Annotated in this window: 59 protein-coding genes (1 of these 59 running past the window's edge); 57 read left to right on the top strand and 2 right to left on the bottom strand. The window is 57.3% G+C overall.

The window, feature by feature from the left end; translation table 11 throughout:
• Positions 1–489 precede the first annotated feature (489 nt).
• The 25 genes from C8P63_RS06340 (at position 490) to spoVM (ending at position 26,671) form a co-directional block, all read left to right on the top strand.
• Positions 490–1,329, top strand: a complete 840-nt coding sequence (locus C8P63_RS06340; RefSeq protein WP_108022513.1) for an MIP/aquaporin family protein — start codon at positions 490–492, stop codon at positions 1,327–1,329.
• A 122-nt stretch (positions 1,330–1,451) separates the two neighbouring features.
• A complete protein-coding gene (gene glpK, locus C8P63_RS06345) occupies positions 1,452–2,942 on the top strand; it encodes a glycerol kinase GlpK (protein ID WP_108022629.1) in 1,491 nt (496 codons plus the stop codon).
• Between the two features lie 410 nt (positions 2,943–3,352).
• Positions 3,353–3,931, top strand: a complete 579-nt coding sequence (locus C8P63_RS06350) for a glycerol-3-phosphate responsive antiterminator (RefSeq protein WP_108022514.1) — start codon at positions 3,353–3,355, stop codon at positions 3,929–3,931.
• A gap of 104 nt (positions 3,932–4,035) precedes the next feature.
• Positions 4,036–5,679, top strand: coding sequence for a glycerol-3-phosphate dehydrogenase/oxidase (locus C8P63_RS06355; RefSeq protein WP_108022515.1), 1,644 nt, complete (start codon positions 4,036–4,038; stop codon positions 5,677–5,679).
• A gap of 129 nt (positions 5,680–5,808) precedes the next feature.
• Positions 5,809–6,699, top strand: a complete 891-nt coding sequence (locus C8P63_RS06360; protein WP_170109529.1) for a YicC/YloC family endoribonuclease — start codon at positions 5,809–5,811, stop codon at positions 6,697–6,699.
• A 64-nt stretch (positions 6,700–6,763) separates the two neighbouring features.
• Positions 6,764–7,030 carry an extracellular matrix/biofilm regulator RemA gene (gene remA, locus C8P63_RS06365; protein WP_108022517.1) on the top strand — a complete coding sequence of 89 codons (267 nt, stop codon included), beginning with the start codon at positions 6,764–6,766 and terminating at the stop codon, positions 7,028–7,030.
• A gap of 12 nt (positions 7,031–7,042) precedes the next feature.
• Entirely contained in the window at positions 7,043–7,666 is a 624-nt protein-coding gene (gene gmk / locus C8P63_RS06370) for a guanylate kinase (protein ID WP_108022518.1), read from the top strand.
• Between the two features lie 2 nt (positions 7,667–7,668).
• Entirely contained in the window at positions 7,669–7,884 is a 216-nt protein-coding gene (rpoZ, locus tag C8P63_RS06375; RefSeq protein WP_108022519.1) for a DNA-directed RNA polymerase subunit omega, read from the top strand.
• Positions 7,885–7,926: 42 nt separating this feature from the next.
• Positions 7,927–9,129: a bifunctional phosphopantothenoylcysteine decarboxylase/phosphopantothenate--cysteine ligase CoaBC gene (coaBC, locus tag C8P63_RS06380; RefSeq protein WP_108022520.1), complete on the top strand. Its 1,203-nt coding sequence runs from the start codon at positions 7,927–7,929 to the stop codon at positions 9,127–9,129.
• A complete protein-coding gene (priA, locus tag C8P63_RS06385; RefSeq protein ID WP_108022521.1) occupies positions 9,119–11,575 on the top strand; it encodes a primosomal protein N' in 2,457 nt (818 codons plus the stop codon). The genes coaBC and priA overlap by 11 nt, the downstream gene beginning before the upstream one ends.
• 19 nt (positions 11,576–11,594) lie before the next feature.
• Positions 11,595–12,080 (top strand): peptide deformylase, encoded by a 486-nt coding sequence (def, locus tag C8P63_RS06390; RefSeq protein ID WP_108022522.1) that lies wholly within the window; start codon positions 11,595–11,597, stop codon positions 12,078–12,080.
• Positions 12,077–13,021: a methionyl-tRNA formyltransferase gene (gene fmt, locus C8P63_RS06395; RefSeq protein ID WP_108022523.1), complete on the top strand. Its 945-nt coding sequence runs from the start codon at positions 12,077–12,079 to the stop codon at positions 13,019–13,021. The genes def and fmt overlap by 4 nt, the downstream gene beginning before the upstream one ends.
• The gene (gene rsmB, locus C8P63_RS06400; protein ID WP_108022524.1) at positions 13,021–14,382 is read left to right on the top strand and encodes a 16S rRNA (cytosine(967)-C(5))-methyltransferase RsmB; all 1,362 of its coding nucleotides are present in this window, start codon (positions 13,021–13,023) and stop codon (positions 14,380–14,382) included. The genes fmt and rsmB overlap by 1 nt, the downstream gene beginning before the upstream one ends.
• Positions 14,383–14,641: 259 nt before the next feature.
• Positions 14,642–15,400 (top strand): GAF domain-containing protein, encoded by a 759-nt coding sequence (locus C8P63_RS06405; protein ID WP_108022525.1) that lies wholly within the window; start codon positions 14,642–14,644, stop codon positions 15,398–15,400.
• A gap of 131 nt (positions 15,401–15,531) precedes the next feature.
• Positions 15,532–17,121: a spore germination protein gene (locus C8P63_RS06410; RefSeq protein WP_108022630.1), complete on the top strand. Its 1,590-nt coding sequence runs from the start codon at positions 15,532–15,534 to the stop codon at positions 17,119–17,121.
• The gene (locus C8P63_RS06415; RefSeq protein WP_170109530.1) at positions 17,102–18,265 is read left to right on the top strand and encodes a GerAB/ArcD/ProY family transporter; all 1,164 of its coding nucleotides are present in this window, start codon (positions 17,102–17,104) and stop codon (positions 18,263–18,265) included. Before C8P63_RS06410 ends, C8P63_RS06415 begins: the two co-directional genes overlap by 20 nt.
• Positions 18,249–19,391 (top strand): Ger(x)C family spore germination protein, encoded by a 1,143-nt coding sequence (locus C8P63_RS06420; RefSeq protein ID WP_108022527.1) that lies wholly within the window; start codon positions 18,249–18,251, stop codon positions 19,389–19,391. Before C8P63_RS06415 ends, C8P63_RS06420 begins: the two co-directional genes overlap by 17 nt.
• Positions 19,392–19,976: 585 nt before the next feature.
• Positions 19,977–21,032, top strand: coding sequence for a dual-specificity RNA methyltransferase RlmN (rlmN, locus tag C8P63_RS06425; RefSeq protein WP_108022528.1), 1,056 nt, complete (start codon positions 19,977–19,979; stop codon positions 21,030–21,032).
• An 80-nt stretch (positions 21,033–21,112) separates the two neighbouring features.
• Entirely contained in the window at positions 21,113–21,865 is a 753-nt protein-coding gene (locus C8P63_RS06430) for a Stp1/IreP family PP2C-type Ser/Thr phosphatase (protein WP_108022529.1), read from the top strand.
• 31 nt (positions 21,866–21,896) lie between these two features.
• Entirely contained in the window at positions 21,897–23,573 is a 1,677-nt protein-coding gene (pknB, locus tag C8P63_RS06435; protein WP_170109531.1) for a Stk1 family PASTA domain-containing Ser/Thr kinase, read from the top strand.
• Positions 23,574–23,714: 141 nt separating this feature from the next.
• Positions 23,715–24,590 (top strand): ribosome small subunit-dependent GTPase A, encoded by an 876-nt coding sequence (gene rsgA, locus C8P63_RS06440; RefSeq protein WP_108022531.1) that lies wholly within the window; start codon positions 23,715–23,717, stop codon positions 24,588–24,590.
• A gap of 4 nt (positions 24,591–24,594) precedes the next feature.
• A complete protein-coding gene (gene rpe / locus C8P63_RS06445) occupies positions 24,595–25,263 on the top strand; it encodes a ribulose-phosphate 3-epimerase (protein ID WP_108022532.1) in 669 nt (222 codons plus the stop codon).
• A 24-nt stretch (positions 25,264–25,287) separates the two neighbouring features.
• Positions 25,288–25,836, top strand: coding sequence for an energy-coupled thiamine transporter ThiT (thiT, locus tag C8P63_RS06450; RefSeq protein WP_108022533.1), 549 nt, complete (start codon positions 25,288–25,290; stop codon positions 25,834–25,836).
• Complete coding sequence (locus C8P63_RS06455; RefSeq protein WP_108022534.1) at positions 25,833–26,477, top strand: thiamine diphosphokinase; 645 nt, start codon at positions 25,833–25,835, stop codon at positions 26,475–26,477. Before thiT ends, C8P63_RS06455 begins: the two co-directional genes overlap by 4 nt.
• A gap of 110 nt (positions 26,478–26,587) precedes the next feature.
• Positions 26,588–26,671: a stage V sporulation protein SpoVM gene (gene spoVM, locus C8P63_RS19995; protein WP_108022535.1), complete on the top strand. Its 84-nt coding sequence runs from the start codon at positions 26,588–26,590 to the stop codon at positions 26,669–26,671.
• Positions 26,672–27,375: 704 nt separating this feature from the next.
• Here the strand turns inward: spoVM and rpmB are convergent.
• Positions 27,376–27,564 carry a 50S ribosomal protein L28 gene (rpmB, locus tag C8P63_RS06465; RefSeq protein ID WP_108022631.1) on the bottom strand — a complete coding sequence of 63 codons (189 nt, stop codon included), beginning with the start codon at positions 27,562–27,564 and terminating at the stop codon, positions 27,376–27,378.
• Between the two features lie 254 nt (positions 27,565–27,818).
• Here rpmB and C8P63_RS06470 point away from each other — a divergent pair, with 254 nt between their 5' ends.
• The 10 genes from C8P63_RS06470 (at position 27,819) to coaD (ending at position 37,812) form a co-directional block, all read left to right on the top strand.
• Positions 27,819–28,187 (top strand): Asp23/Gls24 family envelope stress response protein, encoded by a 369-nt coding sequence (locus C8P63_RS06470; protein ID WP_108022536.1) that lies wholly within the window; start codon positions 27,819–27,821, stop codon positions 28,185–28,187.
• A gap of 10 nt (positions 28,188–28,197) precedes the next feature.
• Complete coding sequence (locus C8P63_RS06475) at positions 28,198–29,904, top strand: DAK2 domain-containing protein (RefSeq protein WP_108022537.1); 1,707 nt, start codon at positions 28,198–28,200, stop codon at positions 29,902–29,904.
• A gap of 181 nt (positions 29,905–30,085) precedes the next feature.
• On the top strand, positions 30,086–30,943 hold the full coding sequence (locus C8P63_RS06480) for a DegV family protein (RefSeq protein WP_108022538.1): 858 nt from the start codon (positions 30,086–30,088) through the stop codon (positions 30,941–30,943).
• A 49-nt stretch (positions 30,944–30,992) separates the two neighbouring features.
• Positions 30,993–31,649: an L-serine ammonia-lyase, iron-sulfur-dependent subunit beta gene (gene sdaAB / locus C8P63_RS06485; RefSeq protein ID WP_108022539.1), complete on the top strand. Its 657-nt coding sequence runs from the start codon at positions 30,993–30,995 to the stop codon at positions 31,647–31,649.
• Positions 31,650–31,849: 200 nt separating this feature from the next.
• Positions 31,850–32,737, top strand: a complete 888-nt coding sequence (sdaAA, locus tag C8P63_RS06490; RefSeq protein ID WP_108022632.1) for an L-serine ammonia-lyase, iron-sulfur-dependent, subunit alpha — start codon at positions 31,850–31,852, stop codon at positions 32,735–32,737.
• A 6-nt stretch (positions 32,738–32,743) separates the two neighbouring features.
• Positions 32,744–34,789 (top strand): ATP-dependent DNA helicase RecG, encoded by a 2,046-nt coding sequence (gene recG / locus C8P63_RS06495; protein WP_108022540.1) that lies wholly within the window; start codon positions 32,744–32,746, stop codon positions 34,787–34,789.
• Between the two features lie 578 nt (positions 34,790–35,367).
• A complete protein-coding gene (locus tag C8P63_RS06500; RefSeq protein WP_108022541.1) occupies positions 35,368–35,679 on the top strand; it encodes a hypothetical protein in 312 nt (103 codons plus the stop codon).
• A gap of 117 nt (positions 35,680–35,796) precedes the next feature.
• Entirely contained in the window at positions 35,797–36,420 is a 624-nt protein-coding gene (locus C8P63_RS06505; protein WP_108022542.1) for a hypothetical protein, read from the top strand.
• 334 nt (positions 36,421–36,754) lie between these two features.
• On the top strand, positions 36,755–37,336 hold the full coding sequence (gene rsmD, locus C8P63_RS06510; RefSeq protein ID WP_108022543.1) for a 16S rRNA (guanine(966)-N(2))-methyltransferase RsmD: 582 nt from the start codon (positions 36,755–36,757) through the stop codon (positions 37,334–37,336).
• Positions 37,333–37,812 (top strand): pantetheine-phosphate adenylyltransferase, encoded by a 480-nt coding sequence (gene coaD / locus C8P63_RS06515; RefSeq protein ID WP_108022544.1) that lies wholly within the window; start codon positions 37,333–37,335, stop codon positions 37,810–37,812. Before rsmD ends, coaD begins: the two co-directional genes overlap by 4 nt.
• 95 nt (positions 37,813–37,907) lie before the next feature.
• Here coaD and ylbJ read toward each other — a convergent pair whose 3' ends face one another.
• Complete coding sequence (gene ylbJ, locus C8P63_RS06520; protein WP_245920742.1) at positions 37,908–39,161, bottom strand: sporulation integral membrane protein YlbJ; 1,254 nt, start codon at positions 39,159–39,161, stop codon at positions 37,908–37,910.
• A gap of 126 nt (positions 39,162–39,287) precedes the next feature.
• Between ylbJ and C8P63_RS06525 the strand changes: the two genes are divergently transcribed.
• From C8P63_RS06525 to rimM, 22 genes are all read left to right on the top strand, one after another.
• Positions 39,288–40,088: a patatin-like phospholipase family protein gene (locus C8P63_RS06525; protein ID WP_108022545.1), complete on the top strand. Its 801-nt coding sequence runs from the start codon at positions 39,288–39,290 to the stop codon at positions 40,086–40,088.
• Positions 40,075–41,133 (top strand): SepM family pheromone-processing serine protease, encoded by a 1,059-nt coding sequence (locus tag C8P63_RS06530; RefSeq protein ID WP_108022546.1) that lies wholly within the window; start codon positions 40,075–40,077, stop codon positions 41,131–41,133. The genes C8P63_RS06525 and C8P63_RS06530 overlap by 14 nt, the downstream gene beginning before the upstream one ends.
• Before the next feature lie 72 nt (positions 41,134–41,205).
• Positions 41,206–41,724, top strand: a complete 519-nt coding sequence (locus tag C8P63_RS06535) for a YceD family protein (protein WP_108022547.1) — start codon at positions 41,206–41,208, stop codon at positions 41,722–41,724.
• Between the two features lie 43 nt (positions 41,725–41,767).
• Complete coding sequence (rpmF, locus tag C8P63_RS06540; protein WP_108022548.1) at positions 41,768–41,941, top strand: 50S ribosomal protein L32; 174 nt, start codon at positions 41,768–41,770, stop codon at positions 41,939–41,941.
• Positions 41,942–42,103: 162 nt separating this feature from the next.
• On the top strand, positions 42,104–42,664 hold the full coding sequence (gene fapR, locus C8P63_RS06545; RefSeq protein ID WP_245920744.1) for a transcription factor FapR: 561 nt from the start codon (positions 42,104–42,106) through the stop codon (positions 42,662–42,664).
• On the top strand, positions 42,665–43,663 hold the full coding sequence (gene plsX, locus C8P63_RS06550; RefSeq protein WP_108022549.1) for a phosphate acyltransferase PlsX: 999 nt from the start codon (positions 42,665–42,667) through the stop codon (positions 43,661–43,663).
• Positions 43,660–44,667 (top strand): beta-ketoacyl-ACP synthase III, encoded by a 1,008-nt coding sequence (locus C8P63_RS06555; RefSeq protein WP_108022550.1) that lies wholly within the window; start codon positions 43,660–43,662, stop codon positions 44,665–44,667. The genes plsX and C8P63_RS06555 overlap by 4 nt, the downstream gene beginning before the upstream one ends.
• A gap of 21 nt (positions 44,668–44,688) precedes the next feature.
• Positions 44,689–45,624, top strand: coding sequence for an ACP S-malonyltransferase (gene fabD, locus C8P63_RS06560; protein WP_108022551.1), 936 nt, complete (start codon positions 44,689–44,691; stop codon positions 45,622–45,624).
• Between the two features lie 13 nt (positions 45,625–45,637).
• A complete protein-coding gene (gene fabG / locus C8P63_RS06565; protein ID WP_108022552.1) occupies positions 45,638–46,381 on the top strand; it encodes a 3-oxoacyl-[acyl-carrier-protein] reductase in 744 nt (247 codons plus the stop codon).
• 67 nt (positions 46,382–46,448) lie between these two features.
• Positions 46,449–46,682 carry an acyl carrier protein gene (locus tag C8P63_RS06570; RefSeq protein WP_108022553.1) on the top strand — a complete coding sequence of 78 codons (234 nt, stop codon included), beginning with the start codon at positions 46,449–46,451 and terminating at the stop codon, positions 46,680–46,682.
• A 100-nt stretch (positions 46,683–46,782) separates the two neighbouring features.
• A complete protein-coding gene (fabF, locus tag C8P63_RS06575) occupies positions 46,783–48,030 on the top strand; it encodes a beta-ketoacyl-ACP synthase II (protein ID WP_108022554.1) in 1,248 nt (415 codons plus the stop codon).
• 17 nt (positions 48,031–48,047) lie between these two features.
• On the top strand, positions 48,048–48,734 hold the full coding sequence (rnc, locus tag C8P63_RS06580) for a ribonuclease III (RefSeq protein ID WP_108022555.1): 687 nt from the start codon (positions 48,048–48,050) through the stop codon (positions 48,732–48,734).
• A gap of 139 nt (positions 48,735–48,873) precedes the next feature.
• Complete coding sequence (locus tag C8P63_RS06585; RefSeq protein WP_108022556.1) at positions 48,874–49,125, top strand: DUF8066 domain-containing protein; 252 nt, start codon at positions 48,874–48,876, stop codon at positions 49,123–49,125.
• A 15-nt stretch (positions 49,126–49,140) separates the two neighbouring features.
• A complete protein-coding gene (locus tag C8P63_RS06590; protein WP_483869521.1) occupies positions 49,141–49,347 on the top strand; it encodes a DUF8066 domain-containing protein in 207 nt (68 codons plus the stop codon).
• Between the two features lie 205 nt (positions 49,348–49,552).
• A complete protein-coding gene (locus C8P63_RS06595; protein WP_108022558.1) occupies positions 49,553–49,891 on the top strand; it encodes a tRNA-binding protein in 339 nt (112 codons plus the stop codon).
• Positions 49,892–49,991: 100 nt separating this feature from the next.
• Positions 49,992–53,558, top strand: coding sequence for a chromosome segregation protein SMC (gene smc / locus C8P63_RS06600; RefSeq protein ID WP_483869522.1), 3,567 nt, complete (start codon positions 49,992–49,994; stop codon positions 53,556–53,558).
• Positions 53,559–53,570: 12 nt separating this feature from the next.
• A complete protein-coding gene (ftsY, locus tag C8P63_RS06605; RefSeq protein WP_108022560.1) occupies positions 53,571–54,554 on the top strand; it encodes a signal recognition particle-docking protein FtsY in 984 nt (327 codons plus the stop codon).
• A gap of 339 nt (positions 54,555–54,893) precedes the next feature.
• A complete protein-coding gene (gene ylxM, locus C8P63_RS06610) occupies positions 54,894–55,223 on the top strand; it encodes a YlxM family DNA-binding protein (RefSeq protein WP_108022561.1) in 330 nt (109 codons plus the stop codon).
• Between the two features lie 32 nt (positions 55,224–55,255).
• Complete coding sequence (ffh, locus tag C8P63_RS06615; RefSeq protein WP_108022562.1) at positions 55,256–56,605, top strand: signal recognition particle protein; 1,350 nt, start codon at positions 55,256–55,258, stop codon at positions 56,603–56,605.
• Positions 56,606–56,639: 34 nt separating this feature from the next.
• On the top strand, positions 56,640–56,912 hold the full coding sequence (gene rpsP / locus C8P63_RS06620; RefSeq protein WP_108022563.1) for a 30S ribosomal protein S16: 273 nt from the start codon (positions 56,640–56,642) through the stop codon (positions 56,910–56,912).
• Positions 56,913–56,951: 39 nt separating this feature from the next.
• Positions 56,952–57,179: a KH domain-containing protein gene (locus C8P63_RS06625; RefSeq protein ID WP_108022564.1), complete on the top strand. Its 228-nt coding sequence runs from the start codon at positions 56,952–56,954 to the stop codon at positions 57,177–57,179.
• A gap of 36 nt (positions 57,180–57,215) precedes the next feature.
• On the top strand, positions 57,216–57,671 hold the 5' portion of the coding sequence (gene rimM, locus C8P63_RS06630) for a ribosome maturation factor RimM (RefSeq protein WP_108022565.1). 60 nt of this gene lie beyond the right edge of the window; the window shows 456 of its 516 coding nt (coding positions 1–456); the start codon lies at positions 57,216–57,218; its stop codon lies beyond the right edge, outside the window.

Here is a 57,671-nt window from a genome sequence, read left to right on the forward strand (position 1 = left end):
CCCAGGCGAGACTTGTGCTCTGTGAGTGCATAGCGAGACCGGGGAGAGAAGCGACCCAGGCGAGACTTGTGCTCTGTGAGTGCATAGCGAGACCGGAGAGAGAAGCGACCCAGGCGAGACTTGTGCTCTGTGAGTGCAGCCGGAGCGGCTTTGGGTAAATGCTGTCACTCACTTTTTCACATCGGTTCAAGGACTCACTCCTGCCTTTGCCGGCGGATTTGGGCTCCATTACAATGGATGGCGGCAATCGGAGTGCAGCATACACTGTGGTTAAAATGTCATTTCCGGGACTTGATTGAAAAATCAAACTCGAATATAATGACGGAATGAAAGCGCTGCCAAACGACCGGAGAACCGGAGAGGTCGTACCGCACCAGTCTTCGTACACCTTACACGGGCTGTGACGAGGGTGGGCGTGGTACGGCCTTTTTACGCCATTCATCCGGGTGATTGCGGCAAATATGGGCATATAAGGAGGAATGACCGCCCATGGACAGGAAATTATGGGGGGAGTGTCTGTCAGAATTTATCGGTACGTTTATTCTGATTTTTGTGGGGTGTGGAACCGTAGCCCAACTGGTGTTGAACCAGGCCCAGTTGAGCCAGTGGGAAGTTTCCTTTGTTTGGGGATTGGCCGTTGCCATGGCCATCTATGTGACCGGTGCCGTTTCGGGGACGCACATCAATCCGGCGGTGACGATCACGGTGGCGGTTTTCCGTGGTTTCCCGTGGAAAAACGTCATCCCTTACATCCTGTCGCAGGTGGCCGGGGCCTTCGTCGGAGCCGGTTTGGTGTACTTCTTGTACCGCGGGGCTTTTGCAAGGTTTGAACAGACGGAGAATATCGTGAGGGGAACGGAGGAAAGCGTGAAAACCGCCGGCGTTTTTTCCACCTATCCGGCCCCGTTTCTCTCCCATTTTGACGCATTCCTGGTGGAAGTCTGCATTACGGCGATTCTGCTGATCGTGATTCTGGCCGTGGTGGACGACAAGAATCCACAGTTGCCTGCCCTGAACCACCTGGGACCGATGGTGATCGGGCTGACGGTGGCCATGATCGGAGGATCCTTCGGGACCCTGACCGGTTTTGCCCTCAACCCCGCCCGGGATTTCGGGCCCAAGCTTTTCGCCTGGGTGGCCGGGTGGGACTCCGTCGCCTTGCCCGCTCCCGGAGGGTACTTCTGGGTGCCCATCCTGGGACCGATCATCGGGGGATTGCTGGGGGCCCTGATCTATGACAGAATGGTTCGTCGCCACCTCCATTCAAAAGAAGAGATTCCGGCCGGGCAGGCCAGAGCCGACAGCGAAAAAAGCCCGATCCATACCTGAGCCGCCGGTTTTGAACCGTTTTCATCCGAAGTGGTGTCTGTTATCGTAGGAACAGAGGAGAGACGGCGGAGAACGACACGGAATCAGGAAAAGGGGGAAGAGCCGTGAGCGAAGAGAAGTTCATGCTGGCCATCGATCAGGGAACCACCAGTACCCGCGCGATGCTGTTTGACAGGAAGGGTCAGGTCAAAGGAGCGTTCCAGGAAGAGTTTACCCAGCTGTATCCCAAGCCGGGCTGGGTGGAACACGATGCGGAAGAAATCTGGCAGTCGGTCCGGAACGTGCTGGAAGGCATCTTTGAAAATAGCGGGATCCAACCGGATCAAGTGGAGGGAATCGGGATCACCAACCAGCGGGAAACGACCGTGGTCTGGGACAAAAAAACCGGAAAACCGGTGTACAACGCCATCGTGTGGCAGAGCCGACAGACTGCTGAGATCTGTGATCAATTGAAACAACGGGGCTTGGAAGCGTCCTTCCGGAAAAAAACCGGTCTGGTGGTGGATGCTTATTTCTCGGGTACCAAGGTGAAGTGGATCCTGGACCACGTGGAAGGGGCCAGGGAAAAAGCGGAACGGGGGGAGCTTTTATTCGGAACGATCGACACCTGGCTGATCTGGAAGCTGACCGGTGGCAAGGTCCATGTCACGGACTATACCAATGCTTCCCGGACCCTGATGTACAATATCCACGAACAGGTCTGGGACGATGATCTGCTGTCGATCTTGGATGTGCCCCGCGACATGCTCCCCGAAGTGCAGTCCTCCAGCAAGGTATACGGCCATACCGAAGAAGGTGTCTTCTTCGGACACCGGGTCCCGATTGCCGGTGCGGCGGGGGACCAACAGTCCGCTCTGTTCGGCCAGGCCTGTTTCACCTCCGGAATGGCCAAGAACACCTACGGGACCGGTTGCTTCATGCTGATGAACACCGGGGAACGGGCCGTTGAGTCGTCCCACGGCCTTTTGACGACGATTGCCTGGGGGATCGACGGGAAAGTGGAATACGCCTTGGAGGGAAGCATCTTCGTGGCCGGTGCCGCCGTCCAATGGCTCCGCGACGAACTGAAGATCCTGGAATCGTCCGTGGAGTCCGAAACGTTTGCCAAGCGTCTGACTTCCAACGAGGGCGTCTATCTGGTCCCCGCATTCGTCGGACTGGGGGCTCCCTACTGGGATATGGAAGCCCGGGGGGCCATCTACGGGTTGACCCGGGGCACGGGGCGCGACCACTTTGCCCGGGCGGCCCTGGAATCCCTCGCCTACCAGACCAAAGACGTGCTGGACGCCATGGAACAGGATGCCGGCATCCGTCTGCAACAGTTGAACGTTGACGGCGGTGCGGCCCTCAACAATTTTCTGATGCAGTTCCAGTCCGATATTCTGAACGTTACCGTGAAACGGCCCGTGGTGAACGAGACCACTGCCCTGGGAGCCGCTTATCTGGCGGGACTTGCGGTGGGGTACTGGGAAGATAAGGATTCCATTAAACAAAACTGGGTCGCCGATGCCGAGTATTTTCCGGAAATGTCCGAAGAGGAACGCGATTCCCTGTACAAAGGATGGCAGGACGCCGTCCGCCGCACCATGTCCCGGTCGGAAGTGAAAATTTAACAGGGTTGTATCCAGTGATTGGAATAAGCGAACCAGCGGGACTTGTGCCCCCCTGACCTTTGTCATCCTGTCCGGCGGGAAGTCTTTCGGGGGGGAGGCGTTCAGGGGCAACAACCTTCTTGTGTAGCTTCCAAGGGCGATGCCCCTGCCCTCGCCGGTTGTATTCGGAGCGCTTCCTTGCCGGATAACCAACGGTCGCGTGGCAAAAAATATATGGTTAATCCACACACCTGAAAATTTAGCGGTAACGGTTTCCTTCCAAGAGAATCGGGTATAAAATAGAAGGGAGCAACATCAACTGAACATCTGAGAGTCGGGACCGGAGATAATAAGAGAGTCCCTCACCCGGAGCAACGTTTGCCGTCGGTGGGGACTCTTTTTGCATTTTTTCAGAAAGGAAGTCGTGACCGATGGATTTTCAACAGGGGATCCGGCAGCATCCGGTGATTGCTGCTGTCCGGAACGAAGAGGAACTGAACCGGTTAAAAGGGACGAAGCCGAAAGTGTGTTTCCTCCTGTTCGGGGAGATCAACACCCTTGCCCGGACAGTGGAACGCGTCCGCAGGACGGGAAAACAGGTTTACCTTCATGTGGACTTGGCTCAGGGGTTTGGAAATGACCGGGCGGCACTCAAATACATCAAGCGGGAAATCGCTCCCGACGGGGTGCTGACCACCCGGACCCACTTGGTTCGCTTCGCCAGGGAGGAGGGTTTGTTCGTGATCCAGCGGTTGTTTATCCCGGATACCATGTCTGTGGAAACGGGGAAACAGCTTTTGAAGCAATCCAGGGCGGACGCGGTGGAAGTGATGCCGGGGGTGGTGCCCGCCTGGGTCTACGACGAACTGAAGCGGAAACGGGAGATTCCCATCGTGGCCGGTGGGTTGCTTCGCCGGGCGGCCGACGTGAAAAACGCCATCGAAAACGGAGCCAGTGCCGTGTCGGTCAGCAGCGTGGAATTGTGGGACATGGACACTCCGGGCCGGTGAGCGAAGGTGCCCGACCATGAACCACGGGGGAATCGGTCCCTGTCCCCGCCGGAGGAAACCTTCAAATTTCCGAAATCCATACCAAAAGGGGGGAGGTCAGCAGCATGCGATTTTCTGCAAAGGATCGAAAACGCCTGCTGGATGAAATGGAAGGGGAACAGCTGGATCTGCTGGTGATCGGAGGAGGGATCACGGGGGCGGGGATCGCCTGGGATGCCGCCTCCCGCGGTCTTTCCGTCGGGTTGGTGGAAAAGCAGGATTTTGCCGCCGGAACCAGCAGTCGGTCGACGAAATTGATTCACGGAGGCCTCCGCTACCTCAAACAGATGGAAATCAAGTTGGTGAGGGAAGTGGGCCGGGAACGGGCTCTTCTCCACGAGCGGGCTCCCCACATCGTGTTGCCGAAGCCGATGATGCTGCCGATCTACGAGGGCGGCACCTACGGAAAACTGGCCTCTTCCATCGGACTCTATCTCTATGATCGGCTGGCCGGGGTCAAAAAAGAAGAACGACGGAGAATACTGTCCCGGGAGGAAACGCTGAAAAAAGAACCCCTTCTGACGGAAAGGGGATTAAAAGGTTCGGGACTGTACGTGGAATACCGAACCGACGATGCCCGCCTGACGCTGGAAGTGATGAGGACCGCTTCCTCCCTTGGCGCTAAAACCGTCAACTATGCCGAGGCCGTCTCCTTTCTCTATGAGGGGGACCGGATGGTGGGGGCCAAGGTGCGTGACCGGGTAAGCGGGGAATCCTACCGGATCCGGGCGAGGGAAGTGGTCAATGCGGCGGGCCCCTGGGTGGATGAACTTCGAAAACGGGACGGATCCCTCTCGGGAAAACGTCTCCATCTGACCAAAGGCGTCCATCTGGTTGTTCCCTATGAGCGGTTGCCCCTCCAACAGCCCATCTACTTTGACATCCCCGACGGCCGCATGGTTTTTGCCATTCCCCGGGGGCGGACAACGTATATCGGCACAACGGACACCGATTACGACGGTCCCATCGACTCGCCGGAAATGACGGTGGAGGACCGGGATTATCTCCTGGAAGGAGTGAACCACGTATTTCCGAAAGCCGGTCTGAAACCGGAAGATGTGGAATCCGGCTGGGCCGGGCTCCGTCCCCTCATTCACGAGGAAGGCAAAAGCCCGTCGGAACTCTCCCGAAAAGACGAGATTTTTGAATCCCCCACCGGATTGATCACCATTGCCGGCGGAAAACTGACCGGATTCCGCAAAATGGCGGAACGGGTGGTGGACCGGGTCAACCGCCGGCTGGAGAAGGCGGGGATTCATTCCTTTGTACCGTGCCGGACGGATCGGCTGTCGATCAGCGGCGGGGCGGACCTGGGAAGAGACGGCTTTGTCCATTTCCGCAACGAGTGGGTTTGCAGGCTGAAAGAAGGGGGACTCTCCCAAAAACGGGCGGAGGAACTGATCCATCTTTACGGGGTCCACGTGGAAAAGGTCTGGGAGCGGGCGGGCCATTCCGAAGACCGGCTGCTGAAAGCCCAAGTGGAACATGCAGTCGAGGAGGAGATGGCCGTTGCCGCCGCCGATTTCCTCATCCGACGGACGGGGGATGTTTACTTTCACCGGTACCGGGCGGCGGGCAGCGCACCTCTGGTGCTGTCCACCATGGGTGAAGCCCTCGGTTGGGACTCATTCAAAGCAGAAGAAGAACGGGCCCGGTTGGAAAGAGAAATGCTCCGGACGCATCCCCAACCCGGTCCGGTCGGAAGCTGAACCGCATCCCGATCGGCAATTGCCGCCGACGGGAGGCGGTTTTATTTTTCCGGTGTACGGGTCACGCTTTTGTCTTCCGCGTTTCCCCGACTTGAGGGGGCGTCGGAAATCCATTAGAATGGGGGCATGATGGATCAATATCACATCCGGAGTATGACGGGATACGGACGGGGAGTTGCCTCCTCGGGCGATCTTCGCTTTACAGTTGAGATCCGGTCGGTCAATCATCGGTTTCTTGAACTGACGGTCCGATTGCCTGCGGGTTGGGGCTCTTTGGAAAATGACATAAAAAACGAGGTCCGGAAGACGGTCCGGCGCGGGCGCGTCGATGTGACCGTCACCGTGGAGGGAAAAAAGAATTCCCAGCGGAAACTGGCCGTGGATTGGAATGCGGTCGAGGAGCTCCGGGAAGCCGCCCGAGTGTTGCGGGAAAAGTGGGGAGTGGAGGGGACGCTCACTCTGTCGGATCTTCTTCAACACCCCGAAGTGCTGAGGGTGGAAGAACCTGTCGCCGATCCGGAGGAGTGGGGCGGGACGTTGCTCGATGCGGTGAAACGGGCTGTCGGATCTCTCTCGGAAATGCGGAAACGGGAGGGAGACGTGCTGGCGCAAGACCTGGCTCGCCGAATCAACACCCTTCGTGTCTGTGTGAAGGAGATCCGGAAGCGGGCGCCGGAAGTGGTGGCGGAATACCGCAGAAAACTGGAGGAGCGGATCCGTGAACTCCTGGACGGGACCGATCCCGACCCCGAACGGCTTCTGACGGAAACGGCCATCTTCGCCGACAAGGCGGACATTCAGGAGGAACTGACCCGGCTTTCCAGCCATTTCGACCTTTTTTCGGATACGCTGAAACAAGAGGAACCGACCGGCCGGCGGCTGGATTTTCTCCTTCAGGAAATGAACCGCGAAATCAATACGATCGGCTCCAAGGCCAACGACGCCGCCATTACCGAGAGAGTGGTCGATTGTAAGAGCGAGCTTGAAAAAATGAGAGAACAAGTGCAAAATATCGAGTAAACAGGTTATAATGAGATGAATGCGGATGAGAACAGACCTTTTTGCTTCGAGGGGGCACTCCAGGTTGAGTATCAAACTGATCAATATCGGCTTCGGCAATATTGTTTCCGCCAACCGGATCATCTCGATTGTCAGTCCGGATTCGGCGCCGATCAAACGGATCATAACGGAAGCACGGGACCGCGGCGTTCTGATTGACGCCACTTACGGGCGCCGGACCCGGGCGGTCATCATCACGGACAGCGATCATGTCATTCTGTCCGCGGTTCAACCGGAGACGGTGGCGCACCGTCTGGCAATCAAGGATTCTTCGGAGGATATGGAAGACTAGAAAGGGAGCGTTATGGGTATTCAAACCTACAGTAAGGGACTTCTTATCGTTTTGTCCGGCCCTTCGGGCGCGGGGAAGGGAACGGTCTGCTCCGCACTCCGGCAGCAGGCTCCCGAGCTGGTCTACTCGGTATCGGCGACCACCCGCCAACCCCGGGAAGGGGAAGTGGAGGGAATCAACTATTTTTTCAAATCGAAAGAGGAGTTCAGGCGGATGATCGACGAAGGGGAGCTGCTGGAATGGGCCCAATACGTCGATAACTATTACGGAACTCCCCGGCGGTTTGTCGAGGACCGCCTGGAGGAAGGGAAAAACGTCCTCCTGGAGATCGAAGTGCAGGGCGCCCGGCAGGTGAAGGAGCGCTTTCCGGAAGGAGTTTTCATTTTTCTTCTCCCCCCTTCGATGAAAGAGCTCCGCGCCCGGATTCAAGGACGGGGGACGGAAACGGAAGATGCGGTTCAAAACCGGATGATGGCGGCTTCGGATGAGCTGGAACAAGTCCATCAGTACGATTATGTCGTGGTGAACGACGAAGTGGCAAAAGCCTGTCATCAGATCCGTTCCATCATGGTGGCGGAACGTTGCCGGAGGGAACGGTTGTTCAAAGAAAACCCCGATTGGTTGGAGGGATTTTAAATATGCTGTATCCGTCGATTGACCGATTGATGTCCAAAGCGGACAGCAAATACACGCTGGTGATCCTGGCGGCGAAGCGGGCCCGTCAGTTACTGGAAGGAGCCACTCCCCACCTGGAGTCCCGTTCCAACAAATACGTGGGCATTGCCCTGGAAGAGATTGCAGAAGGACATCTGGTGCCGCCTGCCAGCGCCTTTGACGGCGGGGATAAAAAATAACAACCTGACCGGGTTGTTATTTTTTGTCGGAGAGGAGGGACCATCTTGCATGGAAAGCGAATTGTCGTGGGTGTGGCAGGGGGGATCGCGGCCTACAAAGCGGCGGGGTTGGTAAGCCAACTGACCCAGCGGGGTGCGGATGTGCGGGTGATCATGACGGAATCCGCCACGCGCTTTGTCACCCCGCTGACGTTCCAGGCTTTGTCCAGAAATCATGTGGCCGTGGACACCTTTGAAGAGAAAGATCCCTCGGTGGTCACCCACATCGATCTGGCCGATCACGCCGATCTGATCGTGATCGCTCCCGCCACGGCCAACCTCATCGGGAAAATGGCCAACGGCTTGGGAGATGATATGTTGAGCACCACGCTCCTTGCCACCCGAGCTCCGGTGTTGATCGCTCCGGCGATGAACGTACATATGTATGAGCATCCAGTCGTTCAAGAAAACCTCCAAAAACTGCTTCGACTGGGATACCGTTTCGTGGATCCCGCCTCCGGACAGTTGGCCTGCGGATACGTGGGCAAGGGGCGGATGGAAGAACCTTCCGCCATATTGGCTGCCGTGGAGGAATTGCTGCAGGAGACCCCGACGATCCTTCAGGGAAAACGGGTGCTGGTAACGGCAGGTCCGACCCGGGAGCCGGTGGACCCGGTCCGTTACCTTACCAACCGCTCCTCCGGAAAAATGGGTTATGCCCTTGCCGAGGCCGCGGCCCGGGCGGGGGCCGAGACCGTGTTGGTCAGCGGTCCCGCCGACCTCACGGCTCCTCCGGAGGTGAGAAAGGTGGAGGTCACCACCGCAGCCGAAATGTATGAGGCGGTGATGCGGGAAATGAAGTCCTCCGATGTGATCATCAAAGCCGCGGCCGTGGCCGATTACACGCCGGTGCAGACAGCGGAACGGAAGATCAAGAAAAAAGGGGACCGGATCTCCCTCGAACTGAGGAAAACGAGGGATATCGCCGAGGAGTTGGGAAAGCGGAAAGAAGGGCGGTTTTTGGTCGGTTTTGCCGCGGAAACCGATCGGGTGGGCGAAAACGCGGCAGAAAAACTCAGACGAAAAAACCTGGACCTGATCGTGGCCAATGATGTGACCCGGGCCGGAGCCGGGTTTGACGAAGATACCAATATCGTGACGGTCTATGACCAAAAAGGGGAAGTCATGAGTCTTCCGCGGATGAGCAAAACGGAAGTGGCCAGGCGTCTGATCGGCTTGATCGGGGAACGGCTAAATGAGCGGTGAACGCGTCGCTTCCGTCGTGGTGGATGTGGCTGCAGAGGCAACGGACAAGCCTTTTGACTATCTCGTGCCTCCGGAGTTGGAAGAGGAAGTGGCGATCGGGAGCCGGGTAAAAGTCCCCTTCGGTCCCAGGAAATTGGTGGGGTATGTCGTCGGCTTTCCGGCAGAAAGGGACTTGAGGCACCTCAAACCGATTCTGGACGTGATGGATCTCACCCCGCCTCTCACCCCGGAACTGGTGAAGCTGGCCCGTTGGATGGCCCGGGTCTACCTTTGTCCCTGGATCACGGCCCTTCAGGCCATGGTCCCCGCCGTGCTGAAGGGAAAGTACCGGAGAGTCCTGCGCCTCGGTCCCGGTTTCGTTTCGGAAGGGTTCATCGCGGGAGCGGAGGAGACATTGGTCCGGGCGTTACAAAAAAAGGGGGAACTTTCCCTGAAGGAGGCCCTCGAGCTCGAGGGGGTGAGCCGGTCGCTGGTTCGTCGGATGGCGGAGAAAGGACATCTGGTTGTGGAAGAACGGGTGGGGGATCGGACCACCCGGAAGAGACAGACTTGGATTTCTCCGGCGCAACCGGCGGCGGTACTCCGGGAAGCCGCGGGGAAACTTCCCAAAAACGCCCTTCGCCAAAGGGAGATGCTGCACTTTTTCATCGAACACCGGGAAGACATTCTTCAGCCGGCGTTGCTTTCCCGTCTGGGCGCAACGAAGTCCACAGTGGACCGGCTGGTGGACAAGGGGCTTCTTCACCGGGAAGAAAGGGAAACCTACCGGGACCCCTTTGCGGGCCGCTCCTTTGAAAAAACCGAACCGCTGTCATTGACCCCCGCACAGGAGAGCGTCTTTCAAAAGATTGTCGCTCCCCTACGGGAAGGCCGGCACCGGACAGTCCTGCTCCACGGGGTGACGGGGAGCGGAAAGACGGAAATCTATCTTCAGGCGATTACGGAAACACTGAACCAAGGACGACAGGCGATCGTCCTCGTACCCGAGATTTCCCTGACGCCCCAGATGGTGAAACGGTTCAAAGGCCGTTTCGGCGGCCGAGTGGCTGTTTTGCACAGCGGCCTCTCCCACGGGGAGCGGTACGATGAATGGAGAAAGATCCGGACGGGAGAAGTCCAAGTGGCGATCGGTGCCCGTTCGGCGGTTTTTGCCCCTTTTCCCGACCTGGGGCTCCTTGTGATCGACGAAGAGCATGAAAACTCCTACAAACAGGAGGAGCAGCCCCGCTACCATGCGCGTGAGGTAGCCCGCCGCCGGTGCGCTGAACACGGGGCCGTGCTGGTGATGGGAACCGCCACCCCTTCCGTGGAAAGCTACTACCGGGCCAGGGTGGGCGGCTACGATTGGGCGCAGTTGACCGAACGGGTCCACAACCGGCCCTTTCCACCGGTGGAAGTCGTCGATCTCAGAGAGGAGCTCCGCTCGGGAAACCGGTCCATCTTCAGCCGGTCGCTCAAGGAGCAGTTGCAAGCCTGTGTGGATCGGGGGGATCAGGCGGTCCTTTTTCTCAACCGACGCGGATTTTCCACCTTTGTATTGTGCCGGGAATGCGGGGAATCCGTGGAATGTCCCCACTGCGACATCTCCCTTACCTATCACAGGACCAACCAGACACTGAGATGCCATTATTGCGGTTACACCCGTCAGGTCCCGCGGGAGTGCCCATCCTGCGGGAGTTCGCATATCCGGTATTTCGGCACCGGAACCCAAAGGGTGGAGGAAGAATTGGCCCGGACGATGCCGGGGTTGCGGGTGATCCGCATGGATGTGGACACCACCCGACGCAAAGGAGCCCACGAACGCCTCCTTACCGCCTTCGGAAAGGGGAAAGCCGATGTATTGCTGGGCACTCAAATGATTGCCAAAGGGCTGGACTTTCCGGGCGTCACCTTGGTGGGCGTGATCGCGGCCGACACCATGCTTCATCTTCCCGACTTCCGGGCTGCAGAGCGGACGTTTCAGTTGTTGACCCAGGTCAGCGGACGGGCCGGCCGCCACGACAAACCGGGGCGCGTGGTCATCCAGACCTACTCTCCGGAACATTACAGTATCCGCATGGCGGCGGAACAGAAGGCGGAGTCCTTTTACCGCGAGGAGTGCCGTTTGCGGAAACGGCTTCGTTATCCGCCTTTTTGCCGGTTGTTCACCCTCCTTTTCAGCCATCCCGATCGGGTGAAACTGATGCAGGCCGGGTCCCGTGCCGCCCGTTTCCTCGCTCCCCGGCTGCCTGAAGGCGGGGAGCTTTTGGGTCCGGTTTCCGCGCCCATCCCCCGGATCAAAGATCGGTACCGCATTCAGATCATCATCAAATATAATAACCTTACAGATGAACCCACCGGCTTCGTCGAAACCCTCCGCGGGCTGAAGGCGGGCTTGAAAGACCCGGAACTCCGGCTTGGCATCGACCGGGACGGGGTTTCCTTGTCCGCCGGAGGGGACGGATGAGAACAGGAGGTTGAATGTTTTGGGCATACGAAAAATCGTTCTGGTGCCGGATCCCATCCTGAAGGAAAAAGCAAAACCGGTCACCAAATTCAACGCACGGCTCCACAAACTTCTCGATGACATGGCGGACACCATGTATGACGCCCCCGGTGTCGGACTGGCCGCTCCCCAGATCGGGATTTCCAAACGGGTGATCGTCGCCGATGATGGAAACGGCCTGATTGAAGCGGTGAACCCCGAACTGTTTGACAAGAAGGGAGAGCAGATTTCGCCGCCGGAAGGGTGTCTCAGCATCCCGGGACTCCTGGGGGATGTCCGGCGGGCGGAAAAGGTGACGATGAAGGCGCAAGACCGGAACGGATCGTTTTTTGAACTGGAAGCGGAAGGATACCTGGCACGGATTCTGCAGCACGAAGTGGACCACCTGAACGGCATTCTTTTCACTGACATCGCGGAGCGGGTCTTTGAACCTCCAAAAGAAGAAGAAGAGGAAGGATCGGGATGACAAAAACGCGGATCGTTTTCATGGGGACGCCCGATTTTGCGGTGCCTTCCTTAAAAGCGCTGGTGAACGGGGGATACCGGGTGGTTTCCGTCATCACCCAACCGGACCGTCCCCGGGGAAGAAAGCGGCTGCCGACCCCGCCCCCGGTGAAAGTGGCGGCACAGGAGCTGGGAATTCCGGTGTTTCAGCCGGAACGGCTGAGGGACCCGGAAAGTGTTCGGACCGTGTTGGCGATGAAGCCGGATTTGGTCGTCACGGCAGCATACGGGCAGATCCTCCCCCGTGAAATTCTGGAAGCCCCCAAATGGGGCTGCATCAACGTGCATGCCTCCCTGCTTCCCAAATATCGGGGCGGGGCCCCGATCCACCATGCGCTGATCCGGGGGGAGAAGGAGACGGGCGTGACGATCATGTATATGGTGGAGGCGTTGGATGCCGGGGATATGCTGAGTCAGCGGACCGTTCCCATCACACGGGAGGATAATGTCGGGACCCTTCACGATAAGTTGGCCCGTGCGGGGGCCGAGCTGTTGTTGGAGACGGTGCCGGCTCTTCTGAAAGGGGAGGTGGAAGCGTCGCCCCAGGACCCGGAACAGGCGACGTTCGCGCCCAACATTCGACGGGAGGATGAACGGATCGACTGGACCCGGTCTTCGGAAGAACTATTCAACCAGGTCCGGGGCCTCTCCCCTTGGCCGGGGGCCTATACCACCTGGAGAGGGAAACCCCTTAAGATCTGGCGGGCCGAACCCGTCGCCCTTTCCGAGCCGGCGCCGCCCGGAACCGTCCTCCAGGTGGAAGACGACGGAGTGCTGGTCGCCGCCGGGGATGGGGCCCTTCGCGTTCTGGAACTGCAGCCGTCGGGTAAAAAACGGATGACGGCGGAACAATTCGTACGGGGGCGGAACATGGAGCCCGGCGAGGTATTGGGGGAATCGTGATGGCGCGCCGCAAAACAGCGCGGGATGTGGCACTGGATGTTCTGATGGCCGTGGAGGAAAGAGGGGCGTACAGCAATCTCCTTCTGAACGACGCTCTTACAAAGAGCGGACTTTCTTCACGGGACCGGGGACTGGCCACGGAGCTGGTCTACGGGACCATTCAAAGGCGGAACACGTTGGACTGGATCCTGAACGGACTCGTAAAGAAAGGCGTGACATCCCTGGAACCCTGGGTGCGCCACCTCCTCCGCATGGGAATCTACCAACTTCGTTATCTGGACCGGATTCCGGGGCGGGCCGCGGTCCACGAGACGGTCCGGATGGCCAAGGAGAGGGGACACCGGGGGGTCTCGGGGTTGGTCAACGGCGTACTTCGATCCTATCAGCGCCGGCGCCGGGAGTGGACGCTCCCCGAAGATCCGGAAACTCCGGAAAAGTTGGCCCTCGCCACCTCTCACCCGGAATGGATGGTCCGGCGATTAATGGAAGTCTACGGAAAGGAGACGGCCCGGGCGGTGCTGGAGGCCGGCAACCGACCGCCCCGGACGGCTGTTCGGGTCAATCCTTTGAAAAGCGACCGGGAGACGGTCGCCCGACTGCTCTCGGAACAGAACCCCGGGATGGAGGTCGAGGCCTCTCCCCTCTCTTCCCAAGGGCTCATCCTTAAGGGAGGAGGAAATCCCGCCCGCGGACTCCTGTTCCGGGAAGGGTGGGTTACGATTCAGGACGAGAGTTCCATGCTGGTCTCCGAAGTGGTGGATCCCCGGCCGGGGGAACGGGTGTTGGACGGATGTGCGGCACCCGGCGGAAAGACCGGTCACCTGGGAGAACGAATGAAGAACGAAGGTGTCCTCTTCTCCTGTGATCTCCATCCCCACAAAATCCGGCTGATCGAGGACCAGGTCCGAAGGCTGGGTTTGACCATCGTGGAAGCCCGTCGGGCGGATCTCAGGGAATTGCCTGGCAATGTGGAGCCTTTCGACCGGGTCTTGCTGGACGCGCCCTGTTCCGGACTGGGGGTGATCCGCCGGAAACCCGATATCAAATGGTCCAAAGAGCCCCGGGAAGTTGCGTCCTTGACCTCCCTCCAGGCGCAATTGTTGGATGCCGCCGCTGAACTCGTGGTCCCCGGGGGAACCTTGGTGTACAGCACGTGCACCTTGGAACCGAAGGAGAACGCAGAGCAGGTGAGTGCCTTCCTTGAAAGACATCCGGAATTCCGCCCGGACGGCTCCTTGGAGGACCGTTTGCCTGAAGCCGTACGGGAAAAAGCCCTCCGGGGGGAAGGCTGGGTGCAGATTTTGCCCCATCACTTTGACAGTGACGGTTTTTTTATCGCGCGGATGATCAAAGCCAAGTGAAAAATAGAAACAGGATCTTGTGGCAACACCATTGTTTATCCAGTGTTGAAAGGGAGTCGTGTATGGCCGCAGCGAGACCGGGAGCGATGCGGCCCCAGGCGGGGTGCCCTGCAGGTACCACCGGAGCGGGGCAAAGCACCATTTCCCACCCCAATCGATGGCTCATAACAAACCTGGATCCATGGGTCAAGTGTGGGCAAAGCGGGAAGCGTGAAGGGGTCAAACATGAAATCCCACTGAAGATGGTGATGTTAAGCTCATGGATGAATTTTTCTTTCAGATCATCATCAAGAACCCTTGGTTTGCGTATGGTTTGGTCGCCTTCGGGACGATCCTGGCCGGCATCATTCTCTGGAGAGCCAAAAACGGGGATGAAGTTTCGTTGTTTGGCCTCAACCTCCACTCCAATGGCAAACTGGTGGAATTGGAGAAGCAGAACAAAGAGATTCTTGAGAACAGCAAACAGAAGAGTTACGTCCTTCACTCCGTCAGCACCCTGGCGGGGGAAGTTTCCCGCATCCTTTCCCAACCTTGTGAAGATTTTGAGGATCAACGGCGTTATGTCTACAATTATTTCCTTTCTTCGCTGTTGGCGTCCATGTCCGGCAAAAAGGCGAACAATCCCAAGGTTTGCATTTTCATCGACGCCGGGGACGGCACCCTGAAAGTCCATGAGGCGGCGGCCCACAGCCCCGACGGCATGCGAAAGCTCCGTCTGCCGATCACCGATTCCGCTGCCGGTCACACCTTCCGGACGGGTGAAATCTTTTTCTCGGGGGAAATCCATACCCCGGGAAGCCGGTTTAAAACCCATCCCAAGGCCCAGTCCACCTACCATTCCCTCATCTGCGTTCCCATCCGGGCGGGAGACCGCGTCCTGGGTGTCCTGAGTGTGACAGGGGACGAAGAAAAGTCTTACAATGATGATGAGAAAGCTTATTTGACCGCTTTCGCCAATGTGTTGGCCCCGCTTCTGCACCTTGAATTGCAACAGGAAACGACCGCGATGAAGCACTGAACATCCGAAGTCGGATACTGAACCGCCCTTTCCATCCCTTTGGGTTGGAGGGGCTTTTTGTTTTCCTTATTCATCCAATCAAGGGTATGATTCCCTCGTGAGCGGGAGAGGTTAAGGGTGTGGTGATGAAAATGAAGAGGAAACGTGCGGCTGGACGGGGGCGCAGGAAGAAAGAGATCTTGGAGAAAAACGGACGGGAAAAAACGGAAAAGAAAACATTGGACATCAAGGTACAACCGGAACTGGAGACAAACACGGAGTTTATCGGAAAGCTCTTGGGAGACAGCACCGACGTGGTGACCCGTCATTTCACCATCCAGTATGCACCGGACCGCAAAGCGGCGGTCATCTATCTGGACGGGATGTCCGATTCCAAAGCCATCGACCTTTACGTGTTGAAACCTCTGATGCTGGATGCGGAAAAAATCCGAACCAAAACCGATCTTTGGCACATGGTGGATCAAAGTCTGGTTCAGGTGGGGGAAACCAAGGTCACCGAAAAGATGCGGGATATGGTGGACTCTCTCTTGTCGGGGGATGCCCTTTTGTTCGTGGACGGATACGCCGAGGGAATGGTGATCAACGCCAGGGGATGGAAGCAGCGTGGCATTGATACGCCCCGATCGGAAAACACGGTCCGGGGGTCCCGGGAAGGGTTCACTGAGACACTGCGGGTAAACACGGCGCTGATTCGCCGGCGGCTGAAGGACCCCGATCTCCGGCTGAAGGATCTGAAAGTGGGGGAACGGACCAAGACCAACGTGGCGATTCTGTTCATCGAAGGGGTGGCGGACGAGAAGCTGGTCAAGGAGATGCAGAACCGCATTGAAAAAATCAAGCTGGACGGGGTCCTGGAAAGCGGGTATATCGAAGAGATGATCCAGGATAACACCTGGTCCCCCTTTCCCACCCTCCAGAACACGGAACGGCCCGACTCCGCCGTGGCCCACCTGTTGGAGGGGAAAGTGGTGGTGGTGGTGGACGGCACCCCCCACGTCCTCGTCGCACCGGCGATTTTCGCCCAGTTTTACTTCAGTCCGGAGGATTACTTTGAACGGTATCTGATTGCCACCTTTCTCCGGGTGCTGCGGCTGTTGGCCTTTTTTATCGCCCTCAGCCTGCCGGCGCTCTATATCGCTTTCATCGGGTTCCACCCTGAGATGATCCCCAGCGACTTGGCCATTGCCATGGCGGCGGGGCGGTCGACGGTTCCTTTTCCCTCGATTGTGGAAGCCCTGGTGATGGAAACCAGTGTGGAGATCCTGCGGGAAGCCAGCATCCGGCTGCCGGGTCCGATCGGTCCCACCATCGGGATTGTCGGGGCGTTGGTGATCGGGGAGGCGGCGGTATCCGCCGGTCTCGTCTCCCCGTTGATGGTGATTGTCGTGGGGCTGACCACGATCAGTTCCTATGGGAATCCCAGTTACAACGCGGCCATTTCGGTCCGGATGCTCCGATTCCCCCTGATGATCGCCGCATCCATTCTCGGATTGTACGGCATCATGCTGTTTCTCATGCTGCTGCTCCTTCATCTCATCAAACTCGAATCCTTCGGGGTTCCCTATCTGGCGCCCTTCTCTCCCCTCCGTCTGTCAGATGTGAAGGACAGCCTGATCCGGATTCCTTGGCCTTGGATGAAGAAGCGTCCCGTCATCTTCCGGCCTGAAGATGAAAAACGGGAAGAAGTGGAGGGAAAGGTCGTTGCAGAAGGAAACCAGTAGAAGTCCCGATCTGGATAAGATCTCTCCTTACCAGAGCTTTGCCATCCTCTTCTCCACCATGCTGGGGGTGGGCGTGCTGAGCTTTCAACGGGAAATCGCCAAGGAAGTGGGGCCCGACGGCATCTGGACGATTCTGGTGGGGGGGGTGTTGATCCTGGCGGAAGTATGGTTGCTTACCCGGGTGATGGAAAAATACCCTCACAAGAACTTGGCCCAGTTCGGCGAAGTTTTTTTCAAAAATCGGCCACGTCCTTGGCTGGGAAAGCTTGTCTTCCTGCCCTTCGCTTTGCTGGTCGCCCTGTTTTTTTTCGCCGCCTCCGCCGTCGTCACCCGCACCTTCGGGGAAGTTCTGATCAGCACCGTTCTGTTTCGGACCCCCCTGGAAGTGTTGATGCTGGGATTGTTGGGCGTGGGTGCCGCCGTAGCGGGAAACCGGCCCCAAGTGATCGCCCGGTTCAACGAATTCGTGTTTCCCATCCTCTTGCTGCCCCTTCCCCTGTATCTCGTCAGTTTTCTACAGGAAGGCAACCTGGATAACCTCTTTCCCCTGTTCCATTTGAATTGGGTCAAGTTATTGAAAGGAGTGGCCGCCTCCACCTTCGCCTATGCCGGCTTCAGTGTGATCGTGGTCTACATGGGCTACTACCAGCAACCGAAAAAAGCGGTCAAACCTCACCTGTGGGCCATTGGAAGTGTCACTTTCCTCTATTGGATCCAAATGGTGGTGGCGGTCGGGGTGTTCGGGAGGGCGGAGCTGGTCCAACTGTTGTGGCCCACCCTGGATCTGCTCAAGGTGGCGGCTGTTCCCGGGATGATCCTGGAACGGTTGGAGTCGGGGTTCTTGGCCATCTGGATGGTGGCTGTGTTCACCACCATCATCAACCTCTTCGGGGCACTGGTGGACATGGTGGTCACTTTTTTCGGGATGCGGGAGCAGCACCGGAAATGGGTGGCTCTGGGATTGCTCCCCGTTCTCTACTACGTCTCATACTGGCCGGCCAACCTGAACACGCTGTTCTGGTGGAATAAATGGATCGGGCGGTCTGAACCCCTCATGGGACTGGTATTGATCCTTACTTTCTTATTGTTCGCGATGACAAAAAGGGGGAAGAAGGGAGGGAAGCAGGATGTCCCTTCCGCTTAAACGCCTGTTGAACCTGTGCGTGATCACGGGATGTTTGGTGCTGATGGGCGGATGCTGGGATGCCCGGGAGATCGAAGAACGAACCTCGGTGGCGGCCATGGCGCTGGATAAAACGGGAGAGGGTTACGAGGTCACGGTCCAGATCCCGAACCCCCTTAAGATCGTCGGTTCCGGCGGATCCGGCGGGGGGGGCGGGGAAGGGGGACAGGCGGCGGTCCAGCTTCTCTCGGGGAAAGGAGAGACTTTCTCCGATGCCCTAGATGAAATCCAATTCCAAAGCAATCAGGATTTGTATCTCGGGGGCAGTCGTCTGATTTTGATCAGCGAAAAGCTGGCCAAGTACGGGCTGCATGACATCCTGGACGGCCTCCGGAGGAGACCTGAGATCCGCAGGCGACAATGGCCGATCGTGGTGAAAGGAAAGGCCCAAAACGCACTGCAGGCAAATCCCAAGCTGGAACAGATTCCGATGGAATACATTTTGAACATGCTGGAAACGGGAATACGGGATGGGCGGTTCGTCAGGGAAGGGCTGAATGATCTCTATGTGAATCTGGCCAATCCGGCCCGGCAGCCGGCCCTGAATTTGATTGAGGTACAAAAAGAGCAGATCACCTGGATCGGCACTGCCATTTTCAACAAAGAGCGAATGGTTGGGTCGCTCAACCGTAAGGAGAGCGGTCCCCTTCTCCGGATCCGGAAAGGGAGAAGTGGGGAAACGATGGATGTGTCCTGCGGAAAGGCACCGGGAAAGGTGACGTTCAGACCAAAGGAACTGGAAAAAAAGATTCGCATCAGAGAGGCGGAGGGGCGGATCAAAATCAGGGTCGATATCGACGTTCGGGGCTCCATCGTGGAGAAAACCTGCGACTTGGATCTGAGTGACGAAAAGGCATTAAATCAGGTAAAGCGGACCATCAAGAAAATGTCCGATCAGAGGGCGGACTTGCTGGTTGAAAAAGCGCAGAAAGAACTCAAAACGGACATTTTCAACTTCGGGGACAAAATCCGGGCCTATCACCCCGACCTTTGGGGACGGATCGACTGGAAGAAAGAATTTCCCCGGGCGGATATCGATGTGCACTTTAACGCCATAATCCGGCGGACCGGCATACTGGCCCAATGAAAGCGGGAAAGTTTAACCGTCATCCAGGGTGAATAAGGGATGAGCCCGGTTCTGGGGAGCAAGATTTTCAAATGCCAGGTTGATGTCTGCGGAAAATGGTTCATCCTGACGGGATTTTTCAGGCCGATCCCGTCTTTCCCCTGCTCTTCATCATTCACCGCCCGGCGACCCAGGGCGCGACTTGTGCTCTGTGAGTGCATAGCGCGACCGGGAGTGAAGCGACCCCAGGCGCGACTTGTGCTCTGTGAGTGCATAGCGAGACCGGGGAGCGCAAGCGACCCAGGTGAGACTTGTGCTCTGTGAGTGCAGCCGGAGCGGCTTTGGGTATATGTTGCCGCTCACTTTTTCACAACGCTTTTAGGGTGCGAAGGAAGAAGATGGTCGGTTTAATGAAAAATTCATTTTTTCGTCTTCTTTCCACATATACAATAGAGGGGGGTGTCCAAAGGCCCTGCAAACCGCTTCAACACGTCAAAGCGGGGGTTTTCCGGGGCCGCCCAACCTTTTCTTTCCCGCCTGCTACTGATATAATAAGGAAAGTTTTGAGGAATGATTTGACTCTAATCATTGGTGGGAGTTCTTTTTATGATGCCTTCGATGTACGACCGGACCCATTCCGAATGGAAAGCGTGGATGAAAGAGGAGGGGGAGCCCGCCTTCCGTGCCGATCAGGTGATGGATTGGCTGTATGGAAAGCGGGTGACTTCCTTTGAGGACATGACCAACCTGCCCAAATCCTTAAGGGAACGGTTGGCCGCTTCTTTCCGGCTCGATCCTCTGAAGGTGATCACTGCGCAACAGTCGTCGGACGGGACGGTCAAATTTTTGTTCCAGCTCCATGACGGACATGCGATCGAGACGGTGATCATGCGGCACAACTACGGGAACAGTGTCTGTGTCACCACCCAGGTGGGGTGCCGGGTTGGTTGTACCTTTTGCGCATCCACCCTGGGAGGATTGAAGCGCAACTTGGATGCCGGGGAAGTGGTGGCCCAGGTGGTGGCCGCCCAGCGATATCTGGACAGCACCGGGGAACGTGTCCACTCCGTCGTGATCATGGGGATCGGAGAGCCCTTCGAAAATTACGAGGCTTCCCTCCAGTTTATGCGTGTGATCAACGATCCGAAGGGCTTAAGAATCGGGCAGCGCCACATTACGGTCTCCACCAGCGGGATCGTTCCTTCGATTTACCGATTCGCGGACGAAGGATTGCAGGTCAACCTGGCCATCTCCATTCATGCGCCCAACCAGGATCTCAGAAAGCGGCTGATGCCGGTAAGCTATCGTTATCCTCTGGAGGAGTTGCTCGAAGCCTGCCGGTATTACATGGAAAAGACCGGTCGGAGGATCACGTATGAATACGCTCTGATCGGGGGGAAAAACGACGCTCCCGAACATGCTCACGAACTGGGACAGCTTTTGGCCGGGAGCGGTTCACTTATCAACTTGATCCCGGTTAACCATGTGCCCGAGCGGAATTACACCCGAACCCCCCGGAACCGCATTTTCAAGTTTCAACGGATTCTCCAATCGTATAACCTGACCGCCACGATTCGGCGGGAACACGGAAGCGACATCGACGCGGCCTGTGGCCAACTGCGGGCCAAACACATGGGGGACGGGGAGAAAAAAACCTCCTGAAAGCCCCGCAAAATAGGTCCGAGCTGTTTCCTTCCCGCGTTGTGTCAAGACAAACACCCAAAGGGAAAGGAGTCACCGGAATGGAAAAGGCATGGCTTACCCATAAAGGACGGGTGCGTGATTATAACGAGGACAGTGTCGGCCTTTTTCAGTCGGACCACGGGGTACCTGTGGCCGTGGTGGCGGACGGCATGGGCGGGCACCAGGCCGGTGATGTGGCCAGCCAGACGGTAGTGCGGGTGATCCAGCAGAAGCTCCATGCCCTCACACCTGAAATGGGAACCGACGAACGGCGGGACGGCATTCTCGATGCCGTGGAGGCCGCCAACCGGGAAGTTTACAAGATGGCGAGCCAAAACAAAGGTTATAAAGGGATGGGGACGACCGTCATCGCTTCCATTCTGGGAAAAGAGGAAGTGGTATTGGCCCATATCGGGGACAGCCGGGCCTATCTCCTCCACGATGATGGACTCTACCAGCTGACCGAGGACCATTCCCTGGTCAACATCCTGAAAAAGCACGGGGAGATTACAGAAGAGGAGGCACGTGTCCATCCCCAACGGAACGTGATTGTCCGGGCCGTGGGGACCAACGACGAGGTGGAGGCGGATCTCATCGTCACTCCTTGGTACAAGGGGGACACCCTTCTGATCTGCTCCGACGGTTTGTACAACATGGTTTCCGTTGACGAGATCGGAACCGTGTTGACCTCCCGGCTCTCCATCCGTGAAAAAGCGGATCTCCTGGTGGAGAAAGCCCTGGAAGCAGGGGGAACCGATAACATTTCCGTTGTGTTGGTCCGAAACGACGGAGTCATGAAAGTCAAGAAATAAATCTTTGACGGGAGAGCGAGGTGAGATGCCAGTGGAAGGCAGGAAATTGGGCGGCCGTTACGAAGTGATCAGCCGGGTCGGAGGGGGCGGCATGGCGGTGGTGTACAAAGCACGGGACGTGCTGTTGAACCGCTATGTGGCGATCAAGGTGCTCAACGAATCGTTGAGCAACGATTCGGAATTTGTGCGCCGGTTCAGCCGGGAAGCGCAGGCGGCCGCCAGTTTGTCTCATCCCAACGTGGTCAGTGTCTATGATGTGGGACAGGAAAACCATACGCATTATATCGTGATGGAGTATATCGAAGGTCCCACGCTGAAGGAATATATCCAGCAGTACAGCCCGCTGACAGCCGAAGAGATTGTTTCCATTGCATCTCAGATTTGTGACGCCTTGGCCCACGCCCACGAGAACCAGATCGTCCACCGGGATGTGAAGCCTCACAATATTCTTTTGGGTTACAACGGCCGGGCCAAAGTAACGGACTTCGGAATTGCCCGGGCCACCACTTCCTCCACGATCACCCAGGCGGGGTCCGTGATGGGTTCCGTCCATTATTTCTCCCCGGAACAGGCCCGCGGCGGCCTGATCGGCGAGAAGTCGGACATCTACTCCCTCGGGGTGGTCCTTTACGAAATGGTGACGGGGGAACTTCCCTTCGACGGGGATTCCGCCATCTCCATCGCCATGAAACACCTGCAGGATCCCGTCCGGGATCCCGCCGAACTGAACGCCGACATTCCGCGGAGCATCCATAACATCATCCTGAAGGCGCTGGAAAAAGATCCCGAGCAGCGATACCCCACGATCCGGGCAATGAAGGAGGACCTGGACTCGGTTTTCCGTTACGACCGGATGGAAGAGCCTTCGTTGCGCACCGACCGCCAAGACAAGGCGGAAACGAAGCCCTTTGCCGCCGTGGGTGCAACCGGTGCGGCAGCGTCCGATCCCGAGGACGAAGAACGGCCCTACCAGGCCACTTCCTCCGGACGGGTCGGCGATCAAACGATGGCCAACCTGGAACGCCTGCGTCGTGTTCCCGCGGACAAGAACAAAACCATGCTGGAACGGACCGTGGTCTGGCTGGAAAACGTGCAGGCCAACATGCCTTGGTGGCAGAAGGTCTTGTTCGGCCTCTTCACCCTGATCGTCATCTTTTCCTTGGCGTTGTTCACCTTCGACACCGTGATGGGCTGGATGTCCCGGGACGAAGGAGCCAGCGGGCAGCCGCGGGAGGAGCAGCGGCAGGGCGCCACGGTCCGTTTGGAGCAAGTGATCGGAATGGATGCATCAGCGGCAAAGTCCATGCTTGAAGAAAAGGGATTTAAAAATGTTATAATCGAAACAGGTGACACCGCCCATTTCGGTGCGGAGTATGGAACGGGGAAAGTGTACAAAACTTCCCCCGAGCCGGGGGAAGAAGTTTCGAAAGACACGAAAGTCATCCTGCACAAAAACCCTGAAATGTTTCGGGTGCCGGATGTCAGCGGTGTCTATCAACAGCCTCATCTGGAAAATACATGGCCGGCAAAATACGGTTATAAACCTGAAGTGATATACCACGAAGAAGCGGGATATTCAAGGGGACAGGGAATCACCTCACGTCCTGCGGCGGGGCAATACCTTCCCAAGGGTGGAACATTGAAGATCTGGGTCTTTACCTCCGGGGAAAACAACCCGCCTCCTGAACCCCAAAAGGTGTATCCTTGATGTGTCGTGACGGGAAGTATGGATCAATTGATTATAAGGTCCGATGGTTGCAGTTGATCACAACCCATCGATTGGACCATAATGAGAACGAGGCGGCGGCCTCGTTCCCTTTACTTTTCGGAAGCTTTGAGGAGGGAAGTTATGCCGGAGGGGCAAATCGTGCGGGCGGTGAGCGGTTTTTTTTATGTGAGGACGCCGGAAGGGGATGTCCGGTGCCGGGCCCGGGGCGTGTTCAAAAAGAAAAAGTGGTCCCCCTTGGTGGGGGATCGGGTCACCTTTGAGGAGACGGAGCCCGGAGAAGGGTGGGTGACCGATCTTCACCCGCGGACCACGGAGCTGGTCCGTCCTCCCGTGGCCAACGTGGACCAGGCCGTGGTGGTCGCTTCCTTAAGGGAACCCGCGCTTCAGCCGGAGCTGTTGGACCGGTTTCTGGTTCACGCGGAACGGGAAAAACTGGATGTGGTGATCTGTCTGACCAAGATGGATCTTCTGGAGGATGAGTCGGAACTGGATTCGGTGCTGGACATCTACACCAAGGTCGATTACCCGGTTCTTACCACCAGTGTTTACACCGGCGAAGGGATCGAGGCCCTGAAGGCGGCTTTGAAGGATCGTCTCTCCGTTTTCGCCGGACAGTCGGGAGTGGGGAAATCCTCTCTGTTGAATGCCGTCCTGCCCTCGCTCGGGCTGAAGACCGGCGAGGTGAGTAAAAAGCTCGGCCGGGGCCGCCACACCACCCGCCAGGTGGAAATCCTGGACTTGCCCGACGGGGGGCAGGTGGCGGATACTCCCGGTTTCAGCCAGCTTTCCTTCGGAAACATGGAGGAGACCGAAATGGGTGAATGCTTCCCCGAAATCGCGTACTTTTCCCCCGGATGCAAATTCCGGGGGTGCCTTCACAAAAACGAGCCCCGTTGTGCGGTGAAAGCAGCCGTGGAACAGGGGGAGATCAGCGAATCCCGGTATCGCCATTACCTTTCCTTTCTGGAGGAAATCAGCGACCAGCGGAGGTATTGAACCAATGGTAAAAATCGCACCTTCCATTCTGTCCGCCGATTTCGGACGACTGTCGGAGGAAATCAGTGAAGTGGAGCAGGCGGGGGCCGACTGGGTTCATGTCGATGTGATGGATGGTCGGTTCGTCCCCAACATTACGATCGGCCCCCTGGTCGTCGAAGCGATTCGCCCCCATACCCGTTTGCCCCTGGATGTCCATCTGATGATCGAGGAACCGGACCGGTACATCTCTGCCTTCGCCGAAGCGGGAGCCGACTGGATCTCCGTTCATCAGGAAGCCTGCCCCCATCTTCACCGGACGGTCCACCTGATCAAGGAACACGGAGTCCGGGCCGGAGTGGTGCTCAACCCGGCGACGCCGGCGGAAACATTGAAGCCGATTCTTCCGGACCTGGACCTGATTTTGCTGATGACCGTCAATCCCGGCTTCGGGGGACAGGCATTCATCCCCGGTGTGTTGGACAAAATCCGGCAGGTACGCGAGATGCTGGATGCTGCGGGACTCTCCGGGGTGGAACTGGAAGTGGACGGGGGAATCAACCCGGAGACGGCGAAAGAGACGGTGGAGGCCGGAGCCACAGTGCTGGTGGCCGGTTCCGCCGTTTTCGGCAAAACGGATCGGGCCGGTGCGCTCCAATCCCTGCGGACAGGGGCGGGCAATGACCCCGCCTGAGGTTCCGAATGGAGGAGGTACCCGATGGAACGACGACGTTTGATCACCATGTTGGAAGTGGCCGTGATGGCGGGGGCAGGAGGCCTGTTCAGCGTGCTCCTGGCCTTGAAGTTGTGGCCCCAGGGGGGATCGGTCAGCTTGGCGATGGTTCCGGTCGTCTTGGTGGCCTTTCGACGGGGGTGGGTTGCGGGTCTTTTATGCGGCCTTTTGGTCGGGCTGATCAATCTGATAATGAACCCTTTTATCGTCCATCCCGTTCAGGTGGTGTTGGATTATCCCTTGGCATACAGTGTCTTGGGCTTGGCGGGGTGTTTCCGTCTGAACCGGGACATTCCCGCAACCTCCTTAACGGGACGGGTTGCTCTCGGTGTCACCGTGGCAGGTCTGGCGCGGCTTCTCTCCCACTTTATCTCCGGGGTGATTTGGTTCGGTGCCTTTGCTCCCGAAGGGTTTTCTCCCGCTCTTTACTCCTTACTGTACAACGCTTCCTACATTGTTCCCGAGATCCTGATCTCCATCGCCGTCACGCTTCTCCTCGCCCTTAAAGCCCCCGAACTGGTGCGAAGAAAATGAAGCGTTGGGTGATTGTGGCGGGAGGGGACCTCGAACCTGCCGATCTGAAAGAGCTTCGGCGGGAGGATCGCGTTATCGCTGTCGACGGCGGGGTGCTCCCGTTGCTGAAGGCGGAGCTTCCCTTTGACCGGGCTGTCGGGGATTTTGACACTCTGAGCGGAGAGGGGGTTTTGGCTCTGAAAAAAAGGGGAATCCGGGTGGAGGAGCTTCCGGCGGAGAAAGATGTTACCGATACCCAGTACGCGGTGGAACAGGCTCTGGCGGAAGGCGCCGGGGAAATCCTGATCTTGGGTGCTCTGGGTGGCTCCCGTTTCGACCATTCTCTGGCCAATGTTTTCCTCCTCGAGAAGGTGGAGTCGGCGGGGGTCCGGGGCGAAATCCGGAATTCGCATAACCGGCTGCGTCTCTACACCGGAAACGGGCGGGAGATGATCGTGGAGCGGGGACCGTTCCAGTATGTCTCTCTCCTGCCCCTGAGCGAACGGGTGGAGGATCTCCACCTGAAGGGTTTTCGGTATCCGTTGGCCGGCGCCACCCTGCTCCGGAGCGACCCGATGGGGATCAGCAATAAAGTGATTGCCCCCCGGGCAACGATTCGTGCATCATCCGGAAGGCTTTTGGTCGTGGAAAGCAGCGACTGACATGGGCGCCCCCGATTCAGGTTCTAGGCACAACTGCCCTTCTATAGAATATATATAAGTGACAGGGTGAAGCGTTGCCTTGCAACCAACAGGGTGAAGGAGGGATCGGGGTGAAATTTTACACCATTAAACTTCCCAAGCTCCTCGGCGGGATGGTTAAAGCCCTATTGGGTGTTTTCCAGGGGAAGAAATGAGTGAAGCCATGGCCGGGCCCGGGTGTTCGGATCAATGGAATGGAAATTTGGACTGATCCTTTTCTAACCGGATCGATGGCCCGGGTTTCCGGGTGAGACCGGCTTGATGGAATCGGCGGCGTGGTCCGTGTCACATCAGGATAGATCGGGAAGAGAAGACCGGCCGCGAGTCGGCCGTCTTTTCATGTGTAAAAAAACCTATTGGAATATTGCGGAAAGTAAGGGGCCGCATTTACCCGAAACCGCTCCCCGGTCTCGCTATGCACTCCCAGAGCACAAGTCTCGCCGGGGTCGCTTCACTCCCGGTCTCGCTATGCACTCCCAGAGCACAAGTCTCGCCTGGGGGTCGCTTCACTCCCGGTCTCGCTATGCACTCCCAGAGCACAAGTCTCGCCTGGGGGTCGCTTCACTCCCGGTCTCGCTATGCACTCCCAGAGCACAAGTCTCGCCTGGGGGTCGCTTCACTCCCGGTCTCGCTATGCACTCCCAGAGCACAAGTCTCGCCTGGGGTCGCTTCACTCCCGGTCTCGCTATGCTGTCCTGCAGAGATGGATGCACGGCCCGCTCCGAATCTTCCTGCGGCGGGCAGGGGCCCAAAAAGCCCTCTCCTGCTTTTTCAGGAGAGGGCTTTGGCATGAAAAGCCGGGATTTGATGATATAACTGAATTTCCCGAAACCTTTTTCGCATGAAAAACCCGCAGTCTTCAGACGCGGGTCACTTTTCCGGATTTCAGTGCTTTGGTGCTCACGTAGACGCGCTTCGGTTTGCCGTCGACCAGAATCCGGACTTTCTGGACGTTGGCTCCCCATTTACGACGGGTTTTCCGGTTGGAGTGGCTGACCTTGTTACCGGTGCGGCCCTCTTTCCCGGTGATGTAGCAACGACGTGCCATGTTGGCCACCTCCTGCATTCGGTATGGGAAAAATGTTTCTTCCTTCCGTCGGTCCGACAAAAATCCGACCTCTTTTTCGCTGTCCGGACCCGAGTGTCCGGCAACAAAATACTACACCATTTTAGCACACCGGATATTTCCTTGCAAGAAGAGGGGGGCTTGAGTATGATTAGTGTGTCCGCTTTTTTTCCGTTGGGCGTTATTGTACAATAAGCCTGAACCTGCAAGTATACCTCTTTCGGGGAGGAATGGGAATGACTCTCGACGTTTCCACCCATTACGGACAAATCGAAGTATCCAACGAAGTCATCGCCACTGTGGCCGGTGTGGCCGCCATGGATTGTTACGGTCTGGTGGGAATGGCTTCCCGGAGTCAGTTGAAAGACGGAATTGCTGAACTCTTGGGCCGGGACAACTGGAGCAAAGGCATAGAGGTCCGAAACAACGACAAAGACGAAATGGAGATCGATATGCACATCATTGTGGGATACGGAACCAAGATCTCCGAAGTGGCCCACAATGTGCAAACCAAAGTGAAGTACACCCTGGATCAGATGGTGGGGCTGAAGGTGAGCCGTGTAAACATTTTTGTCCAAGGTGTACGTTTGGTGAGCGAAGAGTAGAGGGGGACCACTGTTGGTACGAGAGATCGACGCACAGACATTTTTGAACATGGTCCGGGCAGGAGCGCAGCGGTTGGACCGCAATGTGGAACGAGTGAACGCGCTGAACGTTTTTCCCGTTCCGGACGGTGACACCGGAACCAACATGAACCTGACCCTGACTTCCGGACTCAAGGAGATGGAAGATAAAGCGCGTTCCAGCAATCATGCAGGTGAACTGGCGGAAGCGCTTTCCAAAGGACTTCTGATGGGGGCGCGGGGGAACTCGGGAGTGATTCTGTCCCAGCTTTTTCGTGGCTTCGGAAAAGGAGTGTCCGATAAAGCTGAACTCACCGCACGGGAGTTTGCCCATGGGTTGAAACGGGGAACGGAAACGGCTTACAAAGCGGTGATCAAACCCGTGGAAGGGACGGTTCTGACCGTCGCCCGCGAGGCTGCGGAAAAAGGAGTGAAAATGTCCCGGCGGACTGATGACCTGGCCGAATTGATGGAAACAGTTCTGACGGAAGCCCGGGCGGCGTTGGAACGCACTCCTGAACAGCTCCCCGTATTGGCTCAGGCCAATGTGGTGGACGCAGGTGGACAAGGTCTCGTGACGATCTATGAAGGCTTTCTTGCCGCCCTTACCGGCGAGGATATACCCGAATCGGCGGAATCGTCGGGGAAGTCTTCACCCGATCTGGACCTCCTCGGGGAGATTGCCCATGAGCGGAATGCCCAGGCCCATTTTGAAACGGGAGACATTGAACACGGTTACTGCACGGAATTCATTGTGAGGCTGGATCCGGATAAATTGGATAAAAACCCCTTTTCAGAAGAAAGCTTCCGCGAGGATATGGGTCAATACGGTGACTCGCTCCTGGTCGTGTCCGACGAAGACCTGGTGAAAGTGCACATTCATGCGGAGCACCCCGGCGACACCCTGACCTATGCCCAGCGCTACGGGGATCTCACCCGGATCAAAATCGACAACATGCGTGAACAACATACCTCCATTGTGGAAAGGGAGAAGCGCACTTCCCCGGAGGCACCTGCTGCAGTGGAGAAACCGGCGGAGACCCAACCTTACGGCATTGTGGCGGTCGCTGTCGGCGACGGGGTTTCCGAGATATTTAAGAGCTTGGGGGTCGATGTGGTCATTCAGGGCGGCCAAACGATGAACCCCAGCACCGAAGAGCTCGTCAAAGCTGTGAAACAAATCCCGGCAGAGCATGTTTTTGTGTTGCCCAACAACAAAAACATCATCCTGACCGCCGAACAGGTGAAAGCATTGGTCGATGTGCCGGTGACGGTGCTGCCCACGCGGACCATCCCCCAGGGACTGGCGGCGCTGCTCTCCTTCAACGCCGAAGAAGAGGCGGCCGTCAACCGGGAGCGGATGATGGAGAGTGTCCGGGGGGTGATCTCCGGCGAGGTCACCTATGCGATCCGGGATTCCCAGTATGATGGAAAAACCATCGACCAAGGGGATTTCCTGGGGATCCGGGAAGGGAAGATCATCAAGACCGGGAAGGATCTGATGAAGACATCACGGGAGCTTCTGGCGGATATGCTGGAGGAAGATGCCGATGTGGTGACCGTGCTCTACGGTGAAGATGTGACCGAGGAACAGGTCAAAGCGTTGCGTGATTTTCTGGACAAGGAATACCCCGGGGTGGAGTGTGAAATCCATTACGGGGGCCAGCCTCTTTACTACTTCTTTTTCTCCGTGGAGTGATCGTTTCCCAAGAGTTCGACCGGTCGGGATGGGCTGTTATCCAGGTCAGCACCTGCCTGATTCTTCTTCGGAACCACCTCTTCTTTCCTTCCTGGGGCCGATCCGTATTTAACCGGCGTAAACGGATGAGCGGGGGCTTTTCCCCGTCTCGCTTACATAAACAGACAACGGGGGTGCACCGATGGCAAAAGTTCAGGTGATCACGGACAGCACAGCGGACATTTCCAAGGATCTCATCGAAGAACTGGGAATCTCCATCGTTCCGTTGAAAGTGCATCTGGGCGGTGAGTCTTATCTCGACGGCATCACCATCAGTCCGTCCGAGTTCTACAGCCGCCTGAAGGAAACAGATGAGTTGGCGACCACATCGCAACCGTCTCCCGTCGATTTTGTCGAGGCTTACCGTGAGGCGGCAAAGGACGGGGACACGGACATCCTTTCCATTCACCTTTCTTCCGCTCTCAGCGGGACCTACCAATCCGCTCTTCTGGCACAGTCCATGGTGGAAGATGAGTTTAAAGTTACGGTGATCGATTCCAAAAAAGCATCTTATGCGATCGGGATGATCGTGGTGGAAGTGGCGAAGGCAGCCAAAGAAGGAAAAAGTCTGGATGAGTGTGTGGAGATCACCCACCGGATCATTGACCAGGAGCAGATCTACTTCCTGGTCGACACTCTGGAGTACCTCCAAAAAGGGGGGCGGATCGGAAAAGCTTCCGCCATGGTCGGTTCGCTGCTGAACATCAAACCGATCCTCACCCTCAACGCCGAAGGGGAGGTCAGCCCCGTCGAGAAGGTTCGGGGAAAAAGCAAAGCGACGGACCGGATCTTTGAACTGTTAAAGGAAAAGATGAAGAACGGGGTGGACAAAGCAGCGGTCGTCTATACAGACAACCGGAAAGAAGCGGAATCCTGGGCGAAGCGGCTCAAAGAGATGTTTGACATGGAAGACGTGGAACTGACGGAATTCGGGCCGGTAATCGGAGCCCATACCGGTCCGGGAACCCTGGCTGTCGTGGCCCTGCCGAAGCAGTGGTGAGTGCTGGCTTGGACCGGGGGCGGCCAATAGCGGAAAAGGAGGGAGCCCTGTGAAGTATCGATCTGTTTTTGATATTATCGGTCCTGTTATGATCGGGCCCTCCAGCTCGCATACTGCAGGTGCGGCAAGGATCGGACGGGCGGCCCGCTCTCTCTTCGGGCGTAAACCCCGGCGCGTCACTGTCACGTTATACGGCTCTTTCGCCAAGACATACCGGGGCCACGGAACCGATATTGCCATCGTCGGCGGCATACTGAACTTCGACACGGATGACGAAAGGATCGTCCACTCCCTGGAGATCGCCCGGGAAGAAGGAGTGGAAGTGACTTTTGTTGAATCGGAGGAAGTGCCGGAACACCCCAACACGGCCCGTCTTCATCTGGAGGATGAAGAGGGGGAAATCGAGGTGGTGGGAATCTCCGTCGGTGGAGGAAAGATGGAACTCGTGGAATTGAACGGGTTTGAACTGAGACTTTCCGGAAACGCCCCCGCTCTCCTCGTGACCCACGTGGATCGATACGGCGCAGTGGCCAAAGTGGCCGGCGTTTTGGCCAACCACCGGATCAATATCGGGTATATGCAGGTTTCCCGGAAGGAAAGAGGTTCGGAAGCCCTGATGATTATCGAAACGGATCAGGCCGTGAGTGATTCTCTTCGAAAAGAGCTGTCCGAGCTTACGGACATCACGGGAGTCACGATCCTCTGATCCCGCCGTTTGCGTGAAGAAGGTCACAGCCGCCGCTTCAAGGGGGATTTCTCCCGGAAGCCGCGGCTTTTTCCTTCGTTGACGGATCTTATGTTAGAATGGGCTTGAGGGAGAGTGCGAGCGTTTTCTTTCCTTCCATTGAAGCATTGTCGAAATGGTATATCCATGATTGGATAAAGGTGGAAAAGGAGCCGGTGGTTATGGAATTTCGAACCGTGGCAGAACTGGTGGAACTGGCCGAAACGGAGGGGCTTTCCATCTCGGAAGTGATGATCCGAAAAGAGATGGAGACATCTCAGAAGTCCCGGGAAGAAATATTCGGTCTGATGGAAGAGAATCTTTCCACCATGGAGAAAGCGATTGAAAAAGGCTTGAACGAAGAGATCCGATCCCAAAGCGGCCTTTCCGGAGGAGATGCGCGAAAGATCCGGCAGCACATGAAGAAAGCGAAGGTGCTCTTGTCCGGAGCCGAAGTGTTGGAGGCCGTTTCCCGCTCGATGTCCGTCTCGGAAGTGAATGCTTCCATGGGGACGATCGTGGCCACCCCGACCGCAGGTGCATGCGGGATCCTGCCCGGATGTGTTTTTACCGCGGCCGAACGGCTGAATTCCGATCGGGAGACCATGGTCCGGGCCCTCTTCGTGAGCGGGGCCATTGGCTACTGCATTGCGAACAACGCCTTTATCTCGGGAGCTGCGGGCGGTTGTCAGGCGGAGGTGGGGTCTGCGACGGCCATGAGTGCAGCGGCGGTTGTGGAAATGGCCGGCGGCCCCCCTTCTCAATCGGCAGAAGCCGTGGCGATCGCCCTGAAGAACATGCTCGGTCTGGTGTGTGATCCGGTCGCGGGGCTGGTGGAAGCTCCGTGTGTCAAACGGAACGCCATGGGCGGAGCGATCGCGATGGTGGCCGCGGACATGGCGATGGCGGGAGTGAAAAGCGTGATCCCCACCGATGAAGTGATTGAGGCCATGTTCCGGATCGGACGTGACATGCCGCCCCGTTTGAAGGAAACTGCGTTGGGAGGGTTGGCCGCCACTCCCACCGGCCGGTCCCTTGAGAGGAAAATCTTCGGGAATTTGGAAGAGTGACTGATCATGGAGTTGGAATACACCCCCGTCACGGCGGTACCGGGAGTGGGGGAGAAGCGGGCGGAGGATCTGGACAAGCTGGGCATCCGGACCGTCGCCGATCTTCTCGGGTACTTTCCGTACCGCTATGAAGATTTCCGCGTGGTCGATGTGTCCGAGGCGGTCCACGATGAAAAGGTGACACTGAAAGGAACCCTTTACGGCTCCCCCAGCGTCCGTTGGTACGGCAAAAAGAAATCGAGGCTCGCCGCACGCATGGAGACAGGGGGTGTCCATGTCAACGTGGTTTGGTTCAACCAGGCCTTTCTCAAGAAGAGGTTGAAGTCCGGGGAAACGATTCTCGTCTCCGGCAGATGGGATGCCCACCGCCTTCAGCTGACGGCCGATCGGACCTGGATCGGCTCCGGGGTGAACAAGCACGTCGGGCGTCTGGAGCCGGTCTATTCCGTGACGGGGTCCATCCAGGTTTCCTGGCTTCGGAAGACGATTCATCGGGCTTTTGTCGAATTCGGCCGGGAGATCCGGGAAGTGTTGCCTGCGGAACTTCTTTCTGCTTACAAGCTCCCGGACCGGGCAAAGGCAATGTTCTTCCTCCATTTTCCCAAAGGAAGGGAAGAGGGGAAACGGGCCCGCCGGCGGATGGCCTATGAGGAGTTGTTTCTTTACGAACTGAAACTCCTTTGGCATCGGAGGCAAGCAAAAAAAGCAGACCGGGGCATGGCCCGTCGGTTTGACCGGGAGAAACTGGAGGCGTTTATCCGGAAACTTCCCTTTCCCCTGACGGATGCCCAGCGCCGGGTGACAGAGGAGATCCTGGCTGATCTGGAGGATGAAAGCCGAATGAACCGGTTACTCCAGGGGGATGTGGGATCCGGCAAAACCGTGGTGGCGGCCATCGTGCTTTACGCCAACCGGCTGAGCGGCCATCAGGGCGCCCTGATGGTGCCGACGGAAATCCTGGCCGAGCAACACCTTCGCTCCCTGAGGGACCTCCTGGCCCCCGTGGATATGAATATGGTCCTTTTGACCGGTGGCATGACGGCAAAAGAAAAAAGAGAGGTTCTCTCCCAGATCCAGATGGGGCTGGCCGATGTGGTGGTGGGCACCCACGCCTTGTTTCAGGAGGATGTGGTCTACCGGAAGCTGGGACTGGTCGTCACCGATGAACAACACCGTTTTGGTGTCCGGCAGCGAAGTACACTCCGGGAAAAAGGGGAGAAGGCCGATGTACTCCACATGACGGCCACTCCCATTCCGCGAACCCTGGCCATCACCGCCTACGGGGACATGGATGTTTCCGTGATTGATGAGATGCCGGCCGGGCGGCAACCGGTGGAAACCCATTGGGTGAAAAGAGAGGTCTGGCCACGGGTGGTGGAGTTCATCGGCAAAGCTTGCCGGAACGGAAGGCAAGCTTATGTGATTTGTCCCCTGATCGAGGAGTCGGAGAAGTCGGATCTTCAGAACGCCGAGTCCGTATTTGCAGAAATCGCGGAAACACTGGCTCCCATTCGCGTCGGTCTCTTGCACGGCCGGATGACTTCGGCCGAAAAAGATGGAGTGATGCGGAGTTACACCGAGGGTGAAATCCAGGTGTTGGTCTCGACGACCGTGGTCGAAGTGGGGGTCAATGTCCCTAACGCGACGGTCATGGTGATTTACGACGCCGACCGCTTCGGTCTGGCCCAATTGCACCAATTGCGGGGCCGGGTGGGCCGGGGAGGCGGGCAATCCACTTGCATCTTGGTGGCTGACCCCCGTTCAGAAACAGGAATCGAGCGGATGCGGGTGATGACCGAAACCACCGACGGTTTTGAGATCGCCCGGCGGGACTTGGAATTGAGGGGACCCGGGGACTTTTTTGGGGTCAAACAGAGTGGAATCCCGGAATTCAAAGTGGCTGATCTGATCGAAGACTTCAAAATCCTTGAAGTGGCCCGGGCCGATGCGGCCCGGATTCTGGGAGATCCGGAATGGGAAACCAACCCTGAATACGAAGGTTTGCGTGCCTATCTGGATTCATTTGAAAAAGACCGGCCCAGATTCGATTAAACAAGTTTTAAAATGGTCTTCACCACATATATTGAAATTGTGACCTTGAAAAACCCGGTGAAATGGGGTTCACCGGGTTGGGGAAGATTGCTTGGAAGCCCTGTCTAAAAGTAGGGGCTTTTTTTTCTGTCTTTACGCTTGTACCTGTGTCCGTAGCGCTGAGAGAGTTGCATCAGGGATTCGAACATTCTTACGACCGCAGAGAACAAAAGGATCCATCTCTCCACGTTCGCTCCCTCCTTTCCAACCAAAGCTCCGACGGGAGAGGTCCACATGAAGGCCGGAGAATGAACAGGTCGGTCCGCAAATCGGGAGGCGATGCTTGAATATGTTTCTTTGCAGGTCGTAAGTGTGCTTGAAATTATAATCGACCGAAAAAAGGATGTCCTGTAAAAAATGGGTAGTTGGCCTAAATCTAATATACCAAAAAAGGGCAATGTTGTAAATGTATAGAAAAATTTATTTCGGTCGTTTTTTTGTCGGTTTTTGCATGAATTTCTGTCGGCAGGGATTCCGGTTTCATTTTCCGGATGATTGCATAGGTATAGGAGGAAGATCAAACCGGAAGGTGATCCGTTTTGAAAGAGAAAGCCTTTTATCGGGAGTTGGCAAAAAACGTCAACCAGATTCTTGGACGGAAAGCCGTCACGTCGGATCGGATTGTGCGCGCGGTCGGGCAGGCGAAGTACATACGCCAAACCCGGGGGAAGATGGCGCTGATCCATTATTTGCACACATTGAAGGAGCGCCTTTTTTCGGAATCCGAGCTGGAACGACTGAAACAGTCTCCGCGGCAAAGGGAGTTCTCCTACGGCATGTTGGATATTTTGGTTTATGAAAAGGTGATTACGCCGGCGGAGTCCCGGATGTTGAAACGAATGGTCCCTTGACCGAAGAATTAGGCGGGTGGGTGGGCGTTTGCCGGGGACAGGCAAAAGTGAATCACATATGGTATCAGTGTACGGTATCCCAGGCTACGCCAGCCTCTGAAAGGAGGAAACCATTCCATGAACAACAGACGATCCAACCGCGCTTCCCGTGCCAAAACCCAAGATGCCAAGCGCTGGGCATGGCTGAAAAACAAAATGGAGCAATTGGCGGATCGATTGCCGAAACAGCCGCCGTTCCCCCCCGAGCCTGAACAATTCCGGGATCCGGAACCGATGCGACCACGGGAGGGGACCCGCGGACGTCAAAATCCAGAATGGCGGGACGAATTTGAAGCTCCCGATTGGGACGCCCCCTTCGGCCCGCCTCCCCAGATGGATGAGCGGTCTCCGAGAGGACCGGAGGAGAAAGGAACCCGCGAAGAACGCGGCGCCCGTCCGGAAGATTGGTGGGACGGTCCGCCGATGATGGACTGGGGAGGTCCACCGGAAGAAGAAATTCCTCCGTGGGCCCGTTCACCCCGAAACCGGGAGAATACCAAAAACGATCATGATCGTTCGTTTCGTCGCAACACCGAGGAAGCCCCCTGGGAAAATCGGAGTGAAAGGGAAGGCCGTTCGGACAGACAGGAGGTTCAACAACGGGAATGGGAAGAGCTTCCCTCCATGTTCGATGAGACGGACACCGTAAAAAGTTCCGGTTTCTCCCGGCGGAAGCGCTCGGGAAGAAGGAAAAGGCGGTAAAAAAACCAAATTTTAGAAAATGGATCCTGCGGATTGATTCCCGCAGGTTTTATTTTTTAAACCTAAAAAAGACCCGTGGAAGGATCCACGGGTCCATGGGATCCGCCAAGAGCGGATCCTGAATGGGAGAGGAGAAACCGGAGGAAGAGCTTATGGGGAAACGTAAGTCTTCTCCGCGGTTTGACAGCATCTCCCGACGCCGTCATTCCTATCTTTGCCGTTTCAGGGGAGATTATACATCCCGGCGGATTTTTTTTGGAACGCTTTCATTTCCATGTGTCTTCTCTTTGTGGTAGGATAAAAAATGTTTAGCAACCGAACGGCAGGTGTCGATATGAGGATCATTGCCGGCGAGGCGAGGGGGGTTCGGCTCCGTTCCGTGCCGGGTCTTGAAGTCCGTCCGACAACGGACCGTATAAAGGAATCCTTGTTTCAGATCATTGGGCCCTGGTTTGACGGGGGCCTCGTGCTTGACCTGTTTGCGGGTACCGGTTCTTTGGGGTTGGAAGCTTTGAGCCGGGGAGCGGAGCGGGCCGTTTTTACGGACCGCTCCCGGGCCAGTGTGGAGACGATCCGTCATAACCTGAAAGCGGCAGGGATGGAAGGACGGGCCGAGGTTTATCGTCGGGATGCCCGTGCCGCACTTCGGACGCTTGCGCGCCGGAAAAAAACATTCCGTTACATATTTCTCGACCCTCCTTACAAAGAGGCGATCCTGCCCGGGGTGCTTCAGGCAATTGCCGAAAACGATCTTCTGGAACCGGAAGGAATCATTGTGGCCGAACATGGGGTGGATCGGGAATTGGAACCGGTTTACCGCCGACTGGTACGGGTTCGGAACCTGGTTTACGGCGACACGGTGATCGACCTGTACACCCTTTTACCCGAAAACCCGACGGGAGGTGGAAACTTTTGAAACTGGCAGTCTATCCCGGGAGCTTCGACCCCGTCACCAACGGACATCTGGACATTGTCAAAAGGGGTGCCCGCGTTTTTGACAAGGTGGTGGTGGCGGTTCTTCACAACGCTCAGAAAAGCCCTCTTTTTTCGGTGGAGGAACGGAAAGAACTGATCGGGGAGGTCACCCGGGACATGGGGAATGTGGAAGTGGACAGTTTCGATGGCCTGCTGGTCGATTATGTCCGCCGGAAAAAGGCGGATGTGATCATCCGGGGGTTGCGGGCCGTATCGGATTTTGAGTATGAACTGCAATTCGCTTCCATGATGCGAAAGCTGGATCCCGATGTGGAAACCCTGTTTATGATGACCAACAACCAATATTCTTTCCTCAGTTCCGGCATTGTCAAGGAAGTGGCTTCCGGCGGCGGCGATGTGAAAGGTCTCGTGCCGGCGGCAGTGGAAGAAGCACTCTCCAGAAAGTACGGATACTGATCAAAACCCGATGGTTTCATCGGGTTTTTCAGATGGCCGGAGTATGGGAAGGAACGGAATGGGAATAGAATCAATACTACAGGTTCCTCGCCGTTTCAGCGGGATTCCTCCTTTCGGAAACGGTGGAAAAAACGGACGGACAACGCGAGGACCATCATCACACCGAGCAGGATGACGACCCGCCATCCGAGAAAGGAAATCTGTTCCGCCATTCCCTGCCAACCGGTTTCCGGGAGTTGGCGAAGAAAAACGGGAATGGAGGAGTGGGAATATCGAACGTAATCTCCGAGAGGATCCCACAGAAGAAGGGTGAACCAACCAGCCAGAGTGCCGTGGACCAGCCGGGCAAAACAGTAAGGACCGTAACGGATGTCCGTCTTGCTGAGAATACTGGCCACCTGGGCGTGCACGGAGAAACCGCTCCATGCCGTAACGGCACCGACGATGGCGATTTTATAAGCCATGTGGACGGTCTGGGGCAATTCACTGGCCTCCTGCGCTCCCAAGGTGATTTCAAAGGCACCTGAAATCACGGAAGGCGCCAGGTCTGCCGGGATCTTCAATAATGACAGCAACCCGCCGATGAGTGAGGCGAAAAAGCGCATCACACCCGACTGATTCAGCAATTCGATGATAACGGAGAACATAATGATAAACCCGCCGATCAACATGAGTGTGTTGACGGAGGAAGTGATCGCGTCTCCCATTAACTGTCCGAAGCTGCGTCCGTCCTTGAGCCGGGCCTTGTGCATTTCCCGGAACCCCCGGAAGAGGACGAACGTGGAGTCCGGCTCAGGAGGGGGAGTGGACGGACCGTGGGGTTCATGAAAACGCATGATCAACCCCACCAGCAGACTGGCTGCATAATGGGCGACGGCGATGATGATCCCCAATGCGACGTCGTGGAAAAAGCCCACGGCCACCGCTCCGAACATAAACAGGGGGTCCGCCGTATTGGTAAAGGAAACCAAGCGCTCCCCTTCTGTGCGTGTGATCAGTTTCTGCTCACGGAGGCGGGCGGTCAGTTTGGCACCGATCGGATAGCCTGAGGCCAGTCCCATGGACATCACGAAAGCTCCCGCTCCCGGCACGCGAAAGAGCGGGCGCATCAAGGGTTCCAACAACACACCGAGAAAGTGGACGACGCCGAACCCCATCAGGATTTCCGAGGCGATAAAAAAGGGAAGAAGAGCGGGGAATACGACATCCCACCATATTTTTAACCCCTTCATGGAAGAGTTGAAAGCCTGCTCCGGATAAAGGATCAGGGAAACCACGAGGAAAAAGGCGACGGCTCCCAGGGCGAGGGAGCGGAAGCGGCTGTGGAGGAGAGGGTTCATGGGCTCCATTCAAATCCTCCCGTTCATCTGCTGGCTTTGATAACATGTCTACGCGGAGACAAATGGAAATAGACCGGCCTGTCTGATGGATGCATTCGCCGTTGGGGGGGAAAGTGGGAGGGAGGAGGATGTTTTTTGGCAAGACCCAAGGTAGGGTTGGCATTGGGATCCGGCGGCGCCAGGGGAATGGCCCACATCGGCGTGCTGAAAGTGTTGGAAAAAGAAGGGATCCCGGTCGATTGCATCGCCGGGAGCAGCATCGGCAGCCTGGTGGGGACGATTTACGCCCACGGTCACGATCTGGAAATGATCGAAAGCCTGGCCATCAACCTGAAGAGAAATACATGGCTCGATCTGACCGTTCCCAGACGGGGGTTTGTTACAGGAGAGAAAGTGAGGGAATTGGTCCGGCTTCTCACTCTGGGTAAAAATCTGGAGGACCTTCACATTCCCACGGCGGTGGTGGCCACCGACCTCCTGAAAGGAGAGCGTGTGATTTTCCGGTCCGGGCCCATCGATCTCGCGGTCCGGGCGAGTATTTCCATACCGGGCATTTTCGAGCCCGTACACTGGAAAGGACGAACCTTGGTCGACGGAGGGGTGATCGATCGGATCCCCATTACCGTGGTGGAAGAGATGGGAGCGGATATCATCATCGCTGTGGATGTGGTCCCGCGGACCACCTCGGCCCGGGTGGAAACCATATTTGATGTGATTGCACAGACTTTGAGTATCATGGAACGGGAAATACTGAACCAGAGGTTGTTGGCGGCAGATATTTTGATCCATCCGAACCTGACGGATATCAGTCCCACGGCATTCACCCGTTTGGACGAATGTGTTCGGAGGGGAGAGGAAGCCGCGCGCATCCAGGTGGACCGGATCAAAAAACTGATCGGAGAGCGGGGAGGCACGGATCCAGATGAAAAACCCTAAACCATGGTACCGAAGAACCTGGGTCGTCACAGGCTTGGCGGTGGCCGTTTTATTCGCCATTCTATTTATGGTGCCGGTCCCTTACTATATCGTGCAGCCGGGTTCGGCATTGGAAGTTCGCCCGATGATCCGGGTGGAAGGAACGGAAACCCGGGAAAAGGGGGGATTTTTCATGACGACGGTGTCGATGCGCGAAGGGAATGTGCTCGGGATATTGGCTTCCCGTTTGGATCCCCGGTTTGAGCTGGTACCCAAAGACAAGGTCCTGATGGAAGGCGAAGATCCCGAGGATTATCAGAGAAGGCAAGTGGAAATCATGGACCGGTCCCAGCAAAATGCCGTCCTTGCCGCTTTCCGCGAGACCGGGAAAAAAGTGAAGGAAAAACTTCTGGGGGTCCGGGTTTTCCGGGTGCTGAAAGAGATGCCCGCCGAGAAGGTGTTGAAAGAAGGGGATCTCATTACCAAAGTGGACGGGAAGAAAGTGAGAAGTTCGGAGGAACTGATCGCTTACCTGAAGGGGAAAAGCGTGGGAGACAAGGTTCAGCTTCAGGTGAAACGAAAAGGGGACATTCTGGTCGAAGAAGTGAAGCTGGGGAATCTCGGAAAGACCGGGACCAAAGAACGTCCCGGGATCGGGATCGAACCCGTCACGGAGCGAAAGATCCAAACCGACCCGAAGGTGACCGTTCAAGCGGATGATATTGGTGGACCTTCCGCCGGACTCATGTTCACGCTCGAGATCATCAATCAGTTGACAAACGGGAATTTGACACACGGATACCGGGTGGCCGGGACGGGAACGATCACCCCGGAAGGAAAGGTGGGACAAATCGGCGGTATTCAGCATAAAATCATTGCCGCGGAGGAGGAGAATGTGGATATTTTCTTTGTCCCCGCGGACACCCATCCGGGCGATTCCAACGAGAAGAGGGCAAAGGAGACCGCCCGTAAAATCGGCGCGGATCTGAAGCTGGTGCCGGTGGAAAACCTGGAAGATGCGCTGACCTTTCTGGAGAAGCAAGAGAGGAAAAACCAAGCTTCGTAACGGGGCCGGGATTGACAGGGTCCCGTTATTTGGCATATAATTACCCTGTTTTGAAAAGGGAGTCGAGAATCGATGTTATTCAGATTTCGGGAAATGAAGGAACAGGCCGGTCCAATCCAACAGGAAGACACAGTGGAATTGGAAGGTCTGGAAAAGGAACACCCCGATCTGGTTCAGTTGGGACCCGTGGAAGTGACCGTGACGGCTTGGGAGGACCAGGGTTTATATCACCTCCAGGGAAAACAGTCGGCAAGGGCGACCTTACGATGTTCCCGGTGTCTCACCACCCATGAAGAGACGCTTTCCGCCGATTGGCACGAAGTGTTCACCGATGACAAGGATCGGTTGGAAGCGAGCGATGAGGAGGACGAGATTCATCCGGTGTCCCTGGATCAGCCGACGGATCTGACTCCCTACATCCGGGAAGCCCTGGTGTTGAGCCTCCCTTTCGCCCCCGTATGCCGGGAGGATTGCAAAGGGTTGTGCCCCACCTGCGGCATCAACTGGAACCAAGAGTCATGTCAGTGTGACAATCGGCGGGTCGATCCCCGTTTGGCCAAGCTGGAAGAACTCTTGAAGCGGGATGATTAATTCCCTATGATGGTAATGGTTATGGAAAAGGGGGGTGAGAGCGATGGCAGTACCTTTTCGGCGGACTTCCAAAACCCGTAAGCGCAAACGCCGCACCCACTTCAAGCTGGCCGTGCCGGGAATGGTGAAGTGCCCGCAGTGCGGTGAAATGAAGTTGTCCCACCGTGTCTGCAAGGAATGCGGGTACTACAAAGGAAAAGAAGTGGTGAACGACTAAATTCGCCGCAAGGACCCAAAAGGGGTCCTTTTTTGTTTGGGTGGATTGTCAAGGATTAAAAAAGTTCAATTCATGGTTGTCATCGGCATCCTTTTTCCGCTATACTGATTTAGTACTTGGTACTAAAACGTGGTGCTAATCAAAGGTGGTGAACCCCCCGCTGTGCGCTTGTCAAAACGTGAGCGGCAGAAGAAGCTGAAACTGGCTCTGGAGGCCGAGCCGTTTCTCACCGATGAGGAGATGGCCCGCCGATATGGGGTCAGCATCCAAACCATCCGGCTGGATCGGATGGAACTGGGAATCCCCGAACTGCGGGGACGGATGAAGCACATGGCGGAACGGAATTTCGACCATGTCCGCTCCCTCTATCCGGAGGAAGTGATCGGTCAGGTGACCGAGTTGAAGCTGGATCAAAGCGGAGTGTCGAAATTGGAAATCCGGGAAGAGCATGTGTTTGCCCGAAACCGGATCGCCAGGGGTCATCACTTGTTCGCACAAGCCAACTCGCTGGCAGTCGCCGTGGTGGACGCTGAATTGGTGTTGACCGCCACCGCCAGCATCCGGTTCGTCCGGCCCGTAAGGTTGGGGGAAATCTGTGTGGCGAAGGCCCATGTGACCCATGTCACTCCCCGCCGGACGCAGGTGGATGTCCGGACCTTTGTGGAGGATGAAACGGTTTTTCAAGGGATTTTTGACGTGTACCGTTCAAAGGAGGACCAGTGAATGCGCATCGCCTTAGACGCCATGGGCGGGGATCATGCGCCGGAAGCGATCGTGGAGGGGTGTTTGAGAGCGGCGCGTGAATGGCCGGAGACGGAATTGATCTTGCTTGGCACGGAAGAATCGGTTCAACCTCTCTTGGGCGGAAACCCGCCGCCCAACCTTCGCCTGCAACCGGTGGAAGAATGGATCGAGGCGGAAGAAGAGCCCGTCCGGGCGATCCGCCGAAAAAAAGGTTCCTCCATTGTGGTGGGTTGCCGGATGGTGAAAGAAGGTCGGACGGATGCTTTTATCAGTGCCGGCAACACCGGAGCTCTCATGGCCGCCGGCACCATGGTGACGGGTCGGCTTCTTGGCATTGACCGCCCCGCCCTGGCTCCGGTGTTCCCCACCTTGGACGGAAAGGGAATGCTCGTGCTGGATGTGGGAGCCAATCCGGAAGCCCGTCCGGAACACCTGAAGCAATATGCCCTGATGGGAAGCCTTTACGCGGAAAAAGTGCTCGGTTTTGAAGCCCCCCGCGTGGGCCTCCTGAATATCGGCACGGAAGCGGGAAAGGGAACCCAGTTGACGAAAGAAGCTTTTGAGCTGATCGGGGCCCTCCCCCTCCGTTTCGTCGGCAACGTGGAAGCCCGCGACATTCTGGACGGGGTTTGTGATGTTTTGGTATGCGACGGTTTTACCGGAAACGTCCTTCTCAAAAACACCGAAGGGGTGGCCAAGGGCATTTTCGGACGGTTGAAAGAGGAATTGACCCGAAATCTGTTCACCAAGATGGCTGCCGCTGTTCTCAAGCGGGGGTTGAAACGGTTCGCGGCGGAGATGGATTACAAAGAACACGGCGGAGCTCCGCTGTTGGGCTTGGTCGGACCGGTGGTGAAAGCCCACGGCTCTTCCGACAGCCGGGCGGTCTATAACGCCGTCCGTCAGACACAGCGGTTTGTGAAGCGGGATGTCACCCGGAGCATATCCGAGGAATTACAACGCTTGGAGAGGGGATGAGGACCATGGGATCGGTGGGCATTATCGGTACGGGAGCCTATCTTCCCGAAAAGGTCTTGACGAATGCCGACTTGGAGAAAATGGTGGATACCAATGATGAGTGGATTGTGAGCCGAACAGGGATCCGGGAGCGGCGCATCGCCGCCGAAGACCAGGCATCTTCCGACCTGGCGACGGAAGCGGCTCGGCGGGCCCTTGAAGATGCCGGGGTCGACCCGGAAGAACTGGATCTGATCATCGTGGCCACCGTCACCCCGGATATGCTTTTTCCCGCCACAGCCTGTCTGGTCCAGGATCGACTGGGAGCCGAAAAGGCGGCCACTTTTGACTTGTCTGCCGCCTGCACCGGTTTTTTGTACGGTCTGGCATCCGCATCCCAGTTCATCCAAAGTGGGATGTACCGTTACGCCCTTGTGGTGGGGGTGGACTGCCTCTCGAAGATTACGGACTACACGGATCGCAACACCTGCGTTCTCTTCGGGGACGGGGCGGGTGCCGCCGTACTGGGCCCTGTCGGAGAAGGGGAAGGTTTTTTCTCCTTCGAACTGGGGGGCGACGGATCCGGTGGGCCCCTGCTGATGCAACCCGCAGGAGGTTCCCGCCGTCCGGCGTCGAAGGAATCGGTGGATGAACGCCTTCACTTCATCTCGATGAACGGTCGGGAGGTTTTCAAGTTCGCCGTCCGGGTCTTGGGCGCCTCCGCCGAGGAAGCCCTGAAGAAAGCGGGCCTGACGAAAGAGGATGTCGATTTTCTGATTCCCCACCAAGCCAATCACCGAATCATCGACGCCGCGGTGCAGCGCTTGGGTCTGTCAAGTGACAAAGTGGTGGTGAACCTGGACCGTTACGGCAACATGTCGTCGGCTTCCATCCCCGTCGCACTGGACGAGGCGGTGAAGATGGGGCGGATCCGCAAGGGGGACATCCTGGTGCTCGTCGGCTTTGGCGGTGGTATGACTTGGGGAGCTTCCGTCCTGAAATGGTCCATGGACACGGTATCTTGAGGAGTCGAAGGAGGAACGGTTTTGGGTAAAACAGCGTTTCTGTTTCCGGGTCAGGGATCCCAGGCCGTCGGCATGGGAAAAGCGGCCTTCGATGAGGAGGCCCGCGTCCGGGAAGTGTTTGCACAGGCGGATGAAATTCTCGGGTTTTCCCTGTCCCGCCTTTGCTTTGAAGGACCGGAAGAGGAACTGAGACTGACGGCCAACGCACAGCCGGCCATTTTGACAGTCAGTGTCGCTCTTTCCCGGTTGGTGGAAGACGAAGGTCTGAAACCGGACTATGTCGCCGGCCACAGCTTGGGTGAATACTCCGCCCTGGCCGCAGTGGGGGCTTTGACTTTCGAGGACGCCGTCCGGACGGTGCGACAACGGGGATTGTTCATGGAAGAAGCCGTTCCGGCGGGGAAAGGCTCCATGTCGGCCGTGATCGGTCTCGACCGGGAGGCGGTGGACAGGGTTTGTTCCGAGGTGAGTGAACAAGTGGGTGTCGTGGCACCGGCCAATTACAATTGCCCGGGACAACTGGTCATCTCCGGTGAAAAGGAGGCCGTGGATGCCGCGGGTGAAAAGGCTTTGGAGGCAGGGGCCCGACGGGTGATTCCCCTGTCTGTGAGCGGACCTTTCCATTCCAGCCTGATGCAACCGGCCGCGGACCGGATGGAAGAAGTGCTGGCCCGGCTGGAAATCCGCGATGCCCGGGTGCCGGTGGTGGCCAACGTATCGGCCCGCCCCCGGACCGGAGCCGATGACATCCGCCGCTCCCTGGTGGAACAGGTCGTCTCTCCCGTTCTGTGGGAGGACAGCGTCCGCCGGATGGCGGAAGAAGGGGTGGACACCTTCGTGGAGATCGGACCGGGCAATGTCCTGACCGGGCTGGTAAGGAAGATCCAGCGGGGAGTCACGGCCGTTTCCATTCAGGACGGAGAATCTTTGAGGAAAGCTTTGGAAAAACTGAGCTGAAGGAGGTTCAACCATGCTCACCGGTAAAGTCGCGATGGTGACCGGAGGGTCCCGGGGCATCGGGCGGGCGGTTTCCGTCGCTCTTGCGGAAGCGGGGGCCGATGTGGCCGTCATTTACGCGGGCAACCGGGAGGCCGCGGAGGAAACGGTGGAAGCAATCCGGAAAACCGGTCGGAAAGCGTCCGAGATCCGGGCGGACGTTTCCAGCTCCGATGAGGTCCAAGCCGCGGTAAAAGAGGTGCTGGAAACGTTCGGGAACATCGACATCCTTGTGAACAACGCCGGCATCACCCGGGACAATCTGATGCTCCGCATGAAAGAGGAAGACTGGGACAAGGTGATCGATACCAACCTGAAAGGGGTCTTTCTCTGCACCAAAGCGGTCACCCGTCCGATGATGAAACAGCGGTCCGGCCGGATCATCAATATCAGCTCCGTTGTCGGGATCTCGGGGAACCCGGGTCAGGCGAACTACGTGGCCGCCAAAGCGGGTGTCATCGGTCTGACCAAATCCACCGCGAAAGAATTGGCCAGCCGCGGCATCACGGTCAATGCCGTCGCCCCCGGGTTCATCGAAACGGATATGACGTCCAAGCTGGGAGAAGACGTGCGGAAGGACCTTTTGGGCCAGATCCCCCTTGCCCGGCTGGGCAAGCCGGAAGACGTCGCCGAAGCAGTGAAGTTTCTGGCCTCGGATGCCGCCGCGTACATCACCGGACAAACGCTGAATGTGGATGGAGGCATGGTGACCGCTTGATCTTCTTCTAACCTTTGCTAGTTTTTTTCTTGTTCATTTCGTATAATACGAGAGGGAGGTGAAGGAAATGGCAGATACGATGGAGCGTGTGCAGCGCATCATTGTGGACCGTCTGGGGGTGGATTCCTCCGAAGTGACCAAGGAAGCTTCCATCAAGGATGACCTGGGAGCCGATTCCTTGGACGTGATGGATATGATCCTCGAACTGGAAGACGAGTTCTCCATGGAGATTTCAGACGAAGAAGCGGAAAAGATCAACACGGTCGGGGATATCGTTAACTATATCGAGTCCCGTTCTTAAGGAGTCGGAAGTCCCGTTGTGAACGGGACTTTCTACCCTTTCACCCAACGCATGCATGATTTACCCTCCCACTTTGCAATGATAAAAGGCGGTGATGAGATTGTCGAAACGGGTAGTGATCACCGGTTTGGGGGTCCTCTCACCGGTCGGCAACGATCTACCGACATTTTGGAACAACCTGATCAACGGAAAATCCGGGGTCGGCCCCGTTACCCAATTTGACGCCAGTGACTATCCCACCCGCATCGCGGCGGAAGTGAAGGATTTCGATCCCCATAAATACTTGGACCGCAGAGAAGCCCGGCGGATGGACCGTTTCGTCCAGTTTGCCGTGAGCGCTTCCAAAGATGCCCTGAAACATGCCGGTCTCGAGATGGACCGCGAGGACCCGGACCGTGTCGGGGTGTATATCGGTTCCGGGATCGGGGGGCTTAAGACTTGGGAAGATGAACACAAAAAGCTTCTCGAAAAGGGCCCCCGCAGGGTCAGCCCCTTTTTCATCCCGATGATGATCGCCAATATGGCAGCCGGTCAGGTATCCATCACCACCGGAGCGAAAGGACCCAGCAGTGCGGCCATTTCGGCTTGTGCCACGGGAACGCATTCCATCGGGGACGCGGCTAAAATCATCCAGCGGGGAGACGCCGACGTGATGATCGCCGGCGGAACGGAAGCCACCATCACCCCGATGGCCTTCGCCGGATTTTGTGCCAACCAGGCGATGTCCCGCCGCAACGACGAACCGGAAAAAGCAAGCCGTCCCTTTGACAGGGAACGTGACGGTTTCGTCATGGGCGAGGGCGCCGGTATCCTGATCCTGGAGAGTCTGGAGCATGCCCGGGCCCGCGGTGCGGAGATCATAGCGGAAGTGGCGGGCTACGGGATGAGCGGCGACGCCCATCACCTGACGGCCCCCGCTCCGGAAGGGGAAGGTGCGGCAAGGGCCATGAAACGGGCGCTGAACGATGCCGGCCTGAATTCGGAAGATGTGGGTTATATCAATGCACACGGCACTTCCACCGACTTCAACGACAAGTTTGAAACGATGGCGATCAAGACCGTCTTTGGCGATCACGCCTACAAGTTGGCGGTCAGTTCAACCAAATCGATGACCGGTCACCTTCTGGGTGCGGCCGGGGGTGTGGAAGCGATTGCCACGGCGCTCGCGCTGAAGGAAGGCATCTTGCCTCCCACGATCAACTACGAACACCCCGATCCCGACTGTGACTTGGACTATGTGCCCAATGAAGCCCGTCGGGTGAAGGTGTCGGCTGCTCTGTCCAACTCCCTGGGCTTCGGCGGCCACAACGCGACCATCGCTCTGAAGGCTTTTGACGGAACGGAATAAGCAGGTGGTGATCGGAGATGAACCTGGCCGAACTGGGACAGACGATCGGCCTGTCTCTCCAAGACGAAAAACTGTTTTTACAGGCCTTCACTCATACGTCATTCGCACACGAGCGAAAAGGGGAGCGAAACCAGCCCGACAATGAACGGCTGGAGTTCCTCGGCGACGCGGTGCTGGAACTGACGGTTTCGGAGTACCTCTACCAACGGTATCCTCATCTGAAAGAAGGAGATTTGACCCGGATGAGGGCCCGGATCGTCTGCGAACCTTCCCTGGCGTTTTTTGCACGGGAGCTGAACTTCGGCAAATTTGTTCGCCTGGGGAAAGGGGAGGAGATGACGGGGGGCCGGAACCGTCCCGCTCTCCTGGCGGACGTGTTCGAGGCTTTCATCGGGGCCCTTTACCTGGAGAAGGGATTGGACGGAGTGAGGCGGTTCATGAAATCGATGATCTTTCCCCGGATCGATGACGAATGGCTCGCCCAGGCCACGGATGCCAAAAGCCAACTCCAGGAAGCGGTTCAACAGGAGCACCTTGGTTCTTTGGAGTATCAGATTGTGGATGTCAAGGGCCCGGCCCACGACCGGCAGTTCGTGGCGGAGGTGTGGTTGGCAGGCGAAAAGCTGGGAACCGGCACCGGACGCTCCAAAAAGGAAGCGGAACAACGGGCCGCTGCCGAGGGACTCCAACGTTTCAGGAAATAAAACCGATTGGATCAATCACCGGTTCCCCTTTGGAAGGCCGGTGATTTTTTTGTAAACTGCAAGGGGACACCTGCTTTGATATGGAATTAGACCAAGGAATGATCTTGGGAGACGGGTCTCCCTGGAAAGAGAGGATGGAATGATGCAGATGATGGTGCAACTTTTGCCCGTGGCCCTGATGGTGACCGTGTACGTCGGGGTGGTGATCTTCATCCTGGTTCTCGCTTGGCGCGGGGTTCGGGCGCATGAACGGATCGCCGATTCCCTTGAACGGATCGCCGCGGGGAGGACGCAACACGACGGACCGGCCGCCGACCGCGCCGGCAAGGACCTCACGGAGACGGATCAAAGGTTGGAAGCGGACCGCGGGACTTCCGAAAAGAAGGAGTGACCGGCCTTGCACCAGGTGGGCATCGGCTTTGTTCATTTGCTTCAGTTCCTCCTGTTCCTCTTCCCCGTCGCCGTCGGCGTGTTTCTCCTGATCATCAGCTGGCGGTGGGTGAAGGCCCACGAATCCATCGCCCGCGCCCTCGAAACCTTTGCGGCGGAAAAGGGAAGCGGCTATGACGGGGAAACAACAGGACCGCGGGATCGGAAGAATGAGGGAGGTTGACCAGGACGATTCGTAGCCGCGGATTGGGAAAGATCGTGTTTTTTGTCATAGCGTGACCCGGAGCGAAAGCGACGTTGGCACGACTTGTGCTCCGTGAGTGCATAGCGTGACCCGGAGCGAAAGCGACGTTGGCACGACTTGTGCTCCGTGAGTGCATAGCGTGACCCGGAGCGAAAGCGACGTTAACAAACTGGGAGGTGAACCCATGTCACAGATTACATATGACGATTTTAAAAAAGTGGAGATTCGGACCGGCAAGGTGATCCGGGCGGAAGCATTCCCCAAAGCACGAAAACCCGCCTACAAACTCTGGATTGATTTCGGGGAAGAGGTGGGAGTCAAAAAAAGCAGTGCCCAGATCACCAAGCTCTATGACCGGGAGCAGCTCATCGGAATGCGGGTGCTGGCGGTCACCAATTTCCCCCCGCTTCAGGTGGCCGACTTCCGTTCGGAAGTGCTCGTTCTGGGGGTGGAGATGGAAGGCGGGGAGGTGGCTCTGATCCAGGCCGACCGGGAAGTTCCCTTGGGCCTGCGGGTCACCTGACCCTGAGGGCAAATCCGCGGCACCGGAACCGTCGATGTCCGGTGCCGGTTGTTTGTAAAACGGAAGGAGGGGAGCGTACGTGCACCTGAAACGGGTGGATATGGTGGGGTTCAAATCTTTCGCTGACCGAACCGAGCTGGAATTCCCCCCCGGAGTGACGGCGGTGGTGGGGCCCAATGGAAGCGGGAAGAGCAACGTCACCGACGGGATCCGCTGGGTGCTGGGGGAACAGAGCGCCAAATCGCTCCGGGGCTCCAGCATGCAGGACGTCATTTTCTCCGGGAGCGACGACCGCAAGCCCGTCGGATATTGCGAAGTTTCCATCACCTTCGACAACACGGACCACCAGCTTCATCTGGATTACGGGGAAGTGACGGTGACCCGCCGGGTCTACCGCTCGGGCGAAAGCGAATACTACATCAACAAACAACCCTGCCGCTTGAAAGATATCAACGAGTTGTTCATGGATACCGGAATCGGGAAAGACGCCTATTCGATGATCGGCCAGGGACGGATCGACGAGATTCTGTCGACCAAGTCGGAAGATCGGAGGGCGATCTTCGAAGAAGCAGCGGGGATTGTGAAATACAAATCCCGCAAACGGGAAGCGGAGCGGAAACTGGAATCCACGGAACAGAACCTGTCCCGGATCCGGGATCTGGTGAGTGAACTGGAAGATCAGGTGACCCCTCTGGAAAAACAAGCGGAAAAGGCGAAAAAATACAAAGAGTGGAGGGCGGAACTGACCGAGAAGGAAATCGGATTGTATGTACATAAAATCGAAACCTTGCACCAAAGTTGGCAGGAAGCCAATCGCTCCCTTCAGGAACAGACGGAGGATCAGGCCCGGCAATCAGCTGAAGTCTCCCGCCGGGAAGCGGCGTTGGAGGAGTTACGCTGGAAAATCGAGCGGAAGGAAGAAGAGGTGGAAAGCCTCCAGGGAGAGCTTCTGCGGGTCAGTGAAGAGCTGGAAAAAACCGAAGGGCAACGGGAAGTTCTCCAGGAGCGGATGAAAAACCGGCTTGAGGCCATGGAACGGATCCGGGAACGAATCCGGGGACTGACCGAAGAGATCCACCGCCTGGAGGAAGAGCGTTCCCGTCAGCAGGAACGCCTTCAAACCAAGGAACAAGAGCTCGCCCAGGCGGAAGAAGGGCTGAAGAAAGCCGAGGCGCGCCTTTCCCTGGACGGAGAAGAAACGGTGGCCGACCTGGACCGCCTGCGGGAAAACCTGCAAAGCCTGGTGAACGAAGGCACCCGGCTCCAAAGTGAAAGGAGCTATCTGGAGGAGGAAAAGCAGAAGGCGGCCGAACAGATGGAAAATCTGACCGCCCGGGAGGAGCAGGAGCGACGGGCAGCCCAGGAGCTGGCCGACCGAAAAGCCGGGCTGGAACGGGAACTCCGGGAAGTGGAAGAGGCACTGAACCGGTTTGCGGAAGAGTATCGTGTGGGCGCCGGTGAACGGGAGCGGCTGGAACGCGAGATCGCCGGGACCGCCCATACGCTGCGACAGGCGGAACAGCGGTTGGACGGTTTCCGATCCCGGCGGGAGATCGTCAAGGAGATGGAGGCGGAACACGCCGGTTTTTTTCAGGGGGTAAAGGAAGTCCTCAAGGCCCGTGACCGGGGAGATCGGGAGTTGACAGGGGTGCACGGGGCCGTCGCCCAGCTGATCCGGGTCCCCGAGAGAGTGGAGGCGGCCATTGAAACCGCCCTGGGCGGGGCGATGCAACATCTGGTAGTGGATAATGAAGAGACCGGACGGAACGGGATCCGTTTCTTGAAGGTGCGGAAAGCCGGCCGGGCGACCTTCCTGCCACTGGATGTGATTCGGGAGCGGTCTCTCCCTTCCCGTGAACGGGAGATCCTGGACGGTCTCCCCGGAGTGGTGGGCATCGCCGCCGACCTGGTGGAGGTCGATTCCGTTTACCGCAAGCTGGTGAAAAACCTGTTGGGACAGGTGATCGTGGCCCGAACGCTGGAAGACGCCAATGTCGTGGCCCGGCAGACGGGATACCGTTTCCGGGTGGTGAGCCTGGAGGGGGATGTGGTCAACCCCGGAGGGTCGATGTCCGGGGGGAGCCGGCAAACATCCCGGGGGAATCTCCTGGGACGTTCCCGTCAGGTGGAAGAGCTGGACCGGAAAATCGAAGAAGCACGGAATGAAGCCGAGCGGGCGGAAGCCGCCCACCGAAAAGCCCGCTCCCGGCTGGAGGAGTTGGATGACCGGCTGGAAGAGGTTCGGAGAAAAGGGGAGGAACACCGGCTCCGGGAGCAGGAGTTGAATGGCACGCGACGGGAACTGGCAGCGGAGGTCCGCAATCTGGAATCCCGCCGGAAAGAGACGGAATCCCTGCGGCAACGGATTGAAAAAGAGGTGCAACGAATCCAAGAAGAGCTTGACCGGCTGGAGGAGCGGATCGAGGTCGTGGGGAAAGAGGAAGCCGAACTCCGGCGGAGGATCCATCGATCCCAGGAGCGGGTGGAGCGGGAGGCCTCGGAAAAGGATGAGGCCAACCGGGAAGTGACGGACTGGAAGATCAAAGCGGCCCGTCTGAACCAGGAAAAGGAGTATTTGGAAGCCGACTGCCGGCGCCTGGAGCAGGAACGGAACCGCGTCAGGCAGCACCTGGATGAGGCCCGGGAGCAACTCACCGACCTGGAATCCGGGGATACGGATCACCGGGAGGAACAGAGGGTGCTCAACAACCGGGCAGAAGAGCTGAGGGAACGGAAAACTTCAGCTCAGGAGCGACTGGCCGCAACCAAAAAAGAGCGGGACGGCCTCCACAGCGACCGGGGAGAGCGGGAACAGGAGCTTCGCACCTTCCGCGGAGAGCTTAAGAAAAAAGAAGAAGCGCTTCACCAGCAGGAAGTGAAGGTCAACCGGATGGATGTGGAACTGAACCATCTGTTGGAGAAACTGGCGGAGGAATACGAAATCAGCTATGAACTGGCCCGGGACCGGTACGGCAAACCGGAAGATCCGTCCCGGGCGGAACGGGAAGTCCGCTCCCTGAGGGGGAAAATCGCTTCTCTCGGAGAAGTCAACCTGGGGGCGATCGAAGAACACAACCGACTCAGCACCCGCCTGGAGTTCCTTCGTTCGCAGCAGGACGACCTCATGGAGGCCCGGGAGTCCCTGGAAGAAGTGATCCGCAACATCGAGTCGGAAATGTCCAACCGCTTTCAAGCGACCTTCCAGGCCATCCGCGAGGAATTTCACGATGTTTTTGCTAAAATGTTCGGTGGAGGACGGGCTGACCTGCAGTTGACGGAGCCGGACAACCTTTTGGAGACGGGAATTGAGATTACCGCCCAGCCTCCCGGGAAAAAACCGCAAAGCCTGGGTCTGCTCTCGGGGGGAGAACGGGCGTTGGCGGCCATTGCCCTCCTGTTCGCCGTCCTGAGGTACAAGCCGGTTCCTTTCTGCGTCCTGGACGAGGTGGATGCGGCATTGGACGAAGCGAATCTCTCCCGTTTCACCCGCTACCTGCGGGAATTTTCCCGGAAGACCCAGTTCATCATCATCACCCACCGGAAACGGACGATGGAAGGGGCCGATGTGATGTACGGGGTGACCATGGAACAGGCAGGGGTTTCCAAGATCGTCTCCGTCCGCCTGGAAGAGTTCAGCGAAGAGGAAGCAGCAGCGGCCAAGGGATAAGGAGGAAACGTCATGAGCTTTTTCAAACGGTTGAAAGAAAGCGTCTCCCGGACCAAGGAGTCGGTGACGCAGAAATTTAAAAGCGGGCTGGAGAAGACCAGCGCGTCCCTGGTGGGTGCGATGGATTCGGTCTTCAGCCGGAGCAAGATTGACGAGGATCTTTATGAAGAGCTGGAGGATATCCTGATCGGTGCCGATGTGGGGGTCAACACCACCATGGAAATCGTCGACCGCTTGAGGGCGGAAGTGAAGGAGCGGAAATTGAAAAACCCGGAGGAATTGAAGCCCCTCCTCTCGGAGATCCTGGTGGAAATTCTGAAAGATGGCGGTTCCGGGATGAACCTGAATCCCGACGGACTCACCGTCATTCTGATTGTCGGGGTGAACGGAGTCGGCAAGACCACCACGATCGGGAAATTGGCCCACCACTACCGGGAGGAAGGGAAAAAAGTGCTCCTGGCCGCCGGCGACACTTTCCGGGCCGGGGCGATCGAACAACTCGAAATTTGGGGGGACCGCGTCGGAGTCGATGTGGTTCGCCATCAGGCGGGCTCTGACCCGGCGGCGGTGATCTTTGACGGGATTCAGGCCGCCCGTGCCCGGGGAGTGGACATCCTGCTCTGTGACACGGCCGGACGGCTCCAGAACAAAGTGAACCTGATGGAAGAACTGAAAAAGGTGCACCGGGTGATCGGCCGGGAGGTTCCGGATGCACCCCACGAAACGCTGTTGGTCCTGGATGCCACCACCGGTCAAAACGCCATGCAACAAGCCAAGATCTTCGACGAAGCCACCAACCTGTCGGGGATCGTGCTCACCAAGATGGACGGAACCGCCAAAGGCGGCATCGCTCTGGCGATCCGACGGGAACTGAAGGTTCCCGTGAAATGGATCGGCCTCGGGGAGAAAACGGACGACCTGCAACCCTTTGACGCCGAACAGTTCGTCCATGCCCTTTTTGTGGAGGACATTGAAAAAGAGTCGAAAGAGGAATGACAGGGTGGATGGACCTGTTTGAAAGGGTAAAAGGGTGGAAACCGCGAGTGGGAGGAGGGAGACGAGCAAAAAAGAGGCGATCCTTCGCCGGGGAAGGCGTGCATCCGCACCCATAAAGACGATGGGGCCTTTCAGGGACTCCACCGGGAATTGCGTTGAACGAAACTTTCCGTATCCCTCCGAAAGACGGGTGAAGGAGATGGAGTGCGGTCCTGGAAGGGACCATTTTTTCATATATGAAGTGTAAACACAATTACCTTGACACGGAATTCCGCAACTGATATGATATTCATCGTGTAAAGGGGATCGCCTTGACGCGGATGTGAGGGGGTTTCGATATTGCTGGACGAAACGACCCGGATGAACCTTCTCTATGATTTTTACGGGCCGTTGTTGACCGGGCGGCAGCGGAACGTCATGGAGCTGTATTTCCACGAGGATTGGTCCTTCGGGGAAATCGCGGACCACCTCGGCATTTCCCGTCAGGGGGTGTTTGAGGCGGTCAAGCGATCCCGGACGGTCTTGGAAGACCTTGAAAAGGAACTGGGACTCTTGTCCAAGCACATCCGCAGAAAGGAGATCGCGGAGGCGATCCTGGATCAACTGGAAGGCCTGCCGGAAAAAGAGGCTGTCCGGCGTCTGTTGGACGAGCTGCTGGAGCTGGATTGACGACCGGATCACGAAACGGGGGAGGCGGCAACATGGCATTTGAAGGGTTGTCCGAACGGCTGCAATCGGCCCTTGCGAAGTTGCGGGGCAAAGGGAAAGTGAGCGAGGCGGACGTCAAAGCCGCGATGCGGGAAGTCCGGCTGGCCCTTCTGGAAGCCGATGTCAACTACAAAGTGGTGAAGGACTTTGTGTCCAAGGTGCGGGAACGCGCCGTCGGCCAGGAAGTGCTGAAGAGCCTGACACCCGGACAACAAGTGATCAAGGTGGTCAATGAGGAACTGACCCGCCTCATGGGTGGAACCCAGAGCAAGCTGGAGCTTTCCTCCAAACCGGCGGTCATCATGATGGTGGGGCTTCAGGGGGCGGGGAAAACGACCACCACCGGGAAGCTGGGCCGCTATCTCAAGAAGCAGAACAAGCGGCCGCTCCTGGTGGCGGGAGACGTCTACCGGCCCGCGGCCATTCGGCAACTGGAAGTTTTGGGGGAACAGGTGGATCTGCCCGTCTTCTCCCTCGGGGACAAGGAAAGCCCGGTCCGGATCGCCGAAGAAGGAGTGGCCAAAGCGAAAGAGGAAGGCCATGACACGGTGCTGGTCGATACCGCCGGCCGCCTCCACATCGACGGGAAGATGATGGAGGAACTGAAGGCGATCAAGGATACGGTTCGCCCCGACGAAATCCTGCTGGTGGTGGACGCCATGACCGGTCAGGATGCCGTTAACGTGGCGGAGAGCTTTAACCGGGAACTGGGGTTGACCGGCGTGGTCCTGACCAAACTGGACGGCGATACCCGGGGCGGAGCGGCCCTCTCCGTCAAATCCGTCACCGACTGTCCGGTGAAATTTGTCGGGATGGGGGAAAAAGTGGATGCCCTGGAGCCCTTCCATCCCGAGAGGATGGCTTCCCGGATCCTGGGGATGGGAGACGTCCTCACCCTGATCGAAAAAGCCCAGGCCTCCGTCGATCAGGAAAAAGCGAAGGATCTGGAACGGAAAATGCGCACCCAGCAGTTCACCTTTGATGATTTTCTGGATCAACTGGACCAGGTGCGCAACATGGGACCTTTGGACGAAATTCTCGGCATGATGCCGGGAATGGGACAGATGAAGGGGATGAAGAACCTCCAGGTGGATGAGAAACAGCTGACCAAGGTGGAGGCCATCATCCGCTCCATGACTCCGAAAGAGAAGCAGGAGCCACACATCATCAACGCCAGCCGCCGTAAGAGAATAGCAGCAGGCAGCGGGACGACGGTCCAGGATGTGAACCGGCTGATCAAGCAGTTCATGGATATGAAGAAGATGATGAAACAGTTTTCCTCCATGTCCAAAGGAAAGAAGAAGAAAGGGTTCGGGAAATTCAAGTTTCCGTTTATGTCCTGAACCGGATGTTGATCCTACAGAGGAGGTGAGCGAAATGGCAGTGAAAATCCGTCTGAAACGGATGGGGGCGAAGAAATCCCCGTTCTACCGTTTGGTCGTGGCTGATTCCCGTGCGCCCCGCGACGGCCGTTTCATCGAAGAGATCGGGTATTACAACCCCCTGGCCCAACCGGCTCAGGTGAAGATCGACGAAGAAAAAGCCGTGAAATGGCTGAACACGGGTGCCCAACCTTCCGACACGGTGAAAAACCTGCTCCGGAAAGAAGGCATCCTGAAAAAGATCCACGAATCCAAAAACCAAAAGTAAGTTCCCTGCCTGAGCGTTCAGGCCCGAGGGGGAATTCGAATGAAGGAACTGGTTGAAGTGATCGCCAAGGCGTTGGTGGACCACCCCGAAGCGGTCCGTGTCCAGGAACGGGAGGAGGGGAGCCGGCTGGTGCTCCGCCTTTCCGTCGACCCTGACGACATGGGCAAAGTGATCGGAAAGCAGGGACGGATCGCCAAAGCGCTTCGCACCGTTGTCGGGGCCGCCGCAGTGAGGGATAAGAAACGGGTGACGGTGGAGATTGTCTGACCGGGCCGCCCGGCCCTTTGGAAAGGAGGCCGGTCCATGCGTGAACCGAATTGGTTGACCGTCGGCCACATCGCCGGCACTCATGGCATCCGCGGCGAAGTCCGGATTCTGTCCCGGACGGATTATCCGGAGGTGCGCTTTGCTCCCGGTGCGGAACTCTTTCTTTCTCATCCCAAACTGGATGCCCCTCTCCGGCTCACGGTGAAGGGAGCCCGGCCTCATAAACGGTTCTGGCTGATCCGTTTTGAAGAGTGGACGGACATCAACGAGGCCGAGCCCTTCAAAGGGGGCACTTTGATGGTCCCCCGGGAGGATGCGGTGGAAGCGGAAGGCTACTATCTTCACGAGATCATCGGATGTGAAGTCGTCACCACCGAAGGGGAAAAAGTCGGAACGGTCACCGAGATCCTGCAGCCCGGCGCCAACGATGTCTGGGTGGTCAAAAAGGCGGAGGGCGGCGAGCTCCTCCTCCCCTTCATCGATGACGTCGTC

Origin of the sequence: Melghirimyces profundicolus (assembly GCF_003054245.1) — a bacterium.
GTDB lineage: Bacteria > Bacillota > Bacilli > Thermoactinomycetales > DSM-45169 > Melghirimyces > Melghirimyces profundicolus.

Coding starts and splice junctions, on each gene's coding strand:
- C8P63_RS06340 (WP_108022513.1), top strand. CDS start 490: ATGGACAGGAAATTATGGGGGGAGTGTCTGTCAGAATTTATCGGTACG.
- glpK (WP_108022629.1), top strand. CDS start 1,452: ATGCTGGCCATCGATCAGGGAACCACCAGTACCCGCGCGATGCTGTTT.
- C8P63_RS06350 (WP_108022514.1), top strand. CDS start 3,353: ATGGATTTTCAACAGGGGATCCGGCAGCATCCGGTGATTGCTGCTGTC.
- C8P63_RS06355 (WP_108022515.1), top strand. CDS start 4,036: ATGCGATTTTCTGCAAAGGATCGAAAACGCCTGCTGGATGAAATGGAA.
- C8P63_RS06360 (WP_170109529.1), top strand. CDS start 5,809: ATGGATCAATATCACATCCGGAGTATGACGGGATACGGACGGGGAGTT.
- gmk (WP_108022518.1), top strand. CDS start 7,043: ATGGGTATTCAAACCTACAGTAAGGGACTTCTTATCGTTTTGTCCGGC.
- rpoZ (WP_108022519.1), top strand. CDS start 7,669: ATGCTGTATCCGTCGATTGACCGATTGATGTCCAAAGCGGACAGCAAA.
- priA (WP_108022521.1), top strand. CDS start 9,119: ATGAGCGGTGAACGCGTCGCTTCCGTCGTGGTGGATGTGGCTGCAGAG.
- fmt (WP_108022523.1), top strand. CDS start 12,077: ATGACAAAAACGCGGATCGTTTTCATGGGGACGCCCGATTTTGCGGTG.
- rsmB (WP_108022524.1), top strand. CDS start 13,021: ATGGCGCGCCGCAAAACAGCGCGGGATGTGGCACTGGATGTTCTGATG.
- C8P63_RS06405 (WP_108022525.1), top strand. CDS start 14,642: ATGGATGAATTTTTCTTTCAGATCATCATCAAGAACCCTTGGTTTGCG.
- C8P63_RS06410 (WP_108022630.1), top strand. CDS start 15,532: ATGAAGAGGAAACGTGCGGCTGGACGGGGGCGCAGGAAGAAAGAGATC.
- C8P63_RS06420 (WP_108022527.1), top strand. CDS start 18,249: ATGTCCCTTCCGCTTAAACGCCTGTTGAACCTGTGCGTGATCACGGGA.
- rlmN (WP_108022528.1), top strand. CDS start 19,977: ATGATGCCTTCGATGTACGACCGGACCCATTCCGAATGGAAAGCGTGG.
- C8P63_RS06430 (WP_108022529.1), top strand. CDS start 21,113: ATGGAAAAGGCATGGCTTACCCATAAAGGACGGGTGCGTGATTATAAC.
- rsgA (WP_108022531.1), top strand. CDS start 23,715: ATGCCGGAGGGGCAAATCGTGCGGGCGGTGAGCGGTTTTTTTTATGTG.
- rpe (WP_108022532.1), top strand. CDS start 24,595: ATGGTAAAAATCGCACCTTCCATTCTGTCCGCCGATTTCGGACGACTG.
- thiT (WP_108022533.1), top strand. CDS start 25,288: ATGGAACGACGACGTTTGATCACCATGTTGGAAGTGGCCGTGATGGCG.
- C8P63_RS06455 (WP_108022534.1), top strand. CDS start 25,833: ATGAAGCGTTGGGTGATTGTGGCGGGAGGGGACCTCGAACCTGCCGAT.
- rpmB (WP_108022631.1), bottom strand. CDS start 27,564: ATGGCACGTCGTTGCTACATCACCGGGAAAGAGGGCCGCACCGGTAAC.
- C8P63_RS06470 (WP_108022536.1), top strand. CDS start 27,819: ATGACTCTCGACGTTTCCACCCATTACGGACAAATCGAAGTATCCAAC.
- C8P63_RS06480 (WP_108022538.1), top strand. CDS start 30,086: ATGGCAAAAGTTCAGGTGATCACGGACAGCACAGCGGACATTTCCAAG.
- sdaAA (WP_108022632.1), top strand. CDS start 31,850: ATGGAATTTCGAACCGTGGCAGAACTGGTGGAACTGGCCGAAACGGAG.
- recG (WP_108022540.1), top strand. CDS start 32,744: ATGGAGTTGGAATACACCCCCGTCACGGCGGTACCGGGAGTGGGGGAG.
- C8P63_RS06505 (WP_108022542.1), top strand. CDS start 35,797: ATGAACAACAGACGATCCAACCGCGCTTCCCGTGCCAAAACCCAAGAT.
- rsmD (WP_108022543.1), top strand. CDS start 36,755: ATGAGGATCATTGCCGGCGAGGCGAGGGGGGTTCGGCTCCGTTCCGTG.
- ylbJ (WP_245920742.1), bottom strand. CDS start 39,161: ATGGAGCCCATGAACCCTCTCCTCCACAGCCGCTTCCGCTCCCTCGCC.
- C8P63_RS06530 (WP_108022546.1), top strand. CDS start 40,075: ATGAAAAACCCTAAACCATGGTACCGAAGAACCTGGGTCGTCACAGGC.
- C8P63_RS06535 (WP_108022547.1), top strand. CDS start 41,206: ATGTTATTCAGATTTCGGGAAATGAAGGAACAGGCCGGTCCAATCCAA.
- rpmF (WP_108022548.1), top strand. CDS start 41,768: ATGGCAGTACCTTTTCGGCGGACTTCCAAAACCCGTAAGCGCAAACGC.
- plsX (WP_108022549.1), top strand. CDS start 42,665: ATGCGCATCGCCTTAGACGCCATGGGCGGGGATCATGCGCCGGAAGCG.
- C8P63_RS06555 (WP_108022550.1), top strand. CDS start 43,660: ATGAGGACCATGGGATCGGTGGGCATTATCGGTACGGGAGCCTATCTT.
- fabG (WP_108022552.1), top strand. CDS start 45,638: ATGCTCACCGGTAAAGTCGCGATGGTGACCGGAGGGTCCCGGGGCATC.
- C8P63_RS06570 (WP_108022553.1), top strand. CDS start 46,449: ATGGCAGATACGATGGAGCGTGTGCAGCGCATCATTGTGGACCGTCTG.
- rnc (WP_108022555.1), top strand. CDS start 48,048: ATGAACCTGGCCGAACTGGGACAGACGATCGGCCTGTCTCTCCAAGAC.
- C8P63_RS06585 (WP_108022556.1), top strand. CDS start 48,874: ATGATGCAGATGATGGTGCAACTTTTGCCCGTGGCCCTGATGGTGACC.
- C8P63_RS06595 (WP_108022558.1), top strand. CDS start 49,553: ATGTCACAGATTACATATGACGATTTTAAAAAAGTGGAGATTCGGACC.
- smc (WP_483869522.1), top strand. CDS start 49,992: ATGGTGGGGTTCAAATCTTTCGCTGACCGAACCGAGCTGGAATTCCCC.
- ftsY (WP_108022560.1), top strand. CDS start 53,571: ATGAGCTTTTTCAAACGGTTGAAAGAAAGCGTCTCCCGGACCAAGGAG.
- ffh (WP_108022562.1), top strand. CDS start 55,256: ATGGCATTTGAAGGGTTGTCCGAACGGCTGCAATCGGCCCTTGCGAAG.
- rpsP (WP_108022563.1), top strand. CDS start 56,640: ATGGCAGTGAAAATCCGTCTGAAACGGATGGGGGCGAAGAAATCCCCG.
- C8P63_RS06625 (WP_108022564.1), top strand. CDS start 56,952: ATGAAGGAACTGGTTGAAGTGATCGCCAAGGCGTTGGTGGACCACCCC.